A 53,250-nucleotide genomic window follows, 5' to 3' on the forward strand; every position below is an offset into this window, starting at 1 on the left:
AGTATCCGGACCTTGGGTGCGCCCCATGTGGATCTCGTAGCCGGTGACAGGCTCGCCGCCGGGCAAGGCCTGCGCTGATCGCAGTTCGACCCGTTTTTCCCAGGACATAACCGTTTCCACGTCCAGCAAACCCAGCCCATCGACGCTGCCGGGTCTGCCGTCCACGCCATCAGGGTCGGTGATCACCCGGCCCAGCATCTGATACCCGCCGCAGAGGCCAAGAACATGGCCGCCCCGCCGTACATGGGCATACAGGTCGATGTCCCAACCTTGTTTGCGGAAAAAGGCCAAATCTCCGATCGTGGATTTGCTGCCCGGCAGAATCACCAGATCCGCGTCACCGGGAAGGGGGCGGCCAGCCGGAATGATCTCGACCGAAACACCCGGCTCGGCAGACAGCGGGTCCAAATCGTCGAAATTCGCCATGCGCTCCAACTGCGGCACCGCAACTTTGCAGGTGCCGCCTGCGTGCGAGCGAATATCCATCATGTCTTCGGCCGGCAGTTTCCAGGCGTCCTCAAACCAGGGAACGACGCCCAGGCAAGGCCATCCGGTGCGTGCCGCAATGTCGTCGCGACCGTCATCAAACAGGCTGACGTCTCCCTTGAAACGATTGACCGCAAAGCCGCGGATCATTGCTAGATCGGCACTGTCCAGCACTGCATGGGTGCCTACGATCTGCGCTATGACACCGCCCCGGTGAATGTCTCCTACCAGTATCACGGGCACATTTGCGGCGCAGGCAAAGCCCATGTTGGCGATGTCGCCTACCCGCAGGTTGGTCTCGGCCGGACTGCCGGCGCCCTCGACCAGCACAAGGTCGGCATCTTGGCAAAGCCTGGCAAAGCTCTCGAGCGCGGCGTTCAGAAGCTTGGATTTGTCCTTGCGATAGTCCTTGGCCCGCATCGTTCCCGCCCGCTTGCCCTGAACGATCACCTGCGCACCGGTATCGGTTTCCGGTTTCAGAAGGATTGGATTCATGTCCGTATGCGGCGCGCGCCCCGCCGCCCGGGCCTGCAGCGCCTGGGCGCGGCCAATCTCGCCTCCATTTGCCGCCACTGCGGCGTTGTTGGACATGTTCTGCGGTTTGAAGGGGGCAACCTTCAACCCTCGCCGCGCAAAGGCCCGGGCCAGCCCGGCCACAAGCATCGACTTGCCGACGTTGCTGCCGGTCCCCTGAATCATGATCGCGCGAACCATCTGAGCCTCCTGCGGATGTTGGCAGATGACCGCATTTATTCAGCCGACGAAAGCGTGGATCGGGCCATTTGCACGACGAATGCGACTATTCCGCTGCGTACAGGGCAAAAAAAAGCGCGCCGAAAGTACCGGCGCGCACTTTTGAGTCGGGCAAAGCCTTAGGCGGCTTCGGCCTGCTGTGCAGCGTTGCGGCGTTCGCTTTCTTCGCGCGACAGGGCGACGGAGGTACGCACGCCACGGCCAACGAACTCCATCAGTCCGTGGACAACCCGTTCGTTCGGGTCGATGCCAGCGCAGGACAGCACTTCGCGCCCATCGCGCGAGCGTGCCCAGCGGGCGATTTGTTCCGGGCCATTGCCGTATTTCTTGTCATCGGCGATGGCATCATCGAGTGCAGCCAGCACAACGGCCGCGAAAAGTTTGCGGGCACGGTTGCCTTGCTCATTGTTAAAGGCGGTGCCGTCAACGAAATCTCTCATCTCGTTTTCCTTGTTGTTCTTGCTCTTGTAATTTTCGGCGTGGCGGTCCTTATGACCTATTTAGTGCGATTCGGATACACCTAATTTGCATAGTTGCGTTGCGTCATTTGCATGGCTCTCTGCAGGTGCAGCACTAGGTTTCGTTGTATTGCATGGATCGGTCCCGCCAGATATAGGGACGACAACTGACGCATCAACCATGTGTGAAGGAAATATGTCATGCCCAAGATCAATGGGAACGAAATTCGCCCGGGCAATGTGCTTGAGCATAACGGCGGTCTGTGGGCGGCGGTCAAGGTCGATCACGTCAAACCGGGCAAAGGCGGTGCCTTTGCACAGGTGGAATTGCGGAACCTGCGCAACGGTTCGAAACTGAACGAGCGGTTCCGTTCAGCGGACAAGGTCGAGCGTGTTCGGCTGGAGCAGAAAGACCAGCAGTTCCTGTATGAAAGCGACGGGATGCTGGTATTCATGGATGCCGAGACCTATGAACAGATTGAATTGCCTGCAGATTTGCTGGGTGACCGTCGTCCGTTCCTTCAGGACGGAATGACCATCGTGGTCGAATTCTATGAAAGCGAGGCGCTGAACGCGACGCTGCCTCAGAAAGTCGTCTGCAAGGTCGTCGAGACCGAACCGGTCGTCAAAGGTCAGACTGCGGCGAACTCGTTCAAACCGGCGGTTCTGGACAACGGGGTCAAAGTCATGGTGCCGCCGTTCATCGCGCAGGACGAGATGATCGTCGTGAACACCGAGACCATGGAATATTCCGAGCGCGCGTAACGTCGCGTCATACTCGGAGAAAGACCAAGAAACCGCGCAGCTATTCGGCGCGGTTTTTTTCTTGCGAGGCGGCCCCGCCCCTGCGGTAGCGGGCGCGGTCCGGGCCAAACAGTTCCAGCAACAGCTCGAACTTGATGCGATTGGCGCTGACCTGCCGATAGAAAGCGATGAGAAACCCGGTCGGCCCCTGGATCCGGGCCAGACCGCTGGTCGCGGCGACCACGGTTCCGACGTCGGTTTCTCCTTGCAGAACCAGCCATCCGCCCAGCATCAGAACACCCACGGTGCCTGCACCGTTGATCACGCTCAGCAGAAATTTGGCCGACAGTTTCCACAGAAACATCCGCCGTCGGGTGTCGTAGATCGCGTCGAACTGGTCATGCACCTCTTGAGTCACGGCCTCGATGTCCTCGATCGTCAGATGGTCGGTCGCGCTACGCAATATGCGGACGCGGTCCGCCACGAACACGTTCACCTTTCTCTGCGAGACGAGAACGATAAGGATCTGCGGTGCGATCATCGAAAGGGCAATCAGTCCCAGCCAGGGTTGCGTCGACGAGATGTAGCCAATCACACTGACCAAGGTTCCGATCTGTACGACCGGGTCCGAGAATGCACCCCCTGCGAATTTGCCCAGTTCTTCGGCTTCGGCAGAGATGGCCGTCGTCATGGTTCCCTTGCGGACATTCTCGCCCGACTCGTCCACATCCACTGTGCGGGCCAGCAAAAGCTGGCGAATGCGACGGATCATGTCTTCGCCCAATGTCCCCGCGCGATATCCCAGCACCCACTTCAGGGCGAGGCTCAGCAGGATCACCCCCATCATGCCGGCACCCAGCAGCAGGAGATGAGGCGCTTCGATATTGTCCGAGGTCAAATGATTGACGATGTCCCTTTGAAACTCCAACGGGGCCGCGGCAAGAGCCGCGACCGACAAGGACAACAGGATCAGTATGACTTGCCGTCCGGCGCTGGCGCGCCAGATGGCTGAATACAGTTGGAGCATGCAGGCACCCGATCAGCCAAGTGCCTCAAGTCTTACCGTGTGGCCGGGCCGGATAAAACGTTTGCATAGCGGCCTGGTCGGTGGCCGTGCCGGTTGGGCAACAGGCTCAATCCAGCAGACGCAGGCGGGCGTCTCCGGCCTGCATGTCGTCGCCCGCCCGATCAAGGCGCAGATAGGCGATAGCCTGTCCGTTCGATTGCGTGAACAGGGTGCCGGCCGGCTTTCCCGCCGAGAGGATTTCGGAGCCGACCGGAGCCGCGCCGTCGATGGCGACAACCCGCAGCCCCTTGCGCAACTGGGTTTTGTGCTTCATGCGGGCGGTTACCTCTTGCCCGACATAGCAGCCCTTCTTGAAATCGACGCCGTTGAGCGGCTCGAAACCGGCCTCGAGGATATACGTGTCCGGTGTCAGCTCGATCCCGGTTTCCGGGATGCAATGACGCACCCGAATTGCGTCCCAATCCGTTCCATCATCGGCTTCGGGGGCGTCAGAATATGCGCGCCAGCCCATATCGGGGTGACGAGGATCGGGCATGGCGCCTTCCGGTGCGGGCCCGGTTCCGCGTTGCAGGTGCAGGTTGGTTTCCTCGATACGCACATCCGCCCGCAGCTTGTACATGTTCAGCCGCTTGATCAGTGCATCCGCAATCCCCTCAGCCACGTCCAGCAGCACCGAGGCGCCATCGCGTTTCAAAAAGAAATCGGCCAGGTATTTGCCCTGCGGGGTAAGGATGGCCGAGTAGACAAGACCATCGTCCAGCTTGCGGGTGTCATTGGTGACCAGACCTTGCAAGAAGCTGTCGGTATCCGTGCCGGTCAGGCGCAAAATGCGGCGGGTGCTCATCTTTGGGTCCTCGTCATTGCCCTGAGAGCGGTGATATAAGCGAACCCGTTGCCAAGACCAGAGGTTTCGAACGTGTCCGCCCCGATCAGCATCGTGATTCCGACATTCGACTCCCAGACCGACCTCGCGCGCACGCTGATGACCCTGATGGAGGGACTGCACGCCGGGCTGATCCGCGAGCTTGTCATCTCCGACGGAGGGTCGACCGATCATACATTGCGTATTGCCGATGAAGCAGGGGCCCGGATCGTTGCCGAGGCCGGGTCTCGTGCCGCACAGCTCCGCGTGGGATTCGACGCCGCGGTGGGCGACTGGTTGCTGTTGATCCGTCCGGGGACCGAGCTTGAGCCAGGGTGGACCGACGCGGTGGCCGAGCACCTCGTAACGCGGCGTCCGGGTGTGTTTCGCCTTGGGTTCCGGTCCTCAGGCCTGATGCCGAGTTTGACGGCAGGTTGGGTCAATCTGCGCAGCCGGGTCTTTGGACTGGCGTCTGGTGATCAGGGCCTGCTGCTGCCGGCGCAACTGTACAAGGCTGCCGGCGGATATCCGGATCAACCGGGGAAGGAGGGGGCGCTCATGCGCTCTCTGCCGCGCGCGACTCTGTTGCGGGCGCGTGCCATTACAGGTGTCGGGCGCCGTGATCGGGCGCGTTCTGAGGCGCCACCTCAGTAATCCCGGTCGCAGATGCTTCGGGGGGTGGCTGCCGCGCTGCCGGCTCGGTGATGAGGTTGGACCGCAACTCGACAACAGATTTGCCCAACCTGAATGGTGCCGCAAAGCTGACCAGACACAGCGCGATGATCTGTAGCACGAGAATGTGGGCGTTTTCCTGAAGATACTCCCACTCTCCCTTCAGTTTGGCGACCTGAGCGATCAGGTCATCATAGCTTTGCGCAAGGATCATATAGTCTCCGGCGATTGCCGGCACTTTCCGCCGCATGTTGTCGATCGCGGTCTGCGTTTCTTCGTCCAGCGTGGTGAAAACCAGGAATTGCTCGATGTCGAAGGCATCGGCTTTGGCGGCCATGTCCTGAATGTCATCCATCTGGTCTCGGGACCGGGCACCGAAGATGAAGTTCAGGCCCTGCAGCGGTGCAACTTCGTTGGTGACCGCGATGAACAGCGGCAGGTCGGCGTTGCTGGCGGTTGAGGCCGACAGGAACTCGACCTTGTCGCACAAAACCGCCGTGTCCGGGTCGTAGGCCGGATCGCAGAACCGCAGCCGGAACCGCGCGGCGTCGCGATCGAAGGCCAGTGTCGCCGCATAGGCAACGTCGATCTGTCGGTCCAGCCTTGAACTGTCGGATTTGTAGAGCCCCGCCATGACCGCCACCAGCGCGCCCAGCCCACCCAATACGACCCACACGAGGTCGGCCAGCTTCCATGCCCGGTGACCCGCTGGTTTGCGAAACAGGAACGCGGTGCCAATCGATCCGGCCAGAAAGAACAGCAACAGCAGGGGCAGCTGGTAGTCGGTGATGAAGCTCATGCATCCGAGTTTAAGTGGTCAGCCTTCCCACGCAACAGCGATCACGTGCAGTTGTAACGCGTGTCAGGATGCCCATACTCGGGTCAGGAGCCGGAGGGAGAACGTGATGACCAAAGAGATTGTGCTGATCCACGGGGCGTTTGCCGGGCCGTGGTGCATGGCGGACTATGCGGAGTTCTTCCGCGCCCGTGGATGGACGGTGCACACCCCGGCGCTGAGGTTCCATGGCGGCGATCCCGCAGCCGAGCCCGATGCGGGTCTGACCGACACCAGCGTAATGGATTATGCCAACGACATTGCCGAATTCGTCCAGGGGTTGGGCAGCAAACCCGTGATCCTTGGGCATGCCATTGCGGGCGTCGTTGCCCAGCAGGTTGCGTCTCGCGGGCTGGCCAGAGCCATCGTGTTGATCAACCCGAACGCGGCCTGGGGCACCCTGCCGGAAACCGATGACGAACGCGCCGTGCCGCGCGCCTTGATGGAGGGCGGGGCGTTCTGGAAGCAGCCCATGCGCGTCGACTTCGACCTGATGGCCCCATTTGCATTGAACAAAATGCCCAAAGCCCAGCAACATGCGGTGTTCGATCAGCTTGGCCCGGAAAGCGGGCGGGTGATGTTCGAGATGTTTTTCTGGATGTTCGACGATCACCACGCGATGAAGGTTGATATCGACAAGGTCGACTGCCCGGTTCTGATCGTTTCAGGCTCGGAGGACAGGGCGGTGAACCCCAACACCTGCCGTTCCTTGGCGAAACTCTATGGCGACCGCGCGACCTTTCTGTCCGCAGAAGGTCACGCGCATTTTCTATTCATGGAGCCCGGTTGGGAAAAGCCAGCCGCACAGATTGCGGACTGGCTGGACCAGACGCTGGGCTAGGGGCCGTTCAGGCGTTACTTGCTGACCTGAAACGTGCTCTGCGGCCGCCAACGCAGCACGCCGTCGCTTTCGCGGTAACAACGCAACAGGCGTTCCTGCACCGTGCTCACCGTGCTGGTGACAGTGTTGTCACCGACCATCAGCACAAAGGCATCCTCGGAATAGGCCATGCCGTCGTAATAGCAAAACCGGGTCTCGGCGCCGTCGGGGATGGGGGATGCGGTGCTGAGCATCTGCTGCGCGGGGGCTGCCGAGGCCATCAGGGTCAGGGCCAGCCCGAGGGTCAAAGTTTTCATGTCGTCCTCCCGTTCGGATATCCGTTTTTCAAATTGGGTCTTGGACGCTCGGAACCTCAAAGCTCGTTCTTGGATGACGGGTTTAGAGTAAGTGTGAACGGGATCAACGGGTTAGGCAAGGGGCGTGTTTTACATGCCGCTCGTGAGGACGTTCCGACCCACACTCGGGCCGGGCGCCGACAAGTCAAGCGTTGACCGGGTCTGGACATGTGAAGTCGTTTCCCGCTTCTAGGTGACGACAAAGTTCTTCGACGTATTCGGGCTCATACCGATAATCTTCATCTACTGGGTCATAGTGACAAAATCTCGTATTGGTGGCCGAAGGATCTTCAGCGCCGTTAATGGGGCGAATGCATAAGGCTTTCCACGCATTTGCAAAACGGTTCATTGTGAACTCTGGATGATGCTCTTTTACCTGTTGAACGACCGCCTTCGGTTTTAGTAGATCGCCTCGCATGGGAACCTGACGATCCCTAATCATTGTAGCAAGCTTAGTTGCCCTTTCTTTTTGCGCATTTGTCATACCTTCCAGCTTTAGGAACTCGATTGTTACGTCGGACGAGTTTTGGTGATTCCCAATTCTGGGCATTAGGAAAGCTCTGAACGCGTAATTTGTTCCATTCCAAACATGTGGATCAAGTGATGCTCGAAACTTGTCAACAAACTGAATGACAGCTTTCTCTTCGGCTGATTGGGGTATTACACGCTTTGCACTAAAAACCGAGATTGGAATGTACAAACCCATGTCACCCAATAGCTCGATACCAAATTCTTCGCTCAAAAAGTTCTTTAGGTTTAGTAACAAAGCTTGGCACTCTGCGGCAACATGAGCGTCAAGCGTCGCCATTTGCCGATGCTCGATCTTATTCCTCAGTTTGGCAAACAAACGTAAGTTGGCGGCGACGTCTGTACCTATTTTTTCGACGCCATACTTTTTGACGCATTCGAGCAGTTCCCATGCTCTTTTGTCGCCATCAATACGTTCAAATCGTCCATTGCGCTTCTTGTAGTAGTAGGAGACCCCTTCACGTTCGAAGACGGCGTGAAGTGCGGCAGTCCAAGCAATCACCATAAGTGAAGCATACGCGCCGGTCCTGAATTGAACCGTTGGCTTATTGTAGACCTCTACAGCGAGTACCGAAGACTCGACGGATTTCAATACCAGTTCTTTAACCGAGATTTTTCTCGGCAGTTTTCCTAGAAATCCACTCAAACATCCAACTCCTCCACAAACCGCGCGTTCTCCTGAATGTATTGGAACCGCAGTTCGGGTTTCTTACCCATCAAGCGCTCGACCAGATCGCCGGTCTCGCCCGGTTCGTCCTCGTCGATGGTGACGCGGATCAGCTTGCGGGAGGCCGGGTCCATCGTGGTTTCTTTCAGGTCCTTGGCGTCCATCTCGCCCAGACCCTTGAAGCGGCTGACGTCGATCTTGCCTTTGCCGCCCAGACCTTTTTCCAACCATTCGTCGCGCTCGGCTTCGTCCAGGCAGTAGACGCGCTTGGCGCCTTGGGTCAGGCGGTAGAGTGGCGGGCAGGCCAGGTACAGGTGGCCCGCGTCGATCATCGGGCGCATCTGGGTGAAGAAGAAGGTCATCAGCAGCGAGGCGATATGCGCGCCGTCCACGTCGGCGTCGGTCATGATGATGACCTTGTCATAGCGCAGGTCGTCGAGGTTGAACTTGGTGCCCAGCCCGACGCCAAGCGCCTGCGTCAGGTCATTGATCTCGGCGTTGGTGCCCAGTTTCGAACTGGCCGCGCCTAGGACGTTCAGGATCTTGCCACGCAGGGGAAGCAGGGCCTGTGTCTTGCGGTCGCGGGCCATCTTGGCCGATCCGCCAGCCGAGTCGCCCTCGACGATGAATAATTCGGTGCCGTCGCGTGTTGAACTACTACAGTCCACCAACTTGCCGGGAAGACGGAGTTTCTTAGTGGCGGACTTGCGTTGTGTTTCCTTTTCCTGGCGGCGGCGCAGGCGCTCCTCGGCCCGCAGGATGAGGAAGTCCAGAATGGCGCCGGCGGATTTGGTGTCGGCGGCCAGCCAGTTGTCGAAATGGTCGCGGACCGAGTTTTCGACCAGCCGCTGCGCCTCGACCGTGGCAAGACGGTCCTTGGTCTGGCCGACGAATTCGGGTTCACGGATGAAACACGAGACCAGCGCGCAGCCCCCGGTGATCAGGTCATCGCGGGTGATCTGGGCGGCCTTCTTGTTGTTGATCAGTTCACCGTAGGCCTTGATGCCCTTGAGGATCGCGGCCCAGAAGCCCGCCACGTGGGTGCCGCCCTCGGGCGTCGGAACGGTGTTGCAGTAGGACTGGATGAAGCCATCGCGCGACGGCGTCCAGTTGATCGCCCATTCCACCTTGCCGGGGGTGCCGAATTTCTCGTTGAAATCGACGGTTCCGGCGAAGGGCTGTTCAGAATAGGTCGAGGAGCCGTTCATCGTCTCCTTGAGGTAGTCCGACAGGCCACCGGGGAAGTGGAAGGTGGCCTCGGTGGGCGTCTCGCCGTCGTCGATGGCGGTTTTCCAACGAATTTCAACGCCCGAGAACAGGTAGGCCTTGGAGCGGATCGACTTGAACAGGCGGGCGGGTTTGAACCGGTGGTGGCCGAAGATTTCGGGGTCGGCGTGGAAGGTGACGGTGGTGCCGCGCCGATTGGGAGCCGAGCCCACCTTTTCGACCGGACCCAGCGGGATGCCGCGCGAAAAGCGCTGTTCGTACAGCTCCTTGTTGCGGGCCACCTGTACGACCATCGAATCCGACAGCGCGTTGACCACCGAGGCGCCCACGCCGTGCAGACCGCCTGAGGTCTGGTAGGCCTTGCCCGAGAACTTGCCGCCCGCGTGCAGGGTGCACAGGATCACCTCAAGCGCGGATTTGTCGGGGAACTTCGGGTGCGGGTCGATCGGAATACCGCGGCCGTTGTCCCGCACGGTCAGGGCGTAATCGTCGTGCAGTTCCACCTCGATACGGTTGGCATGGCCGGCAACGGCCTCGTCCATCGAGTTGTCGAGGATTTCGGCCACCATGTGGTGCAGTGCCCGTTCGTCGGTGCCGCCGATATACATGCCGGGGCGTTTGCGCACGGGCTCCAGACCTTCGAGGACCTCGATCGAGGAGGCGTCGTAGGTGGTGGTGGATTCGGGCGTCAACAGGTCGTCGGGCATGGGTGCTGCTCTTGTTTTTGGGTTTGGCCCATTATGGCAGGTGATGTGGGTCGGGGGAAGAGGGACGCGAGGTGTTGTATCAAACTTGCGGGCGGTGGCGGGTTGCAAAACGAGTGGTTTTGCCGCTGAGTTGCGAAAATCGTGGAGGAGCAGGTGATGAGCTGGATCAAGACGATACCATTCGACGAGGCAAGCGGTCGGTTGAAGACGCTGTATGACCGGGTCACGGGGCCTGGGAACAATGTGGACAACATCATGATGGTGCATTCCCTGCGTCCACATTCGATGGAAGGTCACATGGCTCTCTACAAGAACGTGCTGCACCATTCGGGAAACTCGGTTCCCAAGTGGTTTCTGGAAGTTCTCGGGGTCTGGGTCAGTTCGCTGAATAGCTGCGGCTATTGTGTCGAGCATCATTTCAGCGGGTTGCAGCGACTCTTGGGCGACGAGCAGCGCGGTTTGGCCATCCGCGCGGCGATTGAGGTGGAAACACCCGAGACGGCGCCGTTGGACCCCGCACAGGTGGCGGCGATGGAATACGCCCGAAAACTGACCGAGAACCCGGCCGACCTGGCGGCGGCGGATATCGACACGTTGCGATCTGTTGGCTGGGATGATGGTGAGATCCTGGAGATCAATCAGGTTTGCGCCTATTTCTCCTATGCCAACCGCACCGTTCTGGGGCTTGGCTGTTCGACCAAGGGCGACATTCTGGGGTTGTCTCCGAACAATTCGGACAATCCAGATGACTGGGGCCATCGGTGAAAGGCGCTGCCTCCTGCGTCCTTTAGTGCCGGGCGAAGAGTTGGCTTAGTTGTCCTGAACCCAATCGAGAATAGCGTCGGCCACCGCCTGAGGTTTCTGGTGATGCAGCCAATGGTCTGTACCGTCGATCTGCATGCGGGTCAGGTTGGGTGCGAACTCCTCCAGCCCATCGGTGCATTCGGGAAGCAAGGCTTTGTCCCGCGGCCCCCACAGAAGCAAATGCGGGCAGCGGACCCTCAGCCTGTCAACGGGCAGTTCCGGCAGGTCCGTGCACGGCGCGCCCGGCTCAGCCACCACAAGGGGTGAGGCCCGGTACCAGTTCAGCATGGCGTCGAGCCGTCCGGGGCGGGCCCATTCGGTGCGATAGTCGCCCATGCGCGCGTCGCTCAACCAGTCCAACCCCATGCCGTGCCGGAAGAATTGTTCGAGCTTGGCGAAGTTGTCGGCCGAAAGAAATTCGGCTGCATCGGGCGCGCGCAGGCGGTTGATGTATTGAGAGGCCTCGGATTGTTTGCCACCTGCCGCAAGTTCGCGCTGGAACGGGACAGGGTGAACACCGTTGGCGATGACCAGGCGGCTGACCAAATTGGGGTGGAACATGGCAAGACCGTAAGCCACCGAGGCGCCCCAATCATGTCCCAGCACAGTGACAGGGCCGCCGAACTGCTCGATCAGCGCGGCCATGTCCGACACCAGCTTGGACAGCGCATAGTTCGAAATACCCTCGGGCGCCCAGCTTTGACCATAGCCACGCTGGTCCGGCGCGATGCAGTGAAAGCGGTCCGACAGGTGCGGTGCCAGGTCGGTCCACGCGCCGCCATACTCCGGGAAACCGTGCAACATTAAAAGTGTAGGCAGGTTGGGATCGCCCCAGCGGCGGACGAAGAACGGGTGGCCGTTGAGGTCGAAGAATTCGCTGTCCATGCGGGATGCCCCTGACTGAGTTCACACCTGCAGAGTTTTCGGAGCTGTCGCCGAAGTCAACTTGATACGGATCAACGCGGAAAAGATGCAAATTTGCTAGGCGTTTCGGCCGACAGTGACACAGGAGAGAGCATATGGACGCAGTGACCCGAAAAAAGACGAACGCAGCCCCCGTGGCCGTCATGGCCAAACCGAACGCGGACACCGAAGCGCCCACTCGCGAAAAGATCCGGCAGGCCTTTGAAAGCGGGGAGTATCCGTATCGCTCGAAACTGTCGCGGGCGGCTTATGAAAAGCAGAAAGCCCAGTTGCAGGCCGAATTGTTGAAGGTGCAGTTGTGGGCGCAGGAGACCGGGCAGAAGTTCGTACTGCTGTTCGAGGGTCGCGACGCTGCCGGCAAGGGCGGCACCATCAAGCGGTTCATGGAGCATCTGAACCCGCGTCAGGCCCGGGTGGTGGCGCTGAACAAGCCGACCTGGGAGGAGAAGGGCCAGTGGTATTACCAGCGCTATATCCAGGAATTGCCCACCGTCGGCGAAATGGTGTTTTATGACCGGTCCTGGTACAACCGGGCCGGAGTCGAGCGGGTGATGGGGTTCTGCACCCCCAACGAGTACCTCGAGTTCATGCGCCAGACGCCCGAGTTGGAGCGCATGATGGTTCGGTCGGGCATCCAGCTTTATAAATACTGGTTCTCGGTGACGCGGGATGAGCAGCTGCGCCGCTTCAAGAGCCGCGAGACCGACCCGCTGAAGCAGTGGAAACTGTCGCCCATCGACAAAGCCAGTCTGGACAAATGGGACGACTATACCGAGGCGAAAGAGGCGATGTTCTTCTATACCGACACCGCCGACGCGCCCTGGACCATCGTCAAGTCGAACGACAAGAAGCGCGCCCGCCTGAACTGCATGCGGCATTTCCTGTCGACGCTGGATTATCCGGACAAGGATCATGACATCGTGGGCCAGCCCGATCCGTTGATCGTGGGGCAGGCGCATCATGTGGTTCACCGGTCGGATCATATTCTTGGTACGGCGATACATCCCGAGGCGCGCGTCACCTGATTGGCCCGACGGGCGTCATCGAGGTCTCGAAATGAAATTTCAGAGATCTCCCCTTGCCCCGGCTCGGGGCCGCGCATATGGCTGGCGGGATGAGAAAGGTCATGACATATCCCGCCCATTTCCGGGCCATTGCAGTGCTGGGGCTGCCGTTGATCGGTGGTCATCTGGCGCAATTCGCCATTGGCCTGACGGATACGATCATGCTGGGCTGGTATGGGGTCGAGGCTCTGGCCGCGGTGACGCTGGCCAGCAGCTTTTACTTTGTTCTGTTTCTTTTCGGAGGCGGATTTGGCCTAGCCGTCATGCCGATGGTCGCGACCGCGGCCGCCGAGGAGGATGAAACCAGCATTCGCCGCAGCACCCGAATGGGCCTGTGGCTGTCGCTGCTGTATGGCATGCTGGTCATGCCGCTGCTGTGGTGGTCCTACCCGATTCTGATCGCCACGGATCAGGATCCGCAAGTGGCGCAAACCGCCTCCGAGTATCTGCAGGTTGCGGGCTGGGGCCTGTTTCCGGCGCTGGTGGTGATGGTTCTAAAATCCTATCTGGCCGCGCTGGAACGCACGCAGATCGTGCTGTGGATCACCGTCGCGGCGGCAGTGGTCAACGGACTTACGAACTATGCGCTGATCTTCGGCAACTGGGGCGCGCCGGAATTGGGCGTGATGGGGGCGGCGATCGCGTCGGTGGTGACGCAGACCGTGTCCCTGGTGGCGGTCATCTTCTACGCGGTGAAGGTCCTGCCGGAACACAGCCTGTTCCAGCGGTTCTGGCGCCCGGATTGGGAGATGTTGCTGAGCGTCCTGAAGCTGGGTGTGCCCATCGGTCTGACCTTGCTGGCCGAAGTGTCTCTGTTCGCCATGTCCGCCTTCATGATGGGATGGATCGGACAGGTGCCGCTGGCGGCGCACGGGATTGCGCTGAACCTGGCCTCGGCCACGTTCATGGTGCATCTGGGCCTGTCGAATGCAGCAACGATCCGGGCCGGCAACGCGTTGGGCCGCAAGGATCGACCGCATCTCGAGAAAGGCGCAATTGCGGTCACGGGCATGTCCCTTGTGGTGTCCGTGCTGACAATCATCCTGTTCCTGACCTGCGCCGAGCCTCTCATCTCGGTATTTGTCGAACCGGACGACCCGCAGCGTCCCCAGATTTTGGCAATCGGGACCGGTCTGCTGGCCATGGCGGCCCTGTTCCAGCTGGTGGACGGCGCGCAGGTAATCGCTCTGGGTCTTCTGCGCGGGTTGCAAGACGCCAAGGTGCCCATGGTTATGGCAGGCCTCAGCTATTGGGTCGTGGGGATCCCCGCATCCTACTACTTTGGTTTCGTGCAAGACATGGCGGGGATTGGAGTCTGGCTTGGCCTTGTTCTGGGTCTGGCCTGTGCGGCGGTCATGCTGATGGGACGGTTCTGGCTGCGATCCATCCGAGTGGTTGGTGCGCCAGCCGCATAGCGACAACCGGCACGTTCAGCCCTTTTCCAGCCGATCGGCCTTTTTGCGCACCAGCACCGTGCGCAAGTCGTGCATCGCCAGCAGCAACCGGTCCGTGATGTCTTCCAGCTGTGTATCGGTCGCCTTGGACTGGGCCCATTGCGTGGTCAGGTTCAGGTGATCGATCGTGCGGTGGATGTCGTCAACGTCGCGCCGCGCAAGCAGGGTTTTGCGTTCGTCCATCCAACGGGCGATTTCGGTTTTGTCGGCTTCGGTCAGGGTACCCTGACCATGCGGCTTGACCTCGCCGTTGCGGATGTTGATCACCGCGATCTGGTCCATTTCGATCCGGCGCTGCCGGTTCTCCGTGTCGATCTTGAACACGACCGCGCCGTTCTCGCGGACGCGAAAGTAATATTCGGGCAGTGCTGCGGACATGTCGAACCTCGGTGTTAGCTCAGGGACGCACAGAACCGCTGGATGCGGGTGCAGGCCTCGGTCAAGGCTTCGTCCGAAGTCGCATAGCTGACGCGGAAATTCGGGGACAGGCCGAAGGCCGCGCCGAATACCACGGCCACATCGGCCTCTTCCAGCAAGGCCGTGGCGAAGGCCTCGTCGCTGTCGATGACCGTACCGGCGGGCGTGGTCTTGCCGATCAGCCCAGCGATCGAGGGGTAGACGTAGAATGCGCCCTCGGGAGTGGGGCAGGTGATGCCGTCAATCTGGTTCAGCATCCCGACCACAAGATCGCGCCGGCGCTTGAAGGTCTCATTGTTCGGGGCAAGGAAGTCTTGGGTGCCGTTCAAGGCCTCGACTGCGGCCCACTGGCTGATCGAACACGGGTTCGACGTGGATTGTGATTGGATCTTGCGCATAGCCGCGATCAGTTCAACAGGGCCTGCGGCATAGCCGATACGCCAGCCGGTCATGGCATAGGCCTTGGAGACACCGTTGCACGTGAGCGTGCGATCATACAGCCCGGGTTCGACTTCGGCTGGCGTGCAGAACTCGAACCCGTCATAGGCCAGGTGTTCATACATGTCGTCCGACATGATCCAGACATAAGGATGCCGTATCAGAACATCGGTCAGAGCCTTGAGTTCAGCGCGGTTGTACCCTGCGCCGGTCGGGTTCGACGGCGAGTTGAAGATGAACCATTTGGTGTTTGGCGTGATTGCGGCTTCCAACTGGTCTGGGGTCAGCTTGAAGCTGTTTTCCAGCGTGGTCTCAACCACGACAGGCGAACCGCCCGCAAGCAGCACCATGTCCGGGTAGCTGACCCAGTAGGGGGCGGGAATGATCACTTCGTCGCCCGGGTTCATCGTCGCCATCAGCGCATTGTACAGCGTCTGCTTGCCACCTGTTCCGACCGAGATCTGTGCTGGCGTGTAGTTAAGCCCGTGGTCACGTTTCATCTTGGCGCAAGCGGCCTGTTTCAGCTCGGGAATGCCGTCCGGCGCGGTGTATTTTGTTTTGCCGGCGGCGATTGCGGCAACGGCTGCGTCCTTGATGTTCTGCGGCGTGTCGAAATCGGGCTCACCTGCGCTGAGGCCGATGACGTCACGTCCAGCGGCCTTCAACTCGGCGGCTTTGGCCGTCATGGCAATGGTCGGCGAAGGTTTGACGCGCGACAGTGTCGCAGACAGAAAGCTCATGGCGGGCCCCGGTTTGTATGTTGCTCAGGACTGTCATAGGGTGCCGCTGAAACACGATCAAGCGATATGCTTTTGAAGAACTGGAGAGTTTGATGAGCGACGAAACCGACTGGTTCGGACCCGAGGCCGCGACATTCGGAGACCGCGTTGCAGGCGCACGCGAAGCCGCCGGCATGACCCAGACTCAACTGGCCCGTCGGCTGGGCGTCAAGAAGTCCACTGTGGTGGCCTGGGAGAATGACCTGTCCGAACCGCGCGCCAACAAGCTGTCGATGATGGCAGGTATGTTGAACGTGTCGATCATGTGGCTGCTGACCGGTGAAGGCGAGGGCATGGACGCTCCGGATGTTGCGGAAGCCGCGGATATGGAGCTGGCACCGCTGGTCGCGGAGTTGCGCGCCATCCGAGGCGAGATGCGCGCCAGTTCCGAGCGCCTTGCGCGGGTCGAGAAGACGCTGCGGCTGAAGCTGGAGAAAGGCGAATGAACGACATCCGGATCAAACGGCTGAAGATGCGGTCGATGCGGCGCGGCATCAAGGAAATGGACATCATTCTGTCTGCCTATGCCGACCAGCGGCTTGAGCGGATGTCTGCGGCCGAATTGGACCTGTACGAAGCCTTGCTGCACGAAAACGATCAGGACCTCTATCAATGGGTAACGGGGCAGGTCGCCGCCCCCGAACACTACGCGAGCATGATCTTCGATATCTCGCAAGTATTTCAAAAATAAAGGCAAAACTGACTTAACCGATTCTTCGGAATTTCGCGTCAAAGTTCCCTGAACGGCGCGATTGAATCGGAGGATCGGATGAGTTTGGAATTGCAGGTCTCCGCACCCGGAACCAAGGGGTTCATGTCCAGCTATCTCGAGGCGCTGGCATTGGTTGAACGTCTGCATCGGTTGCTTCTGGACGTCATCAAGGACGAGTTCGAGCGGGTCGGCGTTCTGGAAATCAACGCGGTGCAGGCGCTGCTGCTATTCAATATCGGCGACCACGAGGTGACTGCCGGTGAGCTCAAAAGCCGCGGTTACTATCAAGGCAGCAATGTCAGTTACAACCTCAAGAAATTGGTCGAAATGGGGTTCATGCATCACCAGAGATGCGAGATTGACCGACGTTCGGTGCGGGTGCGTCTGACACCTCGGGGACGGGAAATCCGTGACATCGTGGCCGATCTCTTCTCGCGCCACGCCGAAGGGTTGCAAGCCAAAGGTGTCCTGGGCACCGAAGGGATCGAAGAGATTACCAGCGCTTTGCGCCGGGTCGAACGGTATTGGACGGATCAGATCCGGTACATCTACTGACTTTCGCCGTTCAATGGCAACACTTGGGATAGGGCCAGCGAATCCAACTCTCTGATCAGCTTGCGTGTCATCGCGTCTTCGTAGGCTTCAAATCCCAAAGCGGTTTCGACGAAGGCTCCGGGCCCCAGGATGACCCAAGCGTTGTAATAGGCCGACAACTCTCCGATTTGCACGTACCGCTTGTCCCCGGTGCTGGGATCATCGGCTCCGATCACAAGCCCATTGATCGTGATGCCGGTTGCCTGCAGTTGGGCTTTGGCCTCCCTGGGATGGAGGCCGACATTGTGCTTGCCATCTCCTGAGAGGTCCAGCGTCCGCTTCCAGCAGGCGGCTTGGGTATCCAACAAATCAGCCCCATACTGCATGGCAGACCCCACCGCTGTGCCTTGAGGTGCCGATGACCGACGGGTGGATTGTAGGCGTCGCGCAATCCCGGACAAATCGGTCGGGGACCGAATATCGGTCCAGCCGACCAACAGCCGCTGGAAACCTGCCTCGCTCCATTCGAAAACAGAGATGCGAACGGGGGCTTCCGGATTTGACAGGATCAACCGCTCCACCTCCGGCCGTTGCAAGGCAGCGGCCAAGCCGTCCAATTGAAGTCTGTATTCGTTGCTGTCGACTGAGCCTGAAACATCCAACCCAAGCGCCAGGGCTTGCCGGCATTGAGCAGCGGCCGGGCTGCCCAAGGCCAAACAATACAGAGCCAGCGCACGGGTAATCATTTTGCGCTGCGCCCCAACGCGCCGACCTGAAGGCTGGTCAATTCCCGTTCCAGCTTGCGTCGCATGGCGCGCTCAAAGTCTTCGAACCCTTGCGCGATTTCCAAAAAGGCGTTTGGCCCATGCAAGACGTTGTTCTCAAAAAACGGGATGAGGAACAGCTCCCCTTCGAAATCCGCCGCATTTATGACCAACCCATTCACGGTTATGCGGTCGAAGGGAAAGTGGCGATAGGCGATCTGCGGACCGTAGCCGTCATTGTTCGAGCCGTCCCCGGACAGGTCAATCGTTTGAAACAGGCATTGCGGAGCCTGCTCCATCAGAGAGGCCCCGAAAGCCAGGGCATATCCCATGGCAGTGGCCGAGCCGCTGTCAGATCTTTGGGACTCGCTCACCTGTGTCGCTGCAACAAGCAGATCAGCCTCGGTCTCGATCAGGCGCCAGGGAAGGACGATGTACTGGGCGTCGCGACCGCTCCACTCATAAACCGTCAGGGCTACGGGCAGCGGCGAGGAAAAGAACGCTTTCCGGACTTCCGGAGCGATCAGGGCTGAAGCCAGGCCCTGCCGCTGCAGGGCGTCTTCTTTGGCGTCGACCGAAACGGATATGTCCAAAGCAAGCGCCAAGGCCAGCCGGCAGTTTTGGGCCTCAGCAGAGCTGGCCAGAACGGCCAGCCCCAATCCTGTCAGCCAGCGGATCACCAGTGGCCGGTGCTTTCCATGCTGGCCCAAGGTTCGGCCGGGGGCAAGGCATCGCCATTCTGCAGCAGTTCAACCGAAATGTTGTCAGGCGAGCGCACGAACGCCATACGCCCATCGCGCGGAGGGCGGTTGATGACGACACCATTGTCGGCAAGGTGCTGACAGGTCTCGTAAATGTTGTCGACCCCATAGGCCAGGTGGCCGAAATGGCGGCTGTCGCTTGGCAAACCCTCATCGCCATCCCAGTTCCATGTCAGCTCGATCGGCCTGTCCTCCTGACCCGGAGGGGCCATGAAGATCAGCGAAAACCGCCCTTCCTCGCTGTCGTAACGGCGGGTTTCCTGGAGTCCCAGCAGCTTGTAGAAGGCCATGGATTTTTCCAAATCCTTCACGCGCACCATGGTGTGGAGGTATCTCAGCCCCATCTCGGCGATCCTTTCGGTGTTGATGATTGTGTGCAGCTTAGCGCGCTGCAGGGGCGTGTCGAGGGGGCGGTCGCAGAGAAACCGAAAAATGCGCGACGCAGCACACATATGGCGGTTTCAGTGCTGATGTTGCCGATATATAGTGGTCGGCGACTCATTTCAAAAACGAGGTATGTCCATGCCGCTGTCCGCCGAACAACTGGCCGAGATCGAAGAGCAACGCGCACAAACGCAGTCGACCCGCCGTGTTGTGGCTCCGGGTATGGAACAGCACCTTTACACTGCGCATCCTGTTCTGGACCATGGTTTCGTGCGGGTCATCGACTATATGGGTGATGATGCTGCGATCTGCCAGGCGGCCCGCGTGTCCTACGGCAAAGGTACGAAGTCCGTACAGAATGACGAGGGGTTGATCCGCTATCTGATGCGCCACTGGCATTCGACCCCGTTCGAGATGTGCGAAGTGAAACTGCACGTGAAACTGCCGGTCTTCGTCGCCCGTCAGTGGATCCGCCACCGGACGGCCAACGTGAACGAATACTCTGCCCGCTATTCGATCCTTGATCGGGAATTCTACATTCCCGCGCCGAATCAGCTGGCGGCGCAATCAGCGATCAACAATCAGGGGCGGGGCGAGGCGCTGCAGGGCGAAGAGGCTGCCCGCGTGTTGGACATTCTCAAGGCCGACAGCGCCCGCTGCTATGACAATTACGAAGCGATGATCGGCCAGGATGGCCAGCAGGGTCTGGCGCGCGAACTGGCGCGGATGAACCTGCCGGCAAACATCTACACGCAGTGGTATTGGAAGGTGGATCTGCACAATCTGTTCCACTTCCTGCGCCTGCGGGCAGATCCGCATGCGCAATACGAGATCCGCGTCTATGCCGAAACCATGTGCAAGATCGTGGCCGACTGGGTACCGTTCGCGTACAAGGCGTTCGAAGACTATCGCCTGGGTGCGGTCAACCTGTCGGCGCAGATGGTCGAAGCGCTGCGTCGGATGCTGAAGGGCGAGCAGGTGACGCAGGAAAACTCGGGCATGACTGCGCGCGAATGGCGTGAGTTCGAAGCGGTGATCCGCGAAGGCTGATCGCCACCTGTTCGGATTGTCATGATCCTGTTACACTTTGGGCATGACGTTCAGCTTGATGTTTAGAACTGCAGCGGTCGCTTTGTTGCTGGGCCAGCCAGCGTATGCAAAGTCGCCAATCGCTGAGGTGATCTGCGAGCCCACGGCGCGGATGCATGACAAACTGCGCCACCAATTTGGGGCGCAGCAGACCGCCTCTGGTGTTCGCGGACCCGAGCAGATCATGGAGGTGTGGACCAGCCGTCGCGGTGACTGGACCCTTGTCGTAACCTATGCGACCGGGACGTCCTGCATTGTGGCCATGGGCGACAACTGGACAAACCGCATCGAGACCGACCCGACGCGAGGCTAGACTATCCGGGAAGAGGGTGGACAACGGCCTGTCAATTGGCCGTTGACCTTGTTTCGTCGCACCCGCCAGTTGGCGGGCCCTTTTACAATGGCTTCAAATCAGCCGCCATTTGGCGGCCGTCACGTCCGTCCTGCAACTCGTACGAGACTTTCTGATTGTCGGCGAGTCCGGTCAGGCCGGATCGTTCTACGGCCGAGATATGCACAAACACATCCTTACCCCCTTCATCGGGGGCAATAAAACCATAGCCTTTGGTCGTATTGAACCACTTCACGGTGCCGGTTGGCATTTCCCGTGTCTCCTTCTCCTTGCGCGTCACCCAGCAAATCGGCAGGGCATAGTCAAAGCGACCACAAACCCACGCAGTTCCGAACGAACGAGACGGCGCAAATTGTGTGTTTCGCCTTTTTCAACATTGCACGGTGAAGTAAAAAATCAAGGAATACTGGGTTAACCTATTCGTTTTGCCCGAAATTGCTGCAACGACCGGAGTAGATACACTATGCGCCTTTTTGGCCTGAAGACCTGCGATACCTGCCGTAAGGCACTGAAATCACTTCCTGATGCCGAATTCATCGATGTCCGAGGCGCGGGTGTTCCTTCGGAGGTGTTGGCCAAAGCGTTTGACCAGTTCGGCGAAGCCTTGCTCAACACCCGCTCGACAACCTGGCGTGGATTAGACGACGATCAACGCTCGCGACCGCCGCTGGAACTGCTGGCGGATCATCCTGCCCTGATGAAACGTCCGCTGATCGAATGGGACGGGCACTTGTTCCTGGGCTGGACCCCGCAAACCCGCACAGCCCTTGGCATTGCTTGATCGGGTGACTATCTGAACCGGCGCAACAATCAGGAATACTTCATGCGAAACGCAGCGATGATATTGGGTGTCATTGCCGGTCTGGTCGGAATGATCGTCGGTTTTTTTGGGTACGGGTTTGTCGAGCTTGTGGATCGTTACGGCGAGATCGAGGGGCTCGCAGAACAGGTGGACAACCCCCAGCTTATCAAGACGGCATCGCTTCTGGCGCCGTTGCTGGCGATTGCCGGGGGTGCCATGGCGCATGCGCGTGCTCTGTTGGCCGGTGTGTTGTTGCTGATTTCCGCGGCGGGGATGTACTACGCCTTTGGCTTCGGCGTGTTCACCATGTTCCCGATTGCCTTCGCCGGCGTTGCGGGGCTGCTTGGGATCGCCGCGGGCAAGCCGGACGAACCCAAAGCGCATTTCTAGATCATTTCAGGCGTAGAACCCTGTCGAGCGAGAGCGGGCCCGCGCCGTTGATCACGATCACCACGAACAGGAAGGTCCACATAACCCGCTGATCCATCAGGGTTATGGTGTTGTCGAACAGACCGCCCAGCTTGACCCCGTGCCCGGTGACATCGGTGAAGGTCTGGACCCAGACGAACCCGATCATGCCCAGGGCGGCAAGGCGGGTCAGCAGCCCCACCAGAAGCAATGCAGGCAGGATGAACTCGGCCCAGGTTCCGGCGACGGCAACGGGCCAGGTAAAGAACCCTAGCTGCGAGCTGTCGTAGCCGACGGCCTCCATGGCCTTGGGGAAGATCTGCACATAGGCCCCGTCCGAGGGGAACAGGAACCCGAAAAACCCGCTGCCCAGCTTGGTCATGGCCGAGTTCCAGTAATAGACCAGAAGAACCGCTATGAAAGTCAGCCGCGCCACGGTCGGTGTCAGCCAGTTCGAGGCGTGGTCCAGCTTTCCGAGAACGGAATTGTGCATAGAAATCAGGGCAGTCATGTTTCCGGCCTTTCGATAGTCACTGAAGTAATCGCACTGCCCTGCAGCAGCAGTGCCAGGGTGGCGCCCAGGTCGAACTCGGGCGTCCGGGTGGTGGTTGCCTCGAAGGCCTGACCAATGGTCTGGCCGGCCTGCATGGCGGTGATCCAGTCGAACCCGCCGGGCGGCAGCAGGTGTGGCGACGGGTCAAATTCGGGGCGCGTGATCAGCACGTCCTGCGCGCCGGGCTGGGGCTTTGGCGCGCCGTCTTCGGTGTTGAACCGCCAGATGGCGTGGATGGGCCAGTCGGACCGGATCAGCTGCATGGTTGGGGCAAAGCCCAGCCGCGCCTGCATCAGGTCTTCGGGCGGCAGGGCGGCCAGCGCGTCGGGCGTGATCGGTTGGCTGTCGGCGGCGTGGTAGGACCGGCGCAAGGCCAGTTCCAGCCGCGCCACGTCGGGCAGATAGCCAAGATGCGCCAGTTGTTCGGTGTCGGCGAGGAATTCGGGGAAGTTCTCGCCATAGAACATCATCAGCGGAGAGCTAGGCGGGTGCTGACGCAGGTAGATTCCGGCCAGGCCGTCCATGTTCTGCGGACCCAGCAGCTTGGTTATGACCGGAAAGGCCTGATGCATGGCTTCGGTCAGAGACACGGCCACGTTGTTGCGGTAGACGCTGAAGCGGCGTCCGGCGGGGCGGGCCTGATCGTCCAGCAACCCCTCGGGCACGGGGGCCGTCGGGTCCAGCAGGGCCGCCCGGAACTCTGATTGCGAAACGCTCATGCCGGGATCCGGTCCAGCGCGGATTGCGCGCGTTCGGCCTCGGAGCGCAAGGTGGGCCAGTCGGGCACGTCGTTGTCCCATTCGATCAGCACGGGTTTGGGGCCTGACTGGTCGAGCACATAGTCCAGCAACGCCCAGACCGGATCGACGACGGCGCGGCCGTGGCTGTCGATCAGCAGGGGTTGGCCGTGATCGTCCTGATCCTCGTCATGGCCCCCCAGGTGGATCTCGCCAACCTGGTCCAGAGGGTAGGCGTCGATATAGGCCTGCGGGCTGTAATTCAGATTGGTGGCCGAGACGAAGACGTTGTTGACGTCCAGCAGCAGGCCACATCCAGTCCGGCGCGTGATCTCGCGCAAGAAGTCGGGTTCGGACCACGTGCTTTCAGCAAAAGCGAGATAGCTGGAAGGGTTTTCCAGCAGCATCTGCCGGCCCACCGTCTCCTGTACCTGATCGATATGATCGCAGATGCGGGTCAGTGTGGCGTCGGTATAGGGCAGGGGCAGCAGATCGTTCAGGAACTGGCTGTCATGGGTGGACCATGCCAGATGCTCCGAAAAGCTGGCCGGGTTCAGCCAGCCCACAAGATGCTTCAGGCGGGCCAGGTGCTCGGCGTCCAGCGGCCCTTCGCCACCGATGGACAGGCCCACGCCGTGCACCGAAATGGGAAACCGTTCGGACAGGTGGCGCAGCTGCGCCAGCGGTCGACCGCCGTCGCCCATGTAGTTTTCGGCGTGAATTTCCAGCCAGCCGACCGGGCCGGGCTGGTCAAGGATCTCGGTGTAGTGCTGCGGCTTGTAGCCGACCCCGGGCGCGGCGGGCAGCCGTTGCATTCTGCGGGCGTCATCCAACATCGCGTGATCCTTCTCAGCAAGAAACAGGGCGGGCTGTTTGGTTTAGCCCGCCCCTGACATTCCTTCCCGTGCCTTATGCCGGCAGATCGCGTTCCAGCGGCTCGAGCGAGCCTTTGCGGGGCGTTCCGTCCGCGGATTTGGGCAGCTCGATGTCGGCGCAAGTGCCCGCATCGACCAACGTCCAGGCGTTGCCTTGGTAGTCCACAGTCGAGGTACCGGCACATGTGGTGCCCGGACCGGCAGCGCAGTCATTCTGGCCTGCCAGCGATACGCCATAGCATTTTTCTTTGGCCTGAGCGGCGGCGGTGGTTGCAGAGCCCGCAACAGCTGCGGCAACGGCGCTTGCGATTACGAGGGTTTTGGCGGTGTTCGACATCTCAGGTAATCCTTTTCGTGATTGCGTATGTCTGCTTGTGACAGTGACAAAGGTAACGGCTGACACTGCTCTGTTGAATTCACGAGCCCGTGTCTCACGGCTGTGTCAGCGAGCGTTAATGCCCCTTGCAAGTTAACACACTGTTATAAATTAGGAAATCCAGAAATGTTTCATTCCGGCCCCGTGCTGGGGGCCGGATCGGCGGCAAGACTGTGCCGATTGTTACAGAAGATCAGGGGGCGTGGCCGCGTGCGCCAGCTCTTTTGTTACAGCGTCAAGCGGCTGGACCTGGGTCTGCTTCTCGCCAAGGCGGCGCACACTGACGGTGCGCTCCTCGACCTCGCGGTGGCCGACGGCCAGGATCACTGGCACCTTGCCGACCGAATGTTCGCGGACCTTGTAGTTGATCTTCTCGTTGCGGATGTCGGCCTCGGCCCGGACACCGGCAGCCTTGAGCGTTTCGACCACTTCCAGAACATAGTCATCGGCCTCGGAGGTGATCGAGGCCACGACGACCTGGCGCGGCGCCAGCCAGAAAGGAAGTTTGCCGGCGTGTTCTTCGATCAGGATGCCGATGAACCGTTCGAACGATCCCAGGCAGGCGCGGTGCAGCATCACCGGACGGTGTTTGGCACCATCGGCGCCGATATAGGTGGCGTCCAGCCGTTCGGGCAGGACGAAATCCACCTGGAAGGTGCCGCATTGCCAGTCACGCCCGATCGCGTCGGTCAGGACGAATTCCAGTTTCGGCCCATAGAAGGCACCTTCGCCGGGGTTCAGTTCCGGCTCGACCCCTGCTGCGCGGGTGGCGGTCAGCAGGGCCTCTTCGGCCTTGTCCCAGACCTCGTCCGAGCCGGCGCGCTGTTCGGGGCGGTCCGAGAATTTGACCTTGAAACTGTCAAAGCCCAGATCCTTGTAGACATCGGTCAGAAACCCGATGAAGCGGGCACATTCGTCGCCGATCTGGTCCTCGGTCGAGAAGATATGCGCGTCGTCCTGGGCAAAGCCGCGGACCCGCATGATGCCATGCAGCGCGCCCGAGGGTTCGTAGCGCGCGCAGGATCCGAACTCGGCCATGCGCAGCGGCAGGTCGCGATAGGATTTCAGGCCCTGCTTGAAGATTTCCACGTGGCAGGGACAGTTCATCGGCTTGAGCGCGTTCACGGCCTTTTCGCGGGCGTGTTCCTCGTCAACTTCGACGATGAACATGTTTTCCTGGTACTTGTCCCAGTGGCCCGAGCGTTCCCAAAGCTTGCGGTCGACCACCTGCGGGGTGTTGACCTCGACATAGCCGCCTCGGTGCTGGGCACGCCGCATATAGTCCTGCAGCGTGGTGTAGATGGTCCAGCCGTTGGGGTGCCAGAAGATCTGGCCAGGGGCCTCTTCCTGCATGTGGAACAGGTCCATCTCGCGGCCCAGCTTGCGGTGGTCGCGCTTGGCGGCCTCTTCCAGCATGTGCAGGTGCGCCTTCAGCTTTTCCTTGCCGGTGAAGGCCACGCCGTAGATGCGTTGCAGCATCGGGCGGTTGCTGTCGCCGCGCCAGTAGGCGCCGGCGATCGACATCAGCTTGAAGGCGTCACCGGGCAGTTGGCCGGTATGCTGCAGGTGCGGACCGCGGCACAGGTCCTGCCAGTGGCCGTGCCAATACATGCGCACCGGCTCGTCACCCGGGATCGCCTCGATCAGCTCGACCTTGTAGGGCTCGTTGTTGGCCTTGTAGAACGCGATGGCACGCTCGCGGTCCCAGATCTCGGTGGTGACGGGATCGCGCTTGTTGATGATCTCTTTCATCTTTTTTTCGATGAGGCCGAGATCTTCGGGCGTGAAGGGTTCCGAGCGGTCAAAGTCGTAGTACCAGCCGTTTTCGATGACCGGGCCGATGGTGACCTTGGTGTCAGGCCAGATTTCCTGCACCGCGCGGGCCATCACGTGGGCAAAGTCGTGGCGGATCAGTTCGTTGGCCTGGGCCTCGTCCTTCATCGTATGGAGAGCGATTTCGGCATCCTGTTCGATGGGCCACTGCAGGTCCCAGTGCTGGCCGTTGACGGTGGCCGAGATGGCCTTTTTCGCCAGCGAGGTGGAGATGTCGGCCGCGACCTCGGCCGGCGTAACGCCTGCCGCGTAGGATCGGGAATTGCCATCGGGGAAGGTAAGAGAGACGGATTTTGAATCCAAGGCCATGGTCTGGCTCTCCTCGTCGGTTTGGCGCCCACTGAACGCCCGGTTGCGGGTTATGGTGTCGGGTCCGTTTGGCAGTTGGTGGTGTCCGTGTCAAGCGTTGGCGGGCAGAGGGCTCTGCTCCTGGCGTGCCGCGGGATATCTGCCTCCAGATGACGGAGGGGCGGGAATTGCACTTGGGCGCGGCGCGTGCATGATGCTGGAAAAGCATGTGAGGATTTCATGGCAGCAACGACATTTCTGGAAACGCCGCAGGGGCGGCGGCTGGCCTATCATAAGAGCGAAGGGACAGGGCCCGCGGTCGTTTTTCTGGGTGGCCTCAAGTCGGACATGGAGGGCACCAAGGCGGTGCATCTGGAGGACTGGGCGCGGGCGCGTGGGCAGGCCTACTTGCGGTTCGACTATTCCGGGCACGGGGAAAGCTCCGGCCGGTTCGAGGAAGGGTGCATCGGGGATTGGCATGAAGACACGGTTGCGGCGGTTTCAGCGCTGACCGAAGGGCCGTTGATTGTGGTGGGTTCGTCCATGGGCGGCTGGCAGGCGTTGCTGCTGGCGCGGGCCATGCCCGAGCGGATCGCCGGCATGGTCACCATCGCGGCGGCGCCGGATTTCACCGAGGACGGCTATTGGGCCTCGTTCACAGACGCGCAGAAAGAGGCGTTGGAGACGGTCGGGCACGTTGAACTGCCTTCGGACTACATGGAGCCCTACATCATCACCAAGCGGATGATCGAAGATGGGCGGACGCGGCTGGTATTGCGGTCGCCGTTGAACCTGCCGTTCCCGGTACGGTTTCTGCAAGGCACGGCGGATACGGCGGTTTCGGTCGACACCGCTGTACGGCTGCTCGACCATGCCAGCGGTCCGGACATGCGGTTGTTGCTGGTCAAGGATGCGGATCACCGGTTCTCGGACGGGCCGTGCCTGGGGCTGATCGAGGATGCGGTTCGCGACGTGATGGGGACAAACTGATGCGGCGGCTGGGGCGGTTTCTCGGGCGGGCCTTGCTGGCGTTGGTGGTGGTCGGCGGGCTGATCTACTGGTTCGGCCCGCGCGAAGAAGTGGATCTGCACCCGCGGTTCGATCCGCGCAAGTTCGGCGAGGGGGTTCAGGTCTATTTCGAAAGCATCGAGTCCGCCTATGACGACATCGTACCGGGTGTCGAAAAGCGGGTGATCTGGCAGGACGGGTTCAAGGAACGTCGCGCGCCATATTCGGTGCTCTATGTGCACGGGTTCTCGGCCTCGTCCGAGGAAATCCGCCCGGTGCCCGACAGGATCGCCGAAGCGCTGGGGGCCAATCTTGTCTATACGCGCCTGCAGGGGCACGGGCGCGACGGGTTGGCAATGGCCGAAGGGACGGCCTCGGGCTGGATGCAGGACATGGCCGAAGGTCTGGCCGCCGCCCGCGCGGTGGGCGACACGGTTATCGTGATCTCGACCTCGACCGGGGGAACCCTGGCGGCAGCCGCGGCGCTGGACCCCGAGCTGAGCAAGGACGTGGTCGGGATGGTGTTCATCTCGCCCAATTTCGGGGTGCAGGCGGCCGGATCCTGGATACCATCACTGCCTTGGGCGCGCAGCTGGCTGCCGTTGCTGATGGGGGAAACCCGCGACGTGTCGGGCCCTGATCCGGAAAAGAACCTGTACTGGTCGTCCTCTTATCCGTGGGAGGCGGTGGTTCCGATGTCTGTTCTGGTGGATACCGTCGACGCGCTGGATTTTTCGGGTGCACTGGTGCCGGCTCTGTTCTGGTTCTCGGATGACGATCAGGTGGTTCGCCCCGACCTGACTCACAAAGTTGCAGAAGACTGGGGGGCACCTGCGACCGTTCAGACCGTAACCATGGGGCCGGGTGACGACCCGCAATCGCACGTCATTGCCGGACGGCTGATGTCGCCGGGGCAGACCGATGCGACGGTGGCGGGTATTCTGCAATGGCTGAACGGTTTGGGGGTAGAGTGATGGAGCAACGCGTCAGCCTGATCACGATCGGGGCCGAAGATCCCGAAGCCGCAGCCCGCTTTTACGAGGCGTTGGGCTGGCGCCGCACCGACAGCCCGGACGGGGTGATCGTTTTTGACCTGATCGGCCAGACGCTGGGTCTGTACCCATTGACCGCTCTGGCCGAAGAAATCGGGGTTGGCGTTGAAACCCTGGGGCGCGGCGCGATGACGCTCAGCCACAATTGCCGATCCAAGGAGGGTGTCGCTGAACTGTTGCACGCTGCCGAGGCAGCGGGGGCCGAAATCCTGAAACCAGCCTCAGACGTGTTCTGGGGCGGGCACCATGGGTACTTTCGGGCACCGGATGGCACGATCTGGGAAGTTGCGTTCAACCCGCACTCGGCCCTTGCGCCGGATGGGGCCTTTCGTTGGAACGGGTACTGAATATGCGCAGACCGGGCAGCATGTGGAGCCTCGAGACCCTCGGCCGCGTGCGCCTGTCGCGCCATTTCTTCATGCGCGAATTCCTTTATTCCGAGATCGGGAACTTTCACGAAAAACAGAACCTGCCGGACAACCCGGATCTGGCCATCGAAACCGGCCGTGCATTCTGCGAAACCCTTCTGGACCCGTTGGAGGAAACATTCGGGCGTGTTGCCGTCCGGTCTGGATACCGGTCACCCTCGCTGAACCGGTTTGGAAACGAGAACAAGTTGAACTGCGCGCGCAATGATCATCCCCTTGAATGCCACATCTGGGACCGCGGCACAGGCGAGGCGCGAATTGCCGGAGCCTCGATCGTGATCCCATGGTTTGCCGACCGTTACGCACAAGGCCGGGACTGGCGCGATCTGGCCTGGTGGATGCACGATCATCTGGATTATTCCGAGATCTGGTTCTTTCCCAAACTTTGCGCCTTCAACCTGGTGTGGCGGCCCACCCCGCTGCGCCGGATCGACAGCTACATTGCGCCGCGTGGCAGCCTGCTCCGGGCCGGCGCCGATCCGGATGAGACTCTGAGCGAACGCCGTCGGCGCTATGCGGACTTTCCCGAATTTCGCGCAATCCGCTATCCTTAAAGTTTTTCTTGCCCGTCTGCGCCGAAACTCTCATCCTGATCAACAAAACGGCCGAGCCGATCGGCCAGTACAAGGAGGCCCTGCGTGATCGAGCCGCTGGTCTTGCTGCCAGGATTGATGTGCGATGCTCGGCTGTTTCAGCCGCAGACAACCCGGCTGTCTCAGACCCGGCCGGTGATGGTCGCGCCGATCGGCGGCGGTGATCGGATCGAGGAGATTGCCTCGGCGCTTTTGGACCAGTTGCCGCACCGCTTTGCGTTGGCTGGTCTGAGCATGGGGGGCATTGTCGCGCTGGAACTGGTGCGCCGCGCCCCGGAACGCGTGACCCGCCTTTGCCTCATGGCGACGGATGCGCAGGCCGATACCCCCCAGATCGCAGCCGACCGCGAAGAGCTGATCGTTGCGGCGCAGGCTGGCCGTCTTGAGGATGTCATGCGCAAGGTTCTGGGCTCGGACACTCTGGCCCCCGGACCGCAGCGGATTCCGATATTGAACCACATGCTGGAAATGGCGCTGGAGCTGGGGCCGGACCTGTTCGTGCGCCAAATGCGCGCTCTGCAGCGCCGCCCGGATCAGCAGGGCACCCTGCGGAGGATAAAGGTGCCGACCTTGGTTCTGTGCGGGGCACACGACACTTTGACGCCGGTCAGAAAACACAGTTTCATGGCCGAGCTGATCCCCGGGGCCGCCTTGCATGTGGTGGACATGGCAGGGCATCTTCCAACGCTTGAGGCGCCGGGTGAAACCACGGACGCGCTGTCCGATTGGTTGAACATACCCGTGCGGGCTTTCTAGTCGTACAGCGCCTTGCGTTCTTCAAGGGTGATGACATGCGGAGCCACAACCGGCTTGCCTGTTGCGATGTCGAAGAACGGAGTTTGCTTCCAACGACCGGAAAGGCGCGCCGAAATGACTCTGCGGATCATGCCGAGAACAGCAGGAGCCACATTCTCGTGCTTCCATTTCCCATTCGCCTGCGGAACATGGGCGCGGGTCTTCACCGGCCCCAGAGGGGATGGATCGGAAAACCTGGCGACATCAAAACCAGCAAAGGGGAATTTCATGCTGCTGGTGGTGGTCGCCACAGGCGCGTTGCAGCATTTGGCGTACCATCGAAACAGACCTTTGGGGCCCAGCCGCATCACGGCCAGGTTCTCGGCGCCTTTCGTGATGCGGATATATTCGGGCGACATCTGAAAAATGTCGACCGGCCCGGGTGCGGGGTCAGGTTGGCCAAAATACAGCTGTCCGGCGCGGCAATCTGGGCAGAAACAGACGACATGGGTGCCGCTGGACACCCCCTTGGTCGTGATCTCGCCGATAAGCTCGCCGCAGTTGCAGGCGAACGGAAGGGCGGGGGCCGGGTCTGCGGACATCAAGCAACTTTGTTGCTGTTGGCAGCACGGCGGCGCGGTTTGCGGCTGTTTTCGTTCATGAAGTCTATGACCAGCGGGCGGATATTGTCCCGCCAACTGCGTCCGGCGAAGATACCGTAGTGGCCCGCGCCGGGTTCGACATGGCTGGCCTTTTTGCTGTCGGGCAGGCCGGTGCACAAGTCCAGCGCCGCGATACACTGACCAGGGGCCGAGATGTCGTCATTGGCGCCTTCGACCGTCTTGACCGCCACATCGGTGATTTTGCCGATGTCGACTTTGTGGCCAGCCACGATGAACTCATTCCGGGCGATCTCACGGTTCTTGAACACCCGCTCGACCGTCGAGAGGTAGAACTCTGCCGTCATGTCCATCACGGCCAGATATTCATCGTAGAAACGGTTGTGGGCGTCATGATCCGACGCCTCACCCCGCATGACGCGCTGGATCTGGTCGGAGAACGCCTTGCCGTGGCGCTCGGCATTCATCGACATGAAGGATGCCAATTGAAGAAGCCCGGGATAAACCATGCGTCCCACGCCCTTGTACTTGAAGCCCACCCGCTGGATCATCGTTTCCTCAAGCTGGCCCATGGTCACTCGGCGGCCGAAATCGGTGACTTCGGTCGGGGTTGCATCAGGGTCAACCGGGCCACCGATCAGCGTCAGCGTGCTGGGCTGCGCCTTGGGGTCGGTTTCGGCAAGGTACGCCGTCGCCGCGAGGGTCAGTGGCGCGGGCTGGCAGACAGCGACGACATGCGTGTCCGGCCCCAGCTCCTTCATGAAATCGACAAGGTACAGGGTGTAGTCCTCGACATCGAACTTGCCTTCGGACACGGGGATGTCGCGCGCGTTATGCCAATCGGTCACGTAGACTTCGCAATTGACCAGCAGGCTCTTCACGGTCGAGCGCAGCAGGGTGGCGTAGTGTCCGGACATCGGCGCAACCAACAGCACCTTGCGCGGTTGCTCTTTGCGGCCATTCACGCGAAAGTGGACCAGATCGCCAAACGGGCGTTCAAGCACGGAGGTGACATCCACCAGATGATCTTTGCCGTCTTCGCAGGTAAACGTTCGGATACCCCAATCGGGTTTCACGACCATGCGTTGAAACGTGCGTTCGGTTACTTCGCCCCACGCGGCCATCCAGTTGAATGCCGGGTTGGGGATCATGGAAAACTGGGGGTAGGACGCCATCGCGCTTGCGGTTGCACCAAGCCATTGGTTGGTGTTGCGCATGGTTTCCATCAGGTCGTAGGTCATCATGTAACGCACGGGAATGGCCTCCTAAATGTCAGCCTGAGAGTTCGGACCATTCGTCGCTTTGCCCCCCGGTGCCCACGACGATATTCTGCACAGCAGCGAGGATAGGGGGGATTTGTTAAAATGACAACAAGTGAAGGCCACATGCCCGACTTAAGCGACGAACACGTTGAACGCCTTAAGGAAAATATGCTGAAAGTCGAAGATCTGTCCAAGCGGCTGATCGAGGTGATGGCGTCGAAAAAAGCTCATACTCCCGCGCTGGACGGCCCGAATCAGGAACTTTTTGCAAGAGCAGCAACAGCTTATTGGGCCGAGGCCCTGCAGAATCCGGCCAAGTTGTTGGAACAGCAGCTGGAATACTGGGGCAAGTCCGTCCTGAATTTTGCTGCGGCGCAGCAGGCCCTGCTGGCCGGCGAAGGCGAAGCGGACGAGGCTCCGAGCAAGGATAAACGCTTCTCGAACCCGCTTTGGGATACGAACCCATATTTCCGTCTCGTCCGCCAGCAATACTTGACCAATGCCGAAGCCATCGCGAACGCGGTGGAGTCGGTCGAGGACTTGGACGCCAAGGACAAGCGGCGGCTGAAATACTTCTCGCAGCAGATTGTCGACATGATGTCGCCAACGAATTTCCTGCCGACCAACCCCGACGCTCTGCAGAAGGCGATCGAAACCGATGGCCAGTCGCTGATCCAAGGGCTGGAGAATCTTGTTGCCGATCTCGAAGCGAATGATGGCGAGTTGATCGTCAAGCTGGCGGATGAAAACGCGTTCAAGGTGGGCGGCAACCTGGCCACAACGCCCGGCGAAGTCGTCTATCGAAATCGAATGATGGAACTGATCCAGTACAGTCCTGCGACCGAGACGGTGTATGAAACCCCCGTCGTTCTGTTCCCGCCTTGGATCAACAAGTTCTACATTCTGGATCTGAAGGCACAGAACAGTCTGATCAAGTGGATCACCGATCAGGGCTATACCTTGTTCGTCGTCAGCTGGGTCAATCCGGATGACAGCTATGCCGAAACGGGAATGGAAGACTACGTTCAGGACGGATTCCTGGCGGCGGTCGAAGAGGCCAAGAAGATCTGCAAGGTCAAACAGGTCAATACGGTCGGGTATTGTATTGCCGGCACGACCTTGAGCCTCACTCTGTCTCTTTTGAAACAGCGCGGTGACAAGTCAATCAAATCCGCCACGTTCTTCACGGCGCTGACCGATTTTTCGGATCAGGGCGAGTTTACCCCGTTCCTGCAGAATGATTTCATCGACGGGATCGAGAAAGAGGTGAACAAGGAAGGTGTGCTGCGGTCATGGATCATGGCGCGCACGATGTCGTTCCTTCGGTCTCGCGACCTGGTTTATGGACCGGCGATCCGCAGCTATATGCTGGGCGAGACGCCACCCGCCTTTGACCTGTTGTACTGGAACGGGGACGGCGCGAACCTGCCCGCGAAAATGGCTGTGCAGTATCTACGTGGCTTGTGTCAGCGCAACGAGTTCGCTTCGGACGGGTTCGAATTGATGGGCCACAAGCTGCATGTCCGCGACGTGGATGTGCCGTTGATGTCGATCACTTGCGAGACGGACCATATCGCCGCTTGGAAAGACTGCTATCGCGGCGTGCAGAAAATGGGATCACGCAGCAAAACCTTCATCGTTTCGGAATCGGGGCATATTGCAGGCATCGTCAATCCGCCCAGCAAAAAGAAATACGGTCACTATACCAACACCGATCTCAAGGCGGATGCCGACACCTGGATGAAAGAGGCAAGCTTCCACGAAGGCTCCTGGTGGCCCCGCTGGGAAGCCTGGTTGAAAAAGCGGTCTGGCAAGCAGGTTCCGGCACGCGAACCCGGTGATTCGAGCCACCCACCGTTGGCTCCGGCGCCAGGAACCTATGTAGTCGCCAAACCAAAGTCTTGATTTCACATTGAAACTAAAAAATTCTGCGCCGCAGCAACAAAAATCTTGAAATGCTGCGCCGCAGCAATCATATTGTCCTCAAGCTGATGAAACCCGGGGTGGGCCCGGACCGGCTGAAAGGATTAGGACAATGGCAAAGACCCAAGACTTCACCGCGACCCTGAAAGAAATGATGGGTGCGTTTCCGGTGGACACCACCGCAATGGAAAACGCGTTCAAATCGACCGCGACCCTGAACGAGAAACTGTCCGGCGTTGCGCTGGAAGCCGCCGAGAAGTCGGCCGAGATCTCGAGCAAGTGGACCAAGGACACCCTGGCCAAGCTGGCCGAGATGTCGAAAGCAAAGGCCGAGCCGGCCGACTATGCGAAGGCGATGACCGATTTCGCAAGCGCTTCGGCTGAAGTTGCTGCCGAAAACATGGCTGCTTTCGCTGAAATCGCCAAGAAAGTTCAGTCGGAAACCGTCGAACTGCTGATGGCTGCTGGCAAAGAAGCTGCGGAAGAAACCACCGCGGCCGTCAAGAAAGCCACCAACGAAGTAACCGCTGCTGCCAAGAAAGCAACGGCTGCCAAGTAAGCAAGATCCGCGAAACGCACCCATCCCTCCCAAATTGGTGCAATCGCTAAGGGCAGGTCCATTGGCCTGCCCTTTCTTTTTGTTCTGCAGTCGCATAACCTCTGCTGCAACGCATCATCCTTGGGGAGGGTAAACGGTGTCGGACAAAGATAAACCTCTGCTGATCAAGCGGTATGCAAGCCGTCGGCTGTATAACACCGAGACCAGCGACTACGTCACGCTCGAGGACATCGCTGGGTTCATCCGCGACGGGCGCGAGGTTCAGATTATCGACCTGAAAACCGGAGACGACCTGACACGACAGTATCTGCTTCAAATCATTGCCGAACATGAAAGCCGGGGTGAAAACGTTCTGCCTGTGAACGTGCTGAATGACCTTGTGCGCAGCTACATGGTGCCGGGCGGAGGCATGATGCCGCAATTCCTGCAATCCAGCTTTGAGATGCTGCGCGAAAGCCAGGCCAAGATGATGGAAAACATGAGTGCGATGAACCCCATGAGCAGCATGCCCGGGTTCGAAGCAATGCAGGCGCAGCAGCAGGCGTTCCTGAAGGCCATGACAGGCGGGCTGTCGGGCAATTGGTCCGGGCCGGACAAGGACGAAGAAGGCAAGTCCGAGTCCAAAGAAGACCTGGACGACATCAAGAAACAACTGGCCGAGTTGCAGCAGAAGCTTTCCAAGCTCAGTTGATACCAGATAGGCCCGGACAATCCGGGCCTTTTCTTTCTGGCGTTGGGGTCAGGTGCCGAAGGCCACTTCGGGCGCGGTAACCTCGCCGACCGAGGCCAGGATGATGTCAGCGATTACATCCAGTTCCGCGCGGGTCAGGCGCACCGGCAGGCGCACGTCACAGGCCGACATCAGCATTGCGCGCGTTCGAGGCAGCTCGACCTGCTCTGGCAGAAACTGCCAGTTCCAGAAGGCGCGGGCGTTGTCCTCGCTCAGACCAAAGACCTGCACCTTGACGCCACGGCCCTCGGAGGCGGCGGCAAATGCCTTGATCTGGTCTTTGTTTAGATCGACCAGGTTGAACTGGATCGAATCCGGCGCACGTCGTTCCGGTGTCAGCGGGTCGGGTACGTGGATGTGCGGTGAGCTGTTCAGGCGCTGCGCGACATAATCGTGGTTGGCCAGCCCGTCCCGCACCCGCCGCGCCAGTTCGGGCAGTTGGGGGCGGATCACCGCAGCGCTGAGGTTGCTCATACGCAGATTGTAAAGCGGCAGCTTGTTCTGCCATCGCGTAAAAGCTTGCTCCAGATCAGGTGTATTCTGGCCGTGCGGGCCTTTGTGTTTCTTCCAGTTGTGCTCGTAGGCGCCGGACATGATCACGGCGCGGGCGACCAGGTCGGGGTCGTCGGTGACAAGGATGCCTCCTTCGCCCGCGTTGATCATCTTGTAGGACTGGAACGAGAAACAGCCCAGCTTGCCGATGGTGCCGATATTGCGGCCATGCCATGTGGTGCCCAGCGAATGGGCCGCGTCCTCGATCACCGGGATGTCGCGCGCGTCGCACAGCGCCATGATCGCGTCCATGTCCGAGGTATGGCCGCGCATGTGGCTGATGATCACCGCCTGAACCCCATTGAGCTTGGCCGCGAAATCGTCGATGTCGATGCGGTAATTGCCGCCCACCTCGCACAGGACCGGAACGCAGTCTGCATGCACCACCGACGAGGGCACTGCCGCAAAGGTAAAGCCCGGGATCAGCACCCGCGCGTCCCGCGGTAGCCCCAGCGCCTTCAGCGACAGGAACAACGCCGCCGAACAGGACGACACCGCCAGCGCGTATTTGCTGCCCAGCAACTCGGCGAACTCTGCCTCAAGCAAAGCAACCGGCGCGTCCTGCGGCGCGGTATAGCGGAACAGGTCCCCGGATTGCATCAGGGACTCGATCGCGTCTTTGGCAGCGGCAGGGATGGGTTCGGCGTCATGGACGTTGGGTGGCAGCGTCATATTTGATAATCCCAAATTCTATGTTTGGAAAAGATAAAATGAAAAGCTGAGCAAACCAAGTCTTCATTCGCCTGTTGGGCGAAATTTCACCGAACCGTCACAAGTTGCGGGTCAAAGGCCCAGCCGATCACGCAGGGCATACCAAGTCATCGCCAGCACCAGCAGAGGGCTGCGGAGGGCCGAGCCTCCGGGAAAAGGCAGAGCGGGCACGCGGGCCATCGTGTCGAACCCTTCGGCCTGACCCTGGATGGCCAGCGCCATCAACTGACCGGCATGGGTTGCAGTGCCGACCCCATGACCGGAATAGCCCGAGGCCGACAGGATGTTTGGCGCCAGACGCGTCAGGTAGGGCATCCGCCGCATGGTGATAGCCAGCGTGCCGCCCCACGCATAGTCGATCCGAACGTCGCGCAGATGTGGAAAGATCTCGGTCATCGGTTTGCGAACCTTGGCGGCGATTTCGGATGGAAAGCGATAGCCATAGCTCTCGCCACCGCCGAACAACAGCCGCCCATCGGCGCTAAGCCGGAAATAGTTCACCACGAATTTCGTGTCGGCAACCGCCACGTCCTGCGTCAGAACCTTTGTAGCCTCGGCGCCCAGCGGCTCGGTCGCGGCGATGAAATTGTTGATCGGCATGACCCGCGCCGCGACCTTGCGGTTCAATTTGCCCAGATAGCCATTGCAAGCCAGAACCAGATGGTCGGCCGTGACCGAACCCTGTTCGGTGCGAACGGTGACGCGCGGGCCTTCCTCGATGCCCAGAACCTCGGTGTTTTCGTGCAGCGTCAGGCCGGCGGCCAAGGCGGCCTCGGCCAGACCCAGCGCATAGTTCAACGGGTGCAGATGGGCCGCGCCCATGTCCAGATATCCGCCTGCATAGGCCGGCGAGGGGCAAAGCACGCGCCCGGCTTCGGCATCCAGCAGCTCGAGTTGGTCATAGCCGTAGGCGGTTTTCAGGTGCTTGGCGTGGGCGTGCAATTCGCCCCGTTCGCTGTCGCTGAAGCCCAGTGTGGCGATGCCCGGTTTCAAGTCGCAATCGATGCCCTGGCGTTCGATCAGGGATTTGGTCAGCGTCTTTGCGTCTTCGGCCAGATCCCACAGCTTGGCCGCGTCGTCGCGTCCGACCAGCTTTTCCAGGTCTTCCTGATCCATGCGCTGGGCGCTGCCCAATTGGCCACCATTGCGCCCCGAGGCGCCGAAACCCACGCGATGCGCTTCAAGCAGGACCACCCTGAACCCGGCCTCGGCCAGGTGCAGCGCGGTCGAAAGACCCGTATACCCTCCACCCACGACACAAACGTCGGCAGTGACATCGCCGCGCAGCGGCTCGGTCGGGGTTCGCGGGTGCGCGGTGGCGGCATACCAGCTGGGCGGGTAGGTGCCGCGTTTGTCATTGCTGTACAGCAGGTTCATGGCGCACATGGCTCAGACGTTCAGCAGCAGGTGTTCACGCTCCCACGGCGAAATCACCTGCAGGAACTCCTCGTACTCGGCGCGTTTTACGATGCTGTAGACCCGTGCGAACTCGGGGCCCAGAACCTGATGCAAGGCTTCGGCCTCGTCGAACAGATCCAGCGCGTTGCCCATGACCTGCGGGATGTCGCCGTCACCTTCGTAAGCGTCGCCATAGAACTGACGGCGCGGGCGGTCCTGATTGACCAGACCAAGATAGCCACAGGCCAGCGACACGGCGATGCCCAGATAGGGGTTGCAATCCATCCCGGCGATGCGGTTTTCCACCCGGCGGCTGTCGGGACCCGACAGCGGCACACGTATCCCCGTGGTGCGATTGTCGCGCGCCCATTCCAGGTTGATCGGGGCGGCATGGTCCTTGACGTAGCGCCGGTACGAGTTGACGTAGGGCGCCATCACCGCCAGCCCGGCGGGCAGGTGCAGCTGCAGACCGGCGATGAAGTTGTAGAACGCGTCCGTCTCGCCGCCCTGAGGCCCCGAGAACAGGTTCTTGCCCGTCTCCATGTCGATGATCGAGTGATGGATGTGCATGGCCGATCCCGGCTCATCCTCGATCGGTTTGGCCATGAAGGTGGCAAAGCAGTTGTGACGCAACGCGGCCTCGCGGATCAGGCGTTTGAAATAAAACACCTCGTCGGCCAGCTTGACCGGATCGCCATGGCGCAGGTTGATCTCAAGCTGACCGGCGCCGCCCTCCTGGGTGATGCCGTCGATCTCGAACCCTTGTGCCTCGGCGAAATCATAGATGTCGTCGATCACAGGGCCGAATTCATCCACGGCGGTCATGGAATAGGCCTGCCGCGCGGCAGCCGGACGGCCCGAGCGGCCCATCATCGGCTCGATCCCCTTGGCCGGGTCCACGTTGCGGGCAACCAGAAAGAACTCCATCTCGGGCGCGACAACCGGTTTCCACCCTTTGTCCTTGTACAGCTGGACCACGCGTTTGAGCACGTTGCGCGGGCTGAACGGAATCGGATCGCCGTCCCTGTCGTAGGCGTCATGGATCACCTGAAGGGTCCAGTCACCGGTCCACGGTGCCGCCGAGGCCGTGCTGAAATCGGGCTTGAGGATCATGTCGCGTTCGATGAACCCATCCTCACCCGCGGCCTCGCCCCAGTCACCAGTGATGGTTTGGTAGAAAATGCTGTCGGGTAGATGGAAATAGGCCTGCTTGGCGAATTTCGATGCCGGAACCGCCTTGCCGCGGGCAATCCCCGGCAGGTCCGAGATGATGCACTCGACCTCGTCCAGCCGGTGCCCGTCGATGTATTCCCGTGCTGCTTGTGGAAGTTGGTCTGTCCAGTCGGCCATCAGGCCCTCTCTTTCTTCAGGAACTCTGCCATGAAACGCCCGATATTGGCGTTGTCATCCGGAGCGTTCCATCGGGTTTTTGCGTCGTCCATCAGGGCGTCGGGCACCACGCCTTTACCGCGTGTCTCCATTAGGCCCTGAATGAAATCGTTGGAGTATTCGGGATGTGCCTGCACCGTCCAAATCGTGTCCCCGTAGGCAACCATCGCGTTCTTGCAGAACGCGTTGCTACCCAATAGCTGGGCGCCGTCGGGCAAGGCCGTCACCTGATCCTGGTGCCATGCGTTCAACGAAACCTTGCGCCCGTCATAGTCATACTCGGTGCGTCCGATCGCCCAACCCTTGTCGAACTTTTCAACCTTGCCGCCCAACGCCTGAGCGATGATCTGGTGGCCGAAACAGACCCCGATCAACGGTTTCCGTGCCGCTTGGATCTCGCGGATCAGTTGCTCGAGCTTGGGGATCCACGGATGATCTTCGTAGGCGCCATGCCGCGAGCCGGTAATCACCCATCCATCGCAGTCGCTTGCGCTGTCGGGGAACACATCATCCACCACCGCATAGGTCACGAACTCGAAATCGTTGCCGTCCAGAAGCTGTTGAAACATCAGGTCGTAGTCGCCGAACGATCGTTCCAGCGGTTCGGGCGCGTGGCCGGTCTGCAGTATGCCGATTTTCATGAGTCACCAAATTTGATCAAATTCAATCTACCCGAGTCTCGATCCACGGGCAAGAGGATCATACGGACTCCAGATAGCTCAACCAGTGACTGTCGGGGTCCATGTCGGCAAAGCGTGCGGATTCCTGCCTTTTGGTCATCACCATGTTTCGGATCAGATCCCCGGAGAAGATGCGCGCGATGATCGGGTCCGTCTCGAATGCCGAAATGGCCGAATCCCAGTCCCCTGCCAATTGCGGAAGCCCTTCGATCTCGTAGGCATTTCCCGTGATCGGGGGCGGGGGTTGAAGGCCGTCCTCGATGCCGATCAGAGCCGCGCCCAGAACCGCGGCCAGCATCAGATAGGGGTTGATGTCGCCGCCGGCCACGCGGTGCTCGATCCGGCGGGCGGCGGGCGCACCGCCCGGAATGCGGATCGCGGCGGTCCGGTTCTCATAGGCCCAAGCCGCGCCTGTGGGGGCATGGGCTCCGGGCACGAGCCGCGTGTACGAATTGCCATGCGGAGCAAAGATCAGCGTGCTGCCTGGCATGGCGGCCAGACAGCCGGCGACGGCAGAGCGCAGGATTTCGGTCCCTTCACGCCCGCCATTGTCAAAGACGTTGCGACCCTGGTCATCCAGCAGCGAGAAGTGAACATGCATTCCGTTCCCCGCATCATCGGCATAGGGTTTGGCCATGAAGGTCGCGGTAAAGCCGTGCTTGCGGGCCAGCCCACGGGTCAATGCCTTGAAAAGCCACGTATCATCGGCGCAGCGCATGGCATCCTGATGGTTCAGGTTGATCTCGAACTGGCCGATGCCGCTTTCGGAAATTGCCGTCTGGGCGGGAATCCCCATTTCGGCGCACCCGTCATAAAGCTCGGTGAAGAAGGCGTCGAAGGCGTCCATTTCGGCCATCGACAGCACCGCCTCGCCGCGTAGCCGACGGCCGGTGACCGGATTGTGCGGGGGCTTTGGTTGCGCATCCGAGGAGTCAAGCAGCGTGAACTCCAACTCGGTCGCGGCAACAACTTTCCATCCGCGCTGGGCATAGCGCGACAGGACTGCGGCCAGCGCGTGGCGGGGGTCGCTGGCAAAGGGGGTGCCGTGATCGTCGTACAGGCACATCGGCACCAGCGCCGTGGGTGTGGTCAGCCAGGGCATCGGCACCGGGCCGCGCTCGGTCGGGCGCAGTACGCCATCGGCGTCGCCGGTTTCGAACACCAGCGGGCTGCCCTCGATATCGGCGCCCCACAGATCGACGTTCAGCGCGGAAAACGGCATGCGCACCGCGCCGCTGTCCAGCTTGTCGGCGTAAGATGGGGGCACGCGTTTGCCGCGCATCTGGCCGTTCAGGTCACAGGCGGCGACGCGAAAAGTGTGCAGGGCGGCAAGGTCCATCTGGGGCTCCGTCGGTATGTTGCGGCAAACCTAGTCGAGCTTTTGGATGTTGTCACGATATTTGATCAAATTATTCCGGTGGCGATCTCGTGCGCGGCAGAAAAACGAAACATCAGGACTTGTACACATTCCAGCACCTGCATTGCAGGGTTTGCACAACTTCGACTGGCCGGCTCGGATCAGTACTCGGATGCGTATTTGGGGGAATCGCGAGGGCTGGGTTACGCTGTGATCCGCAGTCAGGAATTTTTTCACAGGAAAGGAATATTCGGATGTCGGAAAGAGATGTTTACGTCGAGAAAGCCAAGGCCATGCTGGACCAGTGGAACGCCGAAATCGACAAGACCAAGGCCAAGATCGACGAGGCCGCGGCGGACAGTAAAATCCAGTACCAAAAGCAGTTGGAAGAAATGCGGGCGCAGCGGGACAAGGCCGAGGCCGAATTGAAGGAAATGCGCAAGGCCAGTGACGCGGCCTGGGCCGATATGAAAGCCGGGTTCGACAAGGCGTGGGACAACATGTCCGAGGCTTTTGACGCCGCGATGGCGCGCTTTAAGTGAAACGACAGTTAAAGGGCTTGGCGCCTCAGCGCGCCAGGTTCAGGCGGAACCGCATCTTGGCCTTGCGCGCCACCGGCAGGTGCCGGTTCAGCCGCTTGTTGATCAGGCCGAATACGCCCACGATCACCAGTGTCAGCAGGATGAAGTAGAACGCCAGGATCGGGTAGGGGACGAACGGGTTGAACGTCTTGTCGGCGAAATAGCTGGCATAGTACAGCGCGTCCCCGCGTTGTTGCCAGGCCGGGAAGGCCGAGAAGAAGACCAGCGTGGTGGCATGGAACAGGAAAATCGCCTCGTTCGTGTAGGCGGGCCAGGCCAACCGCAGCATGGTGGGCCACACGATCCGGCGGAAGCGGGACCAGCCGGACATGCCGTAGGCATCGGCGGCCTCGATATCTCCCTTGGGGATCGACCGCAGCGCGCCATAGAAGATCTCGCCCGAATAGGCGGCGGTGTTCAGGAACAGCACGATCAGCGCCCCCAGCCAAGCCGAGGTGAAGGCGTCGAACATCGGGTAGGTCTTCTTGAGCGACAGGAACAGGAAGTACGCAAAGAAGAACTGGATGAACAGTGGTGAGCCGCGGAAGATGAAGATGAACCATTCGGACGGTTTGCGCAGCCACTTGCGGCGGGACGCCTTGCCCAGGGCCACGGCCGTGGCCAGGAAGAACCCGGTGGCCAGCGCCATCACGCCGAAATAGATGTTCCAGATCATCCCTGAACCGATCAGGGTGAACTGTTCGCACAGGGTGAAATCGCTGCGCGGCAGCAGGCGCTCGCCAAACCCGATCGAACGCAGGCCGTAGTCCTGGATGGTCTGCAGGCAGCTCATGCGGTGGTCTCCTTGCGCAGCAGCTCTCCGCCCGATGTGGCCTGGCCATGCGACAGGCGGCGCATCAGCCGTTCGAGGCCGATCTCGGAAACGCGGGTCATGCCAAGGTAGAAAATCAGCAGGAACAGGAAGTACCACATGCGCCAGTCGCCATGCGGATAGGCGGTGAATTTCGAGGTCTTGGTGCCGCCCAGCTCGCGCGCCCAATAGACGATGTCTTCGACCCCCAGCAGGAACAGCAGCGGCGTGGCCTTGATCAGCACCATCCACAGGTTCGACAGGCCCGGCAGGGCATAGACCCACATCTGCGGCACGAGAATGCGCCAGAAGGTCTGGCGGCGGGTCATGCCATAGGCCTCGGCGGTTTCAAGTTGCGCCAGCGGAACGGCGCGCATGCCGCCGAACAGCACGTTGGCGGCGAAGGCACCAAACACGATCGAGAAGGTGATGACGGCCAGGAAAAAGCCGTAGGTTTCGTGCACCCATTCCGGTGCGGTGCCCAGCGGCAGCTTGGCCTGGGGGCAGACGAGGAAATCGTTGCCCTGGCGGATCGGATCGGTCCAGTCGGGACACAGCACCTGATGTCGCATCCACTCGAACCCCTGGTCCAGGGCGATCACGAAAAACAGGAAAAACGCAATGTCGGGCACACCGCGCACGATGGCGATATAGCCCTTGCCCAGCCAACCGAGTGGCGGGACATGCGACCGCGCCGCCATGGCCCCCGCAAAGCCGAAAGCCAACGCCACCGGGGCCGTCACCGCCAGCAAGGCCAGAACCTTGATGAACGACAGGTAGAACGACCAGTGCACGCCGTTGGTCAGATAGCATGAAAACCAGCGGAACGTGCCGAGCGTGTCGGGATCAGCGCAGTAGGAAAACATGGGGCGTCTTTCGAACGTCTGGCCCGGCGCGGGCCGGGGTGGGTTCGGCGCGCGTGGCGCCGAACCGCAGGACCGGATGCTTAGTTGGTGACGACCGAGCCGTCAGGTGCGTAGGTGGCGGTGTCTTCACCAAACCACTTTTTCAGCATCTCGTTCAGGGTGCCGTCCTCTTTCATCGAGGTGATGGCGGCATCGAACTTGCCGCGCAGTTCGGCATCGCTTTCGCGCAGGCCCATGCCGACGCCACCGCCCAGCGGGACCGGATCGCCGACAAAGACCAGTTCGCCATTCGATTCCTCGACCAGCGGCACCAGGTAGTCGCGGTCGGCCAGAACGGCATCAGCCTCACCGTTGCGCACGGCGGCGATGGTTTCCTCGGGCGTTGCGAATTCAACCAGAGTTGCGCCCGACTCGGCCACGTGGCCGGCTTGGATGGTGGCGGTCTGTGCGGCGACGACGCCGCCGGTAACGTCAGCATCAGCCGAGGTGGCCACATAGGCCGAAGCGGTCGGCGGGTAGTAGTCCTGAGTGAAGTCGATGACCTCATCACGCTCGGCCGTGATCGACATGCCCGCGATGATGGTGTCGTAGTTGCCCGAGACCAGGTTCGGAATGATCGAATCCCAGTCGTTCTTGACCCATTCGCATTCCAGCTGGGCGCGTTTGCACAGCTCGTCGCCGACCTCACGCTCGAAGCCGTCGATCTCGCCGGCGTCGTTGATGAAGTTGTACGGAGGATAGGCGCCCTCGGTGCCCATGCGGACCGTGTCGGCCATGGCCATACCAGCGCCAAGCGCCAGCGCTGCAGTGGTCAGAATCAGGTTTTTCATTGGTAACTCCCCTGTTTGGTTCTGTCCTGATTTTACGCCGCCTTTGTGGCGGAGAGAAAGCCCCGAAGCCTTTCGGATTCGGCAGCAGTGAAAATATCTTCGGGCGAGCCTTCTTCTTCAATCAGGCCCTGGTGCAGAAACACCACGTGGCTTGAGATGTCGGCCGCCATCTGCATGTCGTGCGTGACGATGATCATGGTGCGGCCTTCGGCGGCCAGATCCTTGATCACCTTGATCACTTCCTGTTCCAGCTCGGGATCGAGCGCCGAGGTCGGCTCGTCGAACAGCAGCGCCTCGGGCTCCATGCACAGGCCCCGCGCGATCGCGGCGCGCTGTTGCTGGCCGCCCGACAACTGTGCCGGATAGGCGTCGCATTTGTCGCCGATGCCAACCTTGTCCAGGTATTTGCGAGCGCTGTCCTCGACCTCGTGCCGGTCACGGCCCAGCACGGTAATCGGGGCCTCCATCACGTTCTGCAAGATGGTCATGTGGGCCCAAAGGTTAAACTGCTGGAACACCATCGACAGGTTGGTACGGATGCGCAGCACCTGCTTTGGATCGGCGGGGCGGCGGTGATCGCGAGTTCCGGTCCAGCGCACCGGCTCGCCCTTGAACAAGATTTCGCCCTCCTGGCTGTCTTCCAGCAGGTTGCAGCAGCGCAGCAGGGTGGATTTGCCCGACCCGGATGATCCGATCAGCGACACCACGTCGCCGCGATGGGCGGTGATGTCCACTCCTTTGAGGACTTCGAGATTGCCAAAGCTTTTGTGCAGGTTCTTGATCTCGATGACGGGAGTGCTGTCTGTCACGGGTCGTCCTGGAGTTGTTGAGTGCGTTGATGCGGTACTAGGGCCGAAAAACAAGAGCAATGCAATGCGCAAATGACAAGTTCAAGTCCTGAAACCTCCGATTCGGCCACGGTCAGTGGTCAAATTGGTCAGCTTTCGGGCAGCAACGCCGCAGGCGATGGCGGGTTGGGAACGGCTAGGTAGAGATCGGCGGCAATGTCGATCAACCCGCGGATGTGCAGCGCTGCGCGATCAGCCGGGGAAAGGTCTGAGATCGCGGCGCGAACCGCGGCGGCGACCGGGGACGGATCGCGCGCGATCGCAGTGATGTAGGGCAACGCCGGGGTGGGGCGCGTGCTTTCCACCGGGCGCAGGCGCTGGCCCAGATCGGTATGCTCTTGCAGCAGCACCCATGTAAGTGCGTCCAACGATGCGAAATCGGCGTGGCCGTCGGCCACCGCATGCGCCGACAGAGCGTGTCCGCCGGTTTCCAGCAGGCGTAACGGCGTAAGGCCCAGTTCGGACAGATGCGTGACCGGCGCGGCCCAGCCCGATTGGGACAACGCCTCGTTATAGGCAAAAATGCCCGCTGCCAGTTCAGGCAGATCGCGCGCGTCATCGGCGCGGGCCACGAAAACCGAGCAGTAGTGTCCCGGCGGACAGCCCGGCAGGTCATAATCTGGAGTGCCAACCAGGTGCACCTTGCCGTGCAGGCGCGTGCGATAAGGCATACCGCAGGTCTGGGCAAAGACCAGGCTCGGATCCTGCCAGATGTCCCAGAAATCACGATCGCGGGTCAAATGGTTCGGACCTTCGCCCAAATGTGCGCGAATCAAACTCCAAAAGCGATCGTTGGCAGGTTGCAAAGCGGGCAAGTCGTACATGCCCAGCATCGCCGTCACGATTTGGCGGCCTTCTGCCGGGCTAGGGCTGAATCCACGTCGCTGACGCCCAGAAGGCTGACGACCAGTCGCAGCAGCGAGTCCTCGTCCTGCGAGCGCTGACCGTCGGCCAGCGCAACTGACCACAGCGCCTGAACCACGCCAAGGCGATGGTCGTACGGCACCGCATCCTTGATAGCCCGGGTAAAGCGGACGGTATCAGGGGCCTCGGCCTCGAGGTCTTCGGCCTGGGCACGCAGCCCTGCGGCCTCGAACGGCGAAAGGCCATAGCGCTCGGCCAGAACCTTGTCGATGCGCGACATCTCGGTATCGGCATAGTCATCATCGGACCGGGCAAGGCGAACCAGCAGGGCGGCCAAGGCCAGCCGGGCGTCGTCATCGGTCAGTGGGTCGGGCTGCGGCTGGGTCAGCCGGGACAGAAAGGCGTTGAACATGGCCTAGATATAGCGGCCACTCAGTCCGCGTCCAAGCGGCTTTGCACCCGTTCGCGCGCGGCCTGGCTGTCATTGTAGCTGAGGCCCATGGCGATACGCGCTTCTTCGACAATCTTGATCTCGCCCTCGTCCGAATTCCCGTCGGCCAGCACAACCTCCCAAAGGGCCTCCATCGCGGCCAGACGTTCATGCAAATCCGTCGTTTCACGGATCAGTTTGCCGAACGTATCCGTGTCGGGGGCTGCAGCGTGCAACTTCTCGCAGGTGGCGCGGACCTTGGCGGCTTCGATCGCGTTGTGCTGATAGAGCCGTGCCAAGATGCGGTCGATCAGGCTGATTTCCTCGATCTTGTAGTCGCGGTCGGCCTGCGCGACACGCACCAGCAAGGCGCCAAGCGCCAGTTCCGCATCAGGGTCCGGCAGCGTGGTCTGCTGAGGAGGGCGCAAAGCCTGCAGGAAGTTCTTTAGCAGTGGCATTGGGGAATCCGTATTTCTGTCACCGTGTCCGTGCTAGGCGTCATACCCTTCGATGATCACCAGATCACCGGATGAAACAGGATCGCGCAAGGCTTTAGCCTTTTGATACAGATCGCTGTCATAGCAGGCCAGGGCGGCCTCGTAGCTGGGGAATTCGATAACGACGGTTCGCGCCCGCGCTGCGCCTTCCCGCACCTGCCGATCTCCACCGCGGACCAGAAAACGGGCACCGTATTCGGCAAAAGCCTCGCCATTGGCAGCGATGTAGGTCTTGTAGGTCTCCATGTCGTCTACATCGACATGGGCCACCCAGTATCCTTTGCTCACGCGGTCTGCTCCTTTTGTCCGTTCCGGCTCAAACTGAACCGGAACGCTTTGCAAAGCAAGACCAAGCGGTACAGTCCGCTTCAGACCAGACGCGACGTGTCCTTGGCCGCGCGAACGAAGTCGCGGAACAACGGGTGCGGATCGAAAGGTTTGGATTTCAGTTCCGGGTGGTACTGCACACCGATGAACCACGGGTGGTCTGACCATTCGACGATCTCGGGCAGGCGTCCATCGGGTGACATCCCCGAGAAGTTCAAACCGGCTTTCTCAAGTTGTTCGCGATACTTGGTGTCCACCTCATAGCGGTGGCGGTGCCGTTCTTCGATCTGGGTGCTGCCATAGACCTCGGCCACTTTCGAGCCTTCGGTCAGAACCGCGTTGTAGGCACCCAGACGCATGGTGCCGCCCTTGTCGTCACCAACCTTGCGTTCGATCTTGGCGTTGCCCTGAACCCACTCCTTGAGGTGATAGACCACCGGTTCAAAGCGTTTTTTGCCGGCCTCGTGGTCGAATTCCTCTGATCCCGCTCCGGAAATGCCGGCCACGTTGCGCGCGGCTTCGATCACTGCCATCTGCATGCCCAGACAGATGCCCAGATACGGCACCTTGTGTTCGCGGGCATATTGCGCAGCCTTGATCTTGCCTTCGGTGCCGCGCTCGCCAAAACCGCCGGGAACGAGGATGGCGTGGAACCCTTCCAGATGCGGGCCGGGGTCTTCGGTGTCGAAAATCTCGGCATCGACCCACTCAACTTTGACCCTGACGCGGTTGGCCATTCCACCATGGGTCAGCGCCTCGGCGATGGACTTATAGGCGTCTTCCAACTGGGTGTACTTTCCGACGATTGCGACCTTCACTTCGCCTTCGGCGTTGTGGATTCGGTCGCTGACGTCTTCCCACTTCGACAGGTCGGGCTTGGGCGCCGGGCTGATCTGGAATGCGTCGAGCACAGCCTGATCCAGACCTTCGCGGTGATAGGCCAGCGGCGCGTCGTAAATGGTCGACAGATCCTGCGCGGCGATTACCGCGTCGGGGCGCACGTTGCAGAACAGAGCCAGCTTTTCGCGCTCTTTCTGCGGGATCGGTCCTTCGGAACGGCAGACCAGGATGTCGGGTGCCAGGCCGATCGAGCGCAGTTCCTTGACCGAGTGCTGGGTGGGCTTGGTCTTCAGCTCGCCAGAGGCCTTGATGTAAGGCAACAGGGTCAGGTGCATGAAAATGCACTGTCCGCGCGGCTTGTCCTGGCTGAACTGGCGAATGGCTTCAAAGAAGGGCAGGCCTTCGATGTCGCCCACGGTGCCGCCGATCTCGCACAGCATGAAATCGACCTCATCCTCGCCGATGGCGATGAAGTCCTTGATCTCGTTGGTTACGTGCGGGATCACCTGAATGGTCTTGCCCAGATAGTCGCCGCGGCGTTCCTTTTCCAGAACGTTTGAATAGATCCGCCCCGAACTGACCGAGTCGGTCTTTCGTGCGGCAACACCCGTGAAGCGTTCGTAGTGACCCAGGTCCAGGTCGGTCTCGGCCCCGTCGTCGGTGACGAAAACTTCACCATGTTCGAACGGCGACATCGTGCCGGGATCGACATTCAGGTAGGGATCCAGCTTGCGCAGCCGAACCGAGTATCCCCGAGCCTGCAGAAGCGAACCCAGAGCAGCGGACGCCAGCCCTTTGCCCAAGGATGAAACAACACCACCAGTGATGAAAATAAATCGTGCCATGTTTCTTCGGCTGCCCCCGTGAGACGTCAACATCAACTGCCCGGCGGTTCGAAAAAACCGCAGCATCACGGGACTTCACGTATAAAGGATTCGCGCAAAAAGCGCAAGAGAACCGCAAGATGCTGTTGTGGTTCTCTTTCAGATTTCTAGGTTTTGTGGATCAGTCGGCCTGTGGGATCAGCGGCGCGTTGTCGCCCTGCGCCGGCGGCAGCAGGTCCTCGGCCGAGGGAACAGCAGGTGTGCTCTCTTCGGTCGCGTCCTGAGCCGGAACGCCAAGTCGGTCGATGACCGAGCTTCCAGCCGATTTTTCCGCGGCAAGAATCGTCAGGGTGATCGAGGTGACGATGAAGCAGGCTGCAAGGATCCAGGTCACCTTTGCCAGTGCCGTCGTTGCCGAACGTCCTGCAATGGCGCCACCACCGCCGCCACCCATGCCCAGGCCACCGCCTTCGGACCGCTGCAGCAGAACAACGGCGATCAGGCCCAAAGCCAAAAGAAGGTGGATGATTAGAACGACGTTTTCCATGGTGTTCCTGTGCGGCGTGGCGTGTATCGCCGGGTACTTAAGCAAGTTTGAGGCCGGGGGCAAGCCACGAGTTGCCATCACGGCAGGGGATTGTGCCGAACAGGCCAAATGGGGCTGGACACCCGGCGGTGCCTGGCTCAGGCTGCGGCCATGCCACATGACGACCACGACCACCCGCACGCGTTGCTGCCCCCGGACCCCGCTTTGCGCGTCAAAGCGCTTGAGACGATCCTGACCCGCAAGGGTTTGATCGATCCGGCCGCTCTGGACGAGATCATCGACACCTATCAGAACCGGATCGGTCCGCAGAACGGTGCGAAGGTTGTCGCCAAAGCTTGGTCTGACCCGGACTTCAAACGCGCCCTGCTGGACGACGCTACGCCTGTGCTCTCTGAGATGGGGTTTTATGGCCGGCAGGGCGAGCATATGGTCGTGGTCGAGAATACTCCCCGGACGCACAATATGGTCGTCTGCACCTTGTGCAGCTGTTACCCATGGCCGCTGTTGGGTATCCCCCCGGGCTGGTACAAATCTGACGCATACCGCGCTCGAGCCGTGCGCGAGCCGCGCCGCGTCCTGGCTGAGTTCGGAGTTGAACTACCCAAGGGTACTGCAGTTCGTGTCTGGGATTCGACCGCCGAAATACGGTATCTGGTCTTGCCCATGCGCCCAGAAGGCACTGATGGTCTGAGCGAAGCAGACCTGGCCGCGCTGGTCACGCGCGACAGCATGATCGGCACGGGTTTGCCGAAGGTGCCGGCATGACCCGTGCCCACGACATGGGCGGGCGGTTCGGCGACCGGCCGGTACGCCCCGAGCCTGAAGACGTGCCGGTGTTTGCGGAAGACTGGCACGCGCGGGCCCTTGCCGTGACACTGGCTGCGGGCGCGTTGGGCCAATGGAACATCGACACGTCGCGCCATGCGCGGGAAAGGCTGTCCCCTAAGGACTATGCCCGGTACAGCTATTACGAGAAATGGATTTCGGCCCTGGCCGACCTGTTGGTCGAGACCGGAGTTCTGCGGATCGAGGACCTGCGCGGGCAGGGCATTGACGAGCCACATCCGCTTGCTCCGCGAAAACTGCCGGCAGATGCGGTGGCCAGAGTTCTGGCCACAGGTGGACCGGCCGATCGCCCGTCGAACATCCCTGCCGCTTTTGAGGTCGGCCAGACCGTTCGCACTCTGCGCCCTTCTGCCAATCGTCTTGTTGAAGGGGGGCACACGCGGCTGCCCGCATACGGAGCGGGCGCGACCGGACGCATTTTGCGGTTTCACGGCACACATGTCTTGCCGGACTCCAGCGCGCATGGTCTGGGTGAAGCGCCCGAGCCGCTTTATGCCGTTGCTTTTCCCGCGTCGGAACTGTGGGCCAATCCCGAACACCCGGACGACGAGGTGATTCTGGATCTCTGGCAAAGCTATCTGGAACCCGCATGAGCATCTGTCCCGATCACAACGCCCCAAGACCGGTTTTTGAGAACCCCTGGCACGCTCAGGTGTTTGCGGTGACGGTGGCGTTGAACGAGGCCGGCCGGATTTCCTGGACCGATTGGGCCGCCCGGTTCTCCGAGACTTTGCGGCGCCACGGGCTGAACCGCGAGCTGGACGGGGGCGACGACTATTTCATGGCCTGGCTCGAAACGCTCGAGTCGGTTTTGGCCGAGCAGGAAACGGCATTGCCCGAAGAAGTCCACGAAATGCGCGCAGCTTGGGAGGAGGCGTATCTAAAGACGCCTCACGGAATGCCGGTACGCCTTTAACCCCGGGTGACTTTGCAGTTGCTGCCCGTTCCGGGGGGTTATCCCGGTATCTTCTGGGGCAGATGAACAACGGCGCGGACTCCATCCGGTGGCCATGATCCCCGACAACAGCATTGCGCGTCGGCGCGATTGGTGGCTGCGGCGAATTACCGGTTTCCCTGTTGCCTGCGCCCCGCTATATGAGCCGGGTTTGGTAATTCAGCGCAAAAAGGACCGGATATGGCCAATGTGGTTGTTGTCGGCGCCCAATGGGGTGACGAAGGAAAAGGCAAGATCGTCGACTGGCTCAGCGAGCGGGCAGACGTGATCGCGCGTTTTCAGGGCGGGCACAACGCCGGGCATACGCTGGTCATCGATGGTGAGGTCTACAAGCTGCATGCACTGCCGTCTGGTGTGGTGCGTGGTGGCAAGCTGAGCGTCATCGGCAACGGGGTTGTACTGGATCCCTGGCATCTGCTGAAAGAGATCGAAACGATCCGTGCGCAAGGCGTCGAGATCACACCTGAAACGCTGATGATTGCCGAAAACACACCCTTGATCCTGCCGATCCACGGCGAGCTGGACCGCGCGCGCGAGGAAGCAGCGAGCAAGGGAACCAAGATTGGCACGACCGGGCGCGGGATCGGCCCGGCCTATGAAGACAAGGTTGGTCGCCGCTCGGTGCGTGTGGCCGATCTTGCGGATGAGGCGACTCTCGAGGCTCGGGTCGATAGGGCGTTGCAACACCACGACCCGCTGCGCAAGGGTTTGGGTATCGACGCCGTGGATCGTGACGCACTGATCGCCCAATTGAAGGAAATCGCGCCGCAGATCCTGCCTTTTGCGGCTCCCGTCTGGAAGGTGCTGAACGAAAAGCGCAAAGCGGGCAAGCGCATCCTGTTCGAAGGCGCTCAGGGTGCATTGCTGGATATCGATTTTGGCACGTATCCGTTTGTGACCTCGTCAAATGTGATTGCAGGGCAGGCGGCGACGGGCGTGGGGATCGGTCCGGGGTCGATCGACTTCGTTCTGGGTATCGTGAAGGCCTACACTACCCGTGTTGGCGAAGGCCCGTTCCCGACCGAACTGCACGACGCCGACGGGCAGCGACTGGGAGAGCGCGGACATGAATTCGGCACCACGACAGGCCGCAAGCGGCGCTGCGGCTGGTTTGACGCCTGCCTCGTGCGGCAAACCTGCGCCACAAGCGGCGTCAACGGAATTTCCCTGACCAAGCTCGATGTTCTGGACGGGTTCGAGACGCTGAAAATCTGTGTCGCTTACGAACTGGACGGCAAGCGTTTGGACTATTTGCCCACGGCTGCAGATCAGCAGGCGCGGTGCACACCGATCTATGAAGAAATGCCGGGCTGGAGCGAGTCCACCGAAGGCGCGCGCAGCTGGGCAGACTTGCCGGCAAACGCCATCAAATATGTCCGCCGGGTGGAAGAACTGATCGAATGCCCGGTGGCGCTGCTGTCTACCAGCCCGGAGCGGGACGACACCATCCTGGTGACCGACCCGTTTGCCGACTGATGGCGGGCGCGGACAAACCCGGCCTCAGCTACAAGGCCCGCAGACGGTGGTCGCTGGTTCTATTGCTGGTGGGGCTGCCGCTGTACATTGTGGCAGTGGTCACCATCGTGAACTGGCTGGACCGACCATCGATCCTGGTCGAACTGCTGGTCTATGTGGTTTTGGGTGTTCTGTGGGCGCTGCCATTCAAATTTGTGTTTCGTGGCGTTGGCAAGGAAGAC

Annotated in this window: 64 protein-coding genes (2 of these 64 only partly in view); 27 read left to right on the forward strand and 37 right to left on the reverse strand. The window is 60.7% G+C overall.

What is annotated here, in order from left to right; translation table 11 throughout:
- Positions 1-1,200, reverse strand: partial view of a cobyric acid synthase gene (locus ACR0FC_RS01915; protein ID WP_170337768.1) — the 5' portion only. Its footprint begins 258 nt before the window's first position; the window shows 1,200 of its 1,458 coding nt (coding positions 1-1,200); it begins with the start codon at positions 1,198-1,200; its stop codon lies beyond the left edge, outside the window.
- Between the two features lie 158 nt (positions 1,201-1,358).
- A complete protein-coding gene (locus ACR0FC_RS01920) occupies positions 1,359-1,679 on the reverse strand; it encodes a DUF6280 family protein (RefSeq protein ID WP_093962585.1) in 321 nt (106 codons plus the stop codon).
- 219 nt (positions 1,680-1,898) lie between these two features.
- On the opposite strand from ACR0FC_RS01920, the gene efp reads away from it, so the two are divergent.
- Positions 1,899-2,462 (forward strand): elongation factor P, encoded by a 564-nt coding sequence (efp, locus tag ACR0FC_RS01925; RefSeq protein ID WP_093962584.1) that lies wholly within the window; start codon positions 1,899-1,901, stop codon positions 2,460-2,462.
- Between the two features lie 40 nt (positions 2,463-2,502).
- On the opposite strand, the gene ACR0FC_RS01930 is transcribed toward efp, so the two are convergent.
- Both ACR0FC_RS01930 and ygfZ read right to left on the reverse strand, forming a co-directional pair.
- Positions 2,503-3,468, reverse strand: a complete 966-nt coding sequence (locus tag ACR0FC_RS01930; protein WP_170337772.1) for an ABC transporter transmembrane domain-containing protein — start codon at positions 3,466-3,468, stop codon at positions 2,503-2,505.
- 106 nt (positions 3,469-3,574) lie between these two features.
- Positions 3,575-4,312, reverse strand: coding sequence for a CAF17-like 4Fe-4S cluster assembly/insertion protein YgfZ (ygfZ, locus tag ACR0FC_RS01935; RefSeq protein ID WP_170337773.1), 738 nt, complete (start codon positions 4,310-4,312; stop codon positions 3,575-3,577).
- Between the two features lie 72 nt (positions 4,313-4,384).
- On the opposite strand from ygfZ, the gene ACR0FC_RS01940 reads away from it, so the two are divergent.
- Complete coding sequence (locus ACR0FC_RS01940) at positions 4,385-4,984, forward strand: glycosyltransferase (RefSeq protein ID WP_367646633.1); 600 nt, start codon at positions 4,385-4,387, stop codon at positions 4,982-4,984.
- Here the strand turns inward: ACR0FC_RS01940 and ACR0FC_RS01945 are convergent.
- Positions 4,932-5,801, reverse strand: a complete 870-nt coding sequence (locus ACR0FC_RS01945; RefSeq protein WP_170337775.1) for a hypothetical protein — start codon at positions 5,799-5,801, stop codon at positions 4,932-4,934. The two genes, ACR0FC_RS01940 and ACR0FC_RS01945, sit on opposite strands and share 53 nt — an antisense overlap.
- 106 nt (positions 5,802-5,907) lie before the next feature.
- On the opposite strand from ACR0FC_RS01945, the gene ACR0FC_RS01950 reads away from it, so the two are divergent.
- Positions 5,908-6,678, forward strand: a complete 771-nt coding sequence (locus ACR0FC_RS01950; RefSeq protein ID WP_170337777.1) for an alpha/beta hydrolase — start codon at positions 5,908-5,910, stop codon at positions 6,676-6,678.
- Between the two features lie 14 nt (positions 6,679-6,692).
- Here ACR0FC_RS01950 and ACR0FC_RS01955 read toward each other — a convergent pair whose 3' ends face one another.
- The 3 genes from ACR0FC_RS01955 to parE form a co-directional block, all read right to left on the reverse strand.
- A complete protein-coding gene (locus ACR0FC_RS01955) occupies positions 6,693-6,974 on the reverse strand; it encodes a DUF1496 domain-containing protein (RefSeq protein ID WP_170337779.1) in 282 nt (93 codons plus the stop codon).
- Between the two features lie 184 nt (positions 6,975-7,158).
- The gene (locus tag ACR0FC_RS01960) at positions 7,159-8,187 is read right to left on the reverse strand and encodes a DUF3644 domain-containing protein (protein WP_170337781.1); all 1,029 of its coding nucleotides are present in this window, start codon (positions 8,185-8,187) and stop codon (positions 7,159-7,161) included.
- On the reverse strand, positions 8,184-10,142 hold the full coding sequence (gene parE, locus ACR0FC_RS01965) for a DNA topoisomerase IV subunit B (RefSeq protein ID WP_170337783.1): 1,959 nt from the start codon (positions 10,140-10,142) through the stop codon (positions 8,184-8,186). The genes ACR0FC_RS01960 and parE overlap by 4 nt, the downstream gene beginning before the upstream one ends.
- Before the next feature lie 156 nt (positions 10,143-10,298).
- Here parE and ACR0FC_RS01970 point away from each other — a divergent pair, with 156 nt between their 5' ends.
- A complete protein-coding gene (locus tag ACR0FC_RS01970) occupies positions 10,299-10,907 on the forward strand; it encodes a carboxymuconolactone decarboxylase family protein (RefSeq protein WP_170337785.1) in 609 nt (202 codons plus the stop codon).
- 45 nt (positions 10,908-10,952) lie between these two features.
- Here ACR0FC_RS01970 and ACR0FC_RS01975 read toward each other — a convergent pair whose 3' ends face one another.
- On the reverse strand, positions 10,953-11,831 hold the full coding sequence (locus tag ACR0FC_RS01975; RefSeq protein ID WP_170337787.1) for an alpha/beta fold hydrolase: 879 nt from the start codon (positions 11,829-11,831) through the stop codon (positions 10,953-10,955).
- 134 nt (positions 11,832-11,965) lie between these two features.
- On the opposite strand from ACR0FC_RS01975, the gene ppk2 reads away from it, so the two are divergent.
- Entirely contained in the window at positions 11,966-12,895 is a 930-nt protein-coding gene (ppk2, locus tag ACR0FC_RS01980) for a polyphosphate kinase 2 (RefSeq protein ID WP_170337789.1), read from the forward strand.
- Positions 12,896-12,996: 101 nt separating this feature from the next.
- Complete coding sequence (locus tag ACR0FC_RS01985) at positions 12,997-14,349, forward strand: MATE family efflux transporter (protein WP_170337791.1); 1,353 nt, start codon at positions 12,997-12,999, stop codon at positions 14,347-14,349.
- Positions 14,350-14,364: 15 nt separating this feature from the next.
- Here the strand turns inward: ACR0FC_RS01985 and ACR0FC_RS01990 are convergent, their stop codons facing one another.
- Positions 14,365-14,766 (reverse strand): hypothetical protein, encoded by a 402-nt coding sequence (locus ACR0FC_RS01990; protein ID WP_170337793.1) that lies wholly within the window; start codon positions 14,764-14,766, stop codon positions 14,365-14,367.
- 14 nt (positions 14,767-14,780) lie between these two features.
- Positions 14,781-15,983 carry a pyridoxal phosphate-dependent aminotransferase gene (locus ACR0FC_RS01995; protein WP_170337795.1) on the reverse strand — a complete coding sequence of 401 codons (1,203 nt, stop codon included), beginning with the start codon at positions 15,981-15,983 and terminating at the stop codon, positions 14,781-14,783.
- Between the two features lie 92 nt (positions 15,984-16,075).
- On the opposite strand from ACR0FC_RS01995, the gene ACR0FC_RS02000 reads away from it, so the two are divergent.
- The 3 genes from ACR0FC_RS02000 to ACR0FC_RS02010 all read left to right on the forward strand — a co-directional run bounded on the left by ACR0FC_RS02000 (position 16,076) and on the right by ACR0FC_RS02010 (position 17,289).
- Positions 16,076-16,468 (forward strand): helix-turn-helix domain-containing protein, encoded by a 393-nt coding sequence (locus ACR0FC_RS02000; protein ID WP_170337797.1) that lies wholly within the window; start codon positions 16,076-16,078, stop codon positions 16,466-16,468.
- A complete protein-coding gene (locus ACR0FC_RS02005; protein WP_170337799.1) occupies positions 16,465-16,713 on the forward strand; it encodes a succinate dehydrogenase assembly factor 2 in 249 nt (82 codons plus the stop codon). Before ACR0FC_RS02000 ends, ACR0FC_RS02005 begins: the two co-directional genes overlap by 4 nt.
- Before the next feature lie 78 nt (positions 16,714-16,791).
- On the forward strand, positions 16,792-17,289 hold the full coding sequence (locus ACR0FC_RS02010) for a MarR family winged helix-turn-helix transcriptional regulator (protein ID WP_093962569.1): 498 nt from the start codon (positions 16,792-16,794) through the stop codon (positions 17,287-17,289).
- On the opposite strand, the gene ACR0FC_RS02015 is transcribed toward ACR0FC_RS02010, so the two are convergent.
- The 3 genes from ACR0FC_RS02015 to ACR0FC_RS02025 are packed head-to-tail and all read right to left on the reverse strand — an operon-like array spanning position 17,283 to position 19,137.
- Entirely contained in the window at positions 17,283-18,014 is a 732-nt protein-coding gene (locus ACR0FC_RS02015) for a DUF1194 domain-containing protein (RefSeq protein WP_170337800.1), read from the reverse strand. The two genes, ACR0FC_RS02010 and ACR0FC_RS02015, sit on opposite strands and share 7 nt — an antisense overlap.
- Entirely contained in the window at positions 18,011-18,712 is a 702-nt protein-coding gene (locus ACR0FC_RS02020) for a DUF1194 domain-containing protein (RefSeq protein WP_170337802.1), read from the reverse strand. Before ACR0FC_RS02020 ends, ACR0FC_RS02015 begins: the two co-directional genes overlap by 4 nt.
- Positions 18,709-19,137 carry a VOC family protein gene (locus tag ACR0FC_RS02025; RefSeq protein WP_170337804.1) on the reverse strand — a complete coding sequence of 143 codons (429 nt, stop codon included), beginning with the start codon at positions 19,135-19,137 and terminating at the stop codon, positions 18,709-18,711. The genes ACR0FC_RS02020 and ACR0FC_RS02025 overlap by 4 nt, the downstream gene beginning before the upstream one ends.
- A 178-nt stretch (positions 19,138-19,315) precedes the next feature.
- On the opposite strand from ACR0FC_RS02025, the gene thyX reads away from it, so the two are divergent.
- Positions 19,316-20,227 carry an FAD-dependent thymidylate synthase gene (gene thyX, locus ACR0FC_RS02030; RefSeq protein WP_170337806.1) on the forward strand — a complete coding sequence of 304 codons (912 nt, stop codon included), beginning with the start codon at positions 19,316-19,318 and terminating at the stop codon, positions 20,225-20,227.
- A 58-nt stretch (positions 20,228-20,285) separates the two neighbouring features.
- On the forward strand, positions 20,286-20,579 hold the full coding sequence (locus tag ACR0FC_RS02035) for a hypothetical protein (protein WP_170337808.1): 294 nt from the start codon (positions 20,286-20,288) through the stop codon (positions 20,577-20,579).
- A gap of 82 nt (positions 20,580-20,661) precedes the next feature.
- Here ACR0FC_RS02035 and ACR0FC_RS02040 read toward each other — a convergent pair whose 3' ends face one another.
- Complete coding sequence (locus ACR0FC_RS02040; RefSeq protein WP_008758035.1) at positions 20,662-20,868, reverse strand: cold-shock protein; 207 nt, start codon at positions 20,866-20,868, stop codon at positions 20,662-20,664.
- 213 nt (positions 20,869-21,081) lie between these two features.
- On the opposite strand from ACR0FC_RS02040, the gene ACR0FC_RS02045 reads away from it, so the two are divergent.
- The gene (locus ACR0FC_RS02045) at positions 21,082-21,399 is read left to right on the forward strand and encodes an ArsC/Spx/MgsR family protein (RefSeq protein WP_170337810.1); all 318 of its coding nucleotides are present in this window, start codon (positions 21,082-21,084) and stop codon (positions 21,397-21,399) included.
- 42 nt (positions 21,400-21,441) lie between these two features.
- Positions 21,442-21,810: a hypothetical protein gene (locus ACR0FC_RS02050; protein ID WP_170337812.1), complete on the forward strand. Its 369-nt coding sequence runs from the start codon at positions 21,442-21,444 to the stop codon at positions 21,808-21,810.
- Between the two features lies 1 nt (position 21,811).
- On the opposite strand, the gene ACR0FC_RS02055 is transcribed toward ACR0FC_RS02050, so the two are convergent.
- From ACR0FC_RS02055 to thrS, 5 genes are all read right to left on the reverse strand, one after another.
- Positions 21,812-22,339, reverse strand: a complete 528-nt coding sequence (locus ACR0FC_RS02055) for a DoxX family membrane protein (protein WP_093962563.1) — start codon at positions 22,337-22,339, stop codon at positions 21,812-21,814.
- Positions 22,336-23,100 carry an HvfC/BufC N-terminal domain-containing protein gene (locus ACR0FC_RS02060; protein WP_170337813.1) on the reverse strand — a complete coding sequence of 255 codons (765 nt, stop codon included), beginning with the start codon at positions 23,098-23,100 and terminating at the stop codon, positions 22,336-22,338. Before ACR0FC_RS02060 ends, ACR0FC_RS02055 begins: the two co-directional genes overlap by 4 nt.
- A complete protein-coding gene (gene bufB / locus ACR0FC_RS02065) occupies positions 23,097-23,954 on the reverse strand; it encodes an MNIO family bufferin maturase (RefSeq protein WP_093962561.1) in 858 nt (285 codons plus the stop codon). Before bufB ends, ACR0FC_RS02060 begins: the two co-directional genes overlap by 4 nt.
- Before the next feature lie 73 nt (positions 23,955-24,027).
- Positions 24,028-24,330 (reverse strand): BufA1 family periplasmic bufferin-type metallophore, encoded by a 303-nt coding sequence (locus ACR0FC_RS02070; RefSeq protein WP_005982123.1) that lies wholly within the window; start codon positions 24,328-24,330, stop codon positions 24,028-24,030.
- A gap of 222 nt (positions 24,331-24,552) precedes the next feature.
- Positions 24,553-26,511 (reverse strand): threonine--tRNA ligase, encoded by a 1,959-nt coding sequence (thrS, locus tag ACR0FC_RS02075; RefSeq protein WP_170337815.1) that lies wholly within the window; start codon positions 26,509-26,511, stop codon positions 24,553-24,555.
- 219 nt (positions 26,512-26,730) lie between these two features.
- On the opposite strand from thrS, the gene ACR0FC_RS02080 reads away from it, so the two are divergent.
- The 5 genes from ACR0FC_RS02080 (at position 26,731) to ACR0FC_RS02100 (ending at position 30,327) form a co-directional block, all read left to right on the forward strand.
- Positions 26,731-27,480, forward strand: a complete 750-nt coding sequence (locus tag ACR0FC_RS02080; RefSeq protein ID WP_170337817.1) for an alpha/beta hydrolase — start codon at positions 26,731-26,733, stop codon at positions 27,478-27,480.
- Entirely contained in the window at positions 27,480-28,472 is a 993-nt protein-coding gene (locus tag ACR0FC_RS02085; RefSeq protein ID WP_170337819.1) for an alpha/beta hydrolase, read from the forward strand. Before ACR0FC_RS02080 ends, ACR0FC_RS02085 begins: the two co-directional genes overlap by 1 nt.
- Entirely contained in the window at positions 28,472-28,897 is a 426-nt protein-coding gene (locus ACR0FC_RS02090; protein ID WP_170337820.1) for a VOC family protein, read from the forward strand. The genes ACR0FC_RS02085 and ACR0FC_RS02090 overlap by 1 nt, the downstream gene beginning before the upstream one ends.
- Before the next feature lie 20 nt (positions 28,898-28,917).
- On the forward strand, positions 28,918-29,532 hold the full coding sequence (locus tag ACR0FC_RS02095; RefSeq protein WP_170339406.1) for a hypothetical protein: 615 nt from the start codon (positions 28,918-28,920) through the stop codon (positions 29,530-29,532).
- A gap of 84 nt (positions 29,533-29,616) precedes the next feature.
- Positions 29,617-30,327, forward strand: a complete 711-nt coding sequence (locus ACR0FC_RS02100) for an alpha/beta fold hydrolase (protein WP_170337822.1) — start codon at positions 29,617-29,619, stop codon at positions 30,325-30,327.
- Here ACR0FC_RS02100 and ACR0FC_RS02105 read toward each other — a convergent pair.
- Together ACR0FC_RS02105 and phaZ are read right to left on the reverse strand one after the other, a co-directional pair.
- Entirely contained in the window at positions 30,324-30,908 is a 585-nt protein-coding gene (locus tag ACR0FC_RS02105; protein ID WP_170337824.1) for a DUF6151 family protein, read from the reverse strand. The genes ACR0FC_RS02100 and ACR0FC_RS02105 overlap by 4 nt on opposite strands.
- Complete coding sequence (gene phaZ, locus ACR0FC_RS02110; protein WP_170337826.1) at positions 30,908-32,179, reverse strand: polyhydroxyalkanoate depolymerase; 1,272 nt, start codon at positions 32,177-32,179, stop codon at positions 30,908-30,910. The genes ACR0FC_RS02105 and phaZ overlap by 1 nt, the downstream gene beginning before the upstream one ends.
- Before the next feature lie 111 nt (positions 32,180-32,290).
- Here phaZ and ACR0FC_RS02115 point away from each other — a divergent pair, with 111 nt between their 5' ends.
- From ACR0FC_RS02115 to phaR, 3 genes are all read left to right on the forward strand, one after another.
- On the forward strand, positions 32,291-34,093 hold the full coding sequence (locus ACR0FC_RS02115) for a PHA/PHB synthase family protein (protein WP_170337827.1): 1,803 nt from the start codon (positions 32,291-32,293) through the stop codon (positions 34,091-34,093).
- A 130-nt stretch (positions 34,094-34,223) separates the two neighbouring features.
- Positions 34,224-34,670 carry a phasin family protein gene (locus ACR0FC_RS02120; protein ID WP_005982142.1) on the forward strand — a complete coding sequence of 149 codons (447 nt, stop codon included), beginning with the start codon at positions 34,224-34,226 and terminating at the stop codon, positions 34,668-34,670.
- Positions 34,671-34,806: 136 nt separating this feature from the next.
- Positions 34,807-35,361, forward strand: a complete 555-nt coding sequence (gene phaR, locus ACR0FC_RS02125) for a polyhydroxyalkanoate synthesis repressor PhaR (RefSeq protein WP_170337829.1) — start codon at positions 34,807-34,809, stop codon at positions 35,359-35,361.
- A 48-nt stretch (positions 35,362-35,409) separates the two neighbouring features.
- Here phaR and ACR0FC_RS02130 read toward each other — a convergent pair whose 3' ends face one another.
- From ACR0FC_RS02130 to ACR0FC_RS02150, 5 genes are all read right to left on the reverse strand, one after another.
- Entirely contained in the window at positions 35,410-36,624 is a 1,215-nt protein-coding gene (locus ACR0FC_RS02130) for a DegT/DnrJ/EryC1/StrS family aminotransferase (RefSeq protein WP_170337831.1), read from the reverse strand.
- A gap of 111 nt (positions 36,625-36,735) precedes the next feature.
- The gene (locus tag ACR0FC_RS02135; RefSeq protein ID WP_170337832.1) at positions 36,736-38,040 is read right to left on the reverse strand and encodes an NAD(P)/FAD-dependent oxidoreductase; all 1,305 of its coding nucleotides are present in this window, start codon (positions 38,038-38,040) and stop codon (positions 36,736-36,738) included.
- Between the two features lie 12 nt (positions 38,041-38,052).
- Positions 38,053-39,411: a glutamine synthetase family protein gene (locus ACR0FC_RS02140; protein ID WP_170337834.1), complete on the reverse strand. Its 1,359-nt coding sequence runs from the start codon at positions 39,409-39,411 to the stop codon at positions 38,053-38,055.
- Positions 39,411-40,091, reverse strand: a complete 681-nt coding sequence (locus ACR0FC_RS02145; protein ID WP_170337836.1) for a type 1 glutamine amidotransferase — start codon at positions 40,089-40,091, stop codon at positions 39,411-39,413. Before ACR0FC_RS02145 ends, ACR0FC_RS02140 begins: the two co-directional genes overlap by 1 nt.
- A gap of 58 nt (positions 40,092-40,149) precedes the next feature.
- The gene (locus ACR0FC_RS02150) at positions 40,150-41,469 is read right to left on the reverse strand and encodes a glutamine synthetase family protein (protein WP_170337838.1); all 1,320 of its coding nucleotides are present in this window, start codon (positions 41,467-41,469) and stop codon (positions 40,150-40,152) included.
- A 272-nt stretch (positions 41,470-41,741) separates the two neighbouring features.
- On the opposite strand from ACR0FC_RS02150, the gene ACR0FC_RS02155 reads away from it, so the two are divergent.
- A complete protein-coding gene (locus ACR0FC_RS02155; protein WP_170337839.1) occupies positions 41,742-42,029 on the forward strand; it encodes a sll1863 family stress response protein in 288 nt (95 codons plus the stop codon).
- A gap of 25 nt (positions 42,030-42,054) precedes the next feature.
- On the opposite strand, the gene ACR0FC_RS02160 is transcribed toward ACR0FC_RS02155, so the two are convergent.
- From ACR0FC_RS02160 to secG, 10 genes are all read right to left on the reverse strand, one after another.
- The gene (locus ACR0FC_RS02160; protein ID WP_170337841.1) at positions 42,055-42,861 is read right to left on the reverse strand and encodes an ABC transporter permease; all 807 of its coding nucleotides are present in this window, start codon (positions 42,859-42,861) and stop codon (positions 42,055-42,057) included.
- Positions 42,858-43,745, reverse strand: a complete 888-nt coding sequence (locus tag ACR0FC_RS02165; protein WP_170337842.1) for an ABC transporter permease — start codon at positions 43,743-43,745, stop codon at positions 42,858-42,860. Before ACR0FC_RS02165 ends, ACR0FC_RS02160 begins: the two co-directional genes overlap by 4 nt.
- A gap of 80 nt (positions 43,746-43,825) precedes the next feature.
- On the reverse strand, positions 43,826-44,575 hold the full coding sequence (locus ACR0FC_RS02170; RefSeq protein WP_093962541.1) for a transporter substrate-binding domain-containing protein: 750 nt from the start codon (positions 44,573-44,575) through the stop codon (positions 43,826-43,828).
- 32 nt (positions 44,576-44,607) lie between these two features.
- Positions 44,608-45,384 carry an ABC transporter ATP-binding protein gene (locus ACR0FC_RS02175; protein WP_093962540.1) on the reverse strand — a complete coding sequence of 259 codons (777 nt, stop codon included), beginning with the start codon at positions 45,382-45,384 and terminating at the stop codon, positions 44,608-44,610.
- 128 nt (positions 45,385-45,512) lie between these two features.
- Positions 45,513-46,256, reverse strand: coding sequence for a phosphate/phosphite/phosphonate ABC transporter substrate-binding protein (locus ACR0FC_RS02180; RefSeq protein ID WP_170339408.1), 744 nt, complete (start codon positions 46,254-46,256; stop codon positions 45,513-45,515).
- 5 nt (positions 46,257-46,261) lie between these two features.
- Complete coding sequence (locus tag ACR0FC_RS02185) at positions 46,262-46,699, reverse strand: tellurite resistance TerB family protein (protein ID WP_093962539.1); 438 nt, start codon at positions 46,697-46,699, stop codon at positions 46,262-46,264.
- Between the two features lie 20 nt (positions 46,700-46,719).
- Complete coding sequence (locus ACR0FC_RS02190) at positions 46,720-47,169, reverse strand: tellurite resistance TerB family protein (RefSeq protein ID WP_093963012.1); 450 nt, start codon at positions 47,167-47,169, stop codon at positions 46,720-46,722.
- Positions 47,170-47,208: 39 nt separating this feature from the next.
- Complete coding sequence (locus ACR0FC_RS02195; RefSeq protein ID WP_170337844.1) at positions 47,209-47,502, reverse strand: DUF1330 domain-containing protein; 294 nt, start codon at positions 47,500-47,502, stop codon at positions 47,209-47,211.
- 80 nt (positions 47,503-47,582) lie between these two features.
- A complete protein-coding gene (locus ACR0FC_RS02200; protein ID WP_093963011.1) occupies positions 47,583-49,226 on the reverse strand; it encodes a CTP synthase in 1,644 nt (547 codons plus the stop codon).
- A 160-nt stretch (positions 49,227-49,386) separates the two neighbouring features.
- The gene (gene secG, locus ACR0FC_RS02205) at positions 49,387-49,752 is read right to left on the reverse strand and encodes a preprotein translocase subunit SecG (protein WP_093962537.1); all 366 of its coding nucleotides are present in this window, start codon (positions 49,750-49,752) and stop codon (positions 49,387-49,389) included.
- A gap of 150 nt (positions 49,753-49,902) precedes the next feature.
- On the opposite strand from secG, the gene nthA reads away from it, so the two are divergent.
- From nthA to ACR0FC_RS02230, 5 genes are all read left to right on the forward strand, one after another.
- Positions 49,903-50,517 (forward strand): nitrile hydratase subunit alpha, encoded by a 615-nt coding sequence (gene nthA, locus ACR0FC_RS02210; protein WP_170337846.1) that lies wholly within the window; start codon positions 49,903-49,905, stop codon positions 50,515-50,517.
- On the forward strand, positions 50,514-51,191 hold the full coding sequence (nthB, locus tag ACR0FC_RS02215) for a nitrile hydratase subunit beta (RefSeq protein WP_170337848.1): 678 nt from the start codon (positions 50,514-50,516) through the stop codon (positions 51,189-51,191). Before nthA ends, nthB begins: the two co-directional genes overlap by 4 nt.
- Positions 51,188-51,514 carry a nitrile hydratase accessory protein gene (locus ACR0FC_RS02220; RefSeq protein ID WP_170337850.1) on the forward strand — a complete coding sequence of 109 codons (327 nt, stop codon included), beginning with the start codon at positions 51,188-51,190 and terminating at the stop codon, positions 51,512-51,514. The genes nthB and ACR0FC_RS02220 overlap by 4 nt, the downstream gene beginning before the upstream one ends.
- A gap of 219 nt (positions 51,515-51,733) precedes the next feature.
- Positions 51,734-53,029 carry an adenylosuccinate synthase gene (locus tag ACR0FC_RS02225; RefSeq protein ID WP_170337852.1) on the forward strand — a complete coding sequence of 432 codons (1,296 nt, stop codon included), beginning with the start codon at positions 51,734-51,736 and terminating at the stop codon, positions 53,027-53,029.
- Positions 53,029-53,250 carry the 5' portion of a DUF2842 domain-containing protein gene (locus ACR0FC_RS02230; RefSeq protein ID WP_093962533.1) on the forward strand. Its footprint extends 21 nt past the window's final position, so the window shows 222 of its 243 coding nt (coding positions 1-222); the start codon lies at positions 53,029-53,031; its stop codon lies beyond the right edge, outside the window. Before ACR0FC_RS02225 ends, ACR0FC_RS02230 begins: the two co-directional genes overlap by 1 nt.

The sequence above is a fragment of the Ruegeria sp. BB9 genome, assembly GCF_056539345.1.

Bases quoted from the DNA above. Each gene is read 5' to 3' on its own strand.
- ACR0FC_RS01955 (WP_170337779.1), bottom strand. From the start codon at position 6,974: ATGAAAACTTTGACCCTCGGGCTGGCCCTGACCCTGATGGCCTCGGCA.
- ACR0FC_RS02045 (WP_170337810.1), top strand. From the start codon at position 21,082: ATGCGCCTTTTTGGCCTGAAGACCTGCGATACCTGCCGTAAGGCACTG.
- ACR0FC_RS02220 (WP_170337850.1), top strand. From the start codon at position 51,188: ATGAGCATCTGTCCCGATCACAACGCCCCAAGACCGGTTTTTGAGAAC.
- nthA (WP_170337846.1), top strand. From the start codon at position 49,903: ATGCCACATGACGACCACGACCACCCGCACGCGTTGCTGCCCCCGGAC.
- parE (WP_170337783.1), bottom strand. From the start codon at position 10,142: ATGCCCGACGACCTGTTGACGCCCGAATCCACCACCACCTACGACGCC.
- ACR0FC_RS02090 (WP_170337820.1), top strand. From the start codon at position 28,472: ATGGAGCAACGCGTCAGCCTGATCACGATCGGGGCCGAAGATCCCGAA.
- ACR0FC_RS02200 (WP_093963011.1), bottom strand. From the start codon at position 49,226: ATGGCACGATTTATTTTCATCACTGGTGGTGTTGTTTCATCCTTGGGC.
- ACR0FC_RS01930 (WP_170337772.1), bottom strand. From the start codon at position 3,468: ATGCTCCAACTGTATTCAGCCATCTGGCGCGCCAGCGCCGGACGGCAA.
- ACR0FC_RS02135 (WP_170337832.1), bottom strand. From the start codon at position 38,040: ATGAACCTGCTGTACAGCAATGACAAACGCGGCACCTACCCGCCCAGC.
- ACR0FC_RS02035 (WP_170337808.1), top strand. From the start codon at position 20,286: ATGTTTAGAACTGCAGCGGTCGCTTTGTTGCTGGGCCAGCCAGCGTAT.
- secG (WP_093962537.1), bottom strand. From the start codon at position 49,752: ATGGAAAACGTCGTTCTAATCATCCACCTTCTTTTGGCTTTGGGCCTG.
- thrS (WP_170337815.1), bottom strand. From the start codon at position 26,511: ATGGCCTTGGATTCAAAATCCGTCTCTCTTACCTTCCCCGATGGCAAT.
- ACR0FC_RS02185 (WP_093962539.1), bottom strand. From the start codon at position 46,699: ATGTTCAACGCCTTTCTGTCCCGGCTGACCCAGCCGCAGCCCGACCCA.
- ACR0FC_RS02115 (WP_170337827.1), top strand. From the start codon at position 32,291: ATGACAACAAGTGAAGGCCACATGCCCGACTTAAGCGACGAACACGTT.
- ACR0FC_RS02015 (WP_170337800.1), bottom strand. From the start codon at position 18,014: ATGATTACCCGTGCGCTGGCTCTGTATTGTTTGGCCTTGGGCAGCCCG.
- ACR0FC_RS02160 (WP_170337841.1), bottom strand. From the start codon at position 42,861: ATGAGCTGCCTGCAGACCATCCAGGACTACGGCCTGCGTTCGATCGGG.
- ACR0FC_RS02120 (WP_005982142.1), top strand. From the start codon at position 34,224: ATGGCAAAGACCCAAGACTTCACCGCGACCCTGAAAGAAATGATGGGT.
- ACR0FC_RS01990 (WP_170337793.1), bottom strand. From the start codon at position 14,766: ATGTCCGCAGCACTGCCCGAATATTACTTTCGCGTCCGCGAGAACGGC.
- ygfZ (WP_170337773.1), bottom strand. From the start codon at position 4,312: ATGAGCACCCGCCGCATTTTGCGCCTGACCGGCACGGATACCGACAGC.
- ACR0FC_RS02105 (WP_170337824.1), bottom strand. From the start codon at position 30,908: ATGTCCGCAGACCCGGCCCCCGCCCTTCCGTTCGCCTGCAACTGCGGC.
- ACR0FC_RS01985 (WP_170337791.1), top strand. From the start codon at position 12,997: ATGACATATCCCGCCCATTTCCGGGCCATTGCAGTGCTGGGGCTGCCG.
- ACR0FC_RS02050 (WP_170337812.1), top strand. From the start codon at position 21,442: ATGCGAAACGCAGCGATGATATTGGGTGTCATTGCCGGTCTGGTCGGA.
- ACR0FC_RS02140 (WP_170337834.1), bottom strand. From the start codon at position 39,411: ATGGCCGACTGGACAGACCAACTTCCACAAGCAGCACGGGAATACATC.
- ACR0FC_RS02070 (WP_005982123.1), bottom strand. From the start codon at position 24,330: ATGTCGAACACCGCCAAAACCCTCGTAATCGCAAGCGCCGTTGCCGCA.
- efp (WP_093962584.1), top strand. From the start codon at position 1,899: ATGCCCAAGATCAATGGGAACGAAATTCGCCCGGGCAATGTGCTTGAG.
- ACR0FC_RS01920 (WP_093962585.1), bottom strand. From the start codon at position 1,679: ATGAGAGATTTCGTTGACGGCACCGCCTTTAACAATGAGCAAGGCAAC.
- ppk2 (WP_170337789.1), top strand. From the start codon at position 11,966: ATGGACGCAGTGACCCGAAAAAAGACGAACGCAGCCCCCGTGGCCGTC.
- nthB (WP_170337848.1), top strand. From the start codon at position 50,514: ATGACCCGTGCCCACGACATGGGCGGGCGGTTCGGCGACCGGCCGGTA.
- ACR0FC_RS02155 (WP_170337839.1), top strand. From the start codon at position 41,742: ATGTCGGAAAGAGATGTTTACGTCGAGAAAGCCAAGGCCATGCTGGAC.
- ACR0FC_RS02080 (WP_170337817.1), top strand. From the start codon at position 26,731: ATGGCAGCAACGACATTTCTGGAAACGCCGCAGGGGCGGCGGCTGGCC.
- ACR0FC_RS01995 (WP_170337795.1), bottom strand. From the start codon at position 15,983: ATGAGCTTTCTGTCTGCGACACTGTCGCGCGTCAAACCTTCGCCGACC.
- ACR0FC_RS02165 (WP_170337842.1), bottom strand. From the start codon at position 43,745: ATGTTTTCCTACTGCGCTGATCCCGACACGCTCGGCACGTTCCGCTGG.
- ACR0FC_RS02130 (WP_170337831.1), bottom strand. From the start codon at position 36,624: ATGACGCTGCCACCCAACGTCCATGACGCCGAACCCATCCCTGCCGCT.
- ACR0FC_RS01975 (WP_170337787.1), bottom strand. From the start codon at position 11,831: ATGGACAGCGAATTCTTCGACCTCAACGGCCACCCGTTCTTCGTCCGC.
- ACR0FC_RS02225 (WP_170337852.1), top strand. From the start codon at position 51,734: ATGGCCAATGTGGTTGTTGTCGGCGCCCAATGGGGTGACGAAGGAAAA.
- ACR0FC_RS02055 (WP_093962563.1), bottom strand. From the start codon at position 22,339: ATGACTGCCCTGATTTCTATGCACAATTCCGTTCTCGGAAAGCTGGAC.
- ACR0FC_RS02060 (WP_170337813.1), bottom strand. From the start codon at position 23,100: ATGAGCGTTTCGCAATCAGAGTTCCGGGCGGCCCTGCTGGACCCGACG.
- ACR0FC_RS01970 (WP_170337785.1), top strand. From the start codon at position 10,299: ATGAGCTGGATCAAGACGATACCATTCGACGAGGCAAGCGGTCGGTTG.
- ACR0FC_RS02095 (WP_170339406.1), top strand. From the start codon at position 28,918: ATGTGGAGCCTCGAGACCCTCGGCCGCGTGCGCCTGTCGCGCCATTTC.
- ACR0FC_RS02170 (WP_093962541.1), bottom strand. From the start codon at position 44,575: ATGAAAAACCTGATTCTGACCACTGCAGCGCTGGCGCTTGGCGCTGGT.
- ACR0FC_RS01945 (WP_170337775.1), bottom strand. From the start codon at position 5,801: ATGAGCTTCATCACCGACTACCAGCTGCCCCTGCTGTTGCTGTTCTTT.
- ACR0FC_RS02150 (WP_170337838.1), bottom strand. From the start codon at position 41,469: ATGGACCTTGCCGCCCTGCACACTTTTCGCGTCGCCGCCTGTGACCTG.
- ACR0FC_RS02180 (WP_170339408.1), bottom strand. From the start codon at position 46,256: ATGCTGGGCATGTACGACTTGCCCGCTTTGCAACCTGCCAACGATCGC.
- ACR0FC_RS02040 (WP_008758035.1), bottom strand. From the start codon at position 20,868: ATGCCAACCGGCACCGTGAAGTGGTTCAATACGACCAAAGGCTATGGT.
- ACR0FC_RS01950 (WP_170337777.1), top strand. From the start codon at position 5,908: ATGACCAAAGAGATTGTGCTGATCCACGGGGCGTTTGCCGGGCCGTGG.
- ACR0FC_RS02085 (WP_170337819.1), top strand. From the start codon at position 27,480: ATGCGGCGGCTGGGGCGGTTTCTCGGGCGGGCCTTGCTGGCGTTGGTG.
- ACR0FC_RS02025 (WP_170337804.1), bottom strand. From the start codon at position 19,137: ATGGGGCTGAGATACCTCCACACCATGGTGCGCGTGAAGGATTTGGAA.
- ACR0FC_RS02145 (WP_170337836.1), bottom strand. From the start codon at position 40,091: ATGAAAATCGGCATACTGCAGACCGGCCACGCGCCCGAACCGCTGGAA.
- ACR0FC_RS02000 (WP_170337797.1), top strand. From the start codon at position 16,076: ATGAGCGACGAAACCGACTGGTTCGGACCCGAGGCCGCGACATTCGGA.
- thyX (WP_170337806.1), top strand. From the start codon at position 19,316: ATGCCGCTGTCCGCCGAACAACTGGCCGAGATCGAAGAGCAACGCGCA.
- ACR0FC_RS02005 (WP_170337799.1), top strand. From the start codon at position 16,465: ATGAACGACATCCGGATCAAACGGCTGAAGATGCGGTCGATGCGGCGC.
- bufB (WP_093962561.1), bottom strand. From the start codon at position 23,954: ATGTTGGATGACGCCCGCAGAATGCAACGGCTGCCCGCCGCGCCCGGG.
- ACR0FC_RS02010 (WP_093962569.1), top strand. From the start codon at position 16,792: ATGAGTTTGGAATTGCAGGTCTCCGCACCCGGAACCAAGGGGTTCATG.